This window comes from Thermobaculum sp. T2p (genome assembly GCF_059335935.1).
Window position 1 is genome coordinate 1 of record NZ_JANZYQ010000016.1, and the last position, 48,268, is coordinate 48,268.

41 protein-coding genes are annotated in these 48,268 nt (G+C 59.5%); 22 read left to right on the forward strand and 19 right to left on the reverse strand.

Annotation, left to right across the window (positions count from 1 at the left end; genetic code table 11):
• Positions 1–8: 8 nt before the first annotated feature.
• From N2245_RS08075 to N2245_RS08085, 3 genes are read right to left on the reverse strand one after another with little or no spacing between them, the layout of a single operon-like run.
• Complete coding sequence (locus tag N2245_RS08075) at positions 9–896, reverse strand: carbohydrate ABC transporter permease (RefSeq protein WP_494536225.1); 888 nt, start codon at positions 894–896, stop codon at positions 9–11.
• Positions 897–907: 11 nt separating this feature from the next.
• Complete coding sequence (locus N2245_RS08080; protein WP_494536226.1) at positions 908–1,819, reverse strand: carbohydrate ABC transporter permease; 912 nt, start codon at positions 1,817–1,819, stop codon at positions 908–910.
• A gap of 20 nt (positions 1,820–1,839) precedes the next feature.
• Positions 1,840–3,144 (reverse strand): ABC transporter substrate-binding protein, encoded by a 1,305-nt coding sequence (locus N2245_RS08085; RefSeq protein ID WP_494536227.1) that lies wholly within the window; start codon positions 3,142–3,144, stop codon positions 1,840–1,842.
• A 145-nt stretch (positions 3,145–3,289) separates the two neighbouring features.
• Here N2245_RS08085 and uvsE point away from each other — a divergent pair, with 145 nt between their 5' ends.
• Positions 3,290–4,225 (forward strand): UV DNA damage repair endonuclease UvsE, encoded by a 936-nt coding sequence (gene uvsE, locus N2245_RS08090; RefSeq protein ID WP_494536228.1) that lies wholly within the window; start codon positions 3,290–3,292, stop codon positions 4,223–4,225.
• Between the two features lie 27 nt (positions 4,226–4,252).
• On the opposite strand, the gene N2245_RS08095 is transcribed toward uvsE, so the two are convergent.
• The 5 genes from N2245_RS08095 to N2245_RS08115 all read right to left on the reverse strand — a co-directional run bounded on the left by N2245_RS08095 (position 4,253) and on the right by N2245_RS08115 (position 7,894).
• Positions 4,253–4,471 carry a hypothetical protein gene (locus N2245_RS08095; protein ID WP_494536229.1) on the reverse strand — a complete coding sequence of 73 codons (219 nt, stop codon included), beginning with the start codon at positions 4,469–4,471 and terminating at the stop codon, positions 4,253–4,255.
• Between the two features lie 107 nt (positions 4,472–4,578).
• Positions 4,579–5,535: a MerR family transcriptional regulator gene (locus N2245_RS08100; protein WP_494536230.1), complete on the reverse strand. Its 957-nt coding sequence runs from the start codon at positions 5,533–5,535 to the stop codon at positions 4,579–4,581.
• 39 nt (positions 5,536–5,574) lie between these two features.
• Positions 5,575–6,021 (reverse strand): calcium-binding protein, encoded by a 447-nt coding sequence (locus N2245_RS08105; RefSeq protein WP_494536231.1) that lies wholly within the window; start codon positions 6,019–6,021, stop codon positions 5,575–5,577.
• The gene (locus N2245_RS08110) at positions 6,006–7,484 is read right to left on the reverse strand and encodes a signal peptidase I (RefSeq protein ID WP_494536232.1); all 1,479 of its coding nucleotides are present in this window, start codon (positions 7,482–7,484) and stop codon (positions 6,006–6,008) included. Before N2245_RS08110 ends, N2245_RS08105 begins: the two co-directional genes overlap by 16 nt.
• 14 nt (positions 7,485–7,498) lie before the next feature.
• Positions 7,499–7,894, reverse strand: a complete 396-nt coding sequence (locus tag N2245_RS08115; protein ID WP_494536233.1) for a hypothetical protein — start codon at positions 7,892–7,894, stop codon at positions 7,499–7,501.
• A 238-nt stretch (positions 7,895–8,132) separates the two neighbouring features.
• Between N2245_RS08115 and N2245_RS08120 the strand changes: the two genes are divergently transcribed.
• The 5 genes from N2245_RS08120 to N2245_RS08140 all read left to right on the forward strand — a co-directional run bounded on the left by N2245_RS08120 (position 8,133) and on the right by N2245_RS08140 (position 11,927).
• On the forward strand, positions 8,133–8,423 hold the full coding sequence (locus N2245_RS08120) for a DUF3303 domain-containing protein (protein WP_494536234.1): 291 nt from the start codon (positions 8,133–8,135) through the stop codon (positions 8,421–8,423).
• 11 nt (positions 8,424–8,434) lie between these two features.
• Positions 8,435–9,217 (forward strand): hydrogen peroxide-dependent heme synthase, encoded by a 783-nt coding sequence (gene hemQ / locus N2245_RS08125; protein ID WP_494536235.1) that lies wholly within the window; start codon positions 8,435–8,437, stop codon positions 9,215–9,217.
• Positions 9,218–9,220: 3 nt separating this feature from the next.
• Positions 9,221–9,829, forward strand: coding sequence for a GNAT family N-acetyltransferase (locus N2245_RS08130; protein ID WP_494536236.1), 609 nt, complete (start codon positions 9,221–9,223; stop codon positions 9,827–9,829).
• A 16-nt stretch (positions 9,830–9,845) separates the two neighbouring features.
• Complete coding sequence (locus tag N2245_RS08135) at positions 9,846–11,669, forward strand: glycoside hydrolase family 15 protein (RefSeq protein ID WP_494536237.1); 1,824 nt, start codon at positions 9,846–9,848, stop codon at positions 11,667–11,669.
• A 69-nt stretch (positions 11,670–11,738) separates the two neighbouring features.
• The gene (locus tag N2245_RS08140) at positions 11,739–11,927 is read left to right on the forward strand and encodes a CsbD family protein (protein WP_494536238.1); all 189 of its coding nucleotides are present in this window, start codon (positions 11,739–11,741) and stop codon (positions 11,925–11,927) included.
• Between the two features lie 63 nt (positions 11,928–11,990).
• Here N2245_RS08140 and N2245_RS08145 read toward each other — a convergent pair whose 3' ends face one another.
• Genes N2245_RS08145 through N2245_RS08170 form a run of 6 tightly spaced genes read right to left on the reverse strand, consistent with a single transcriptional unit; the run spans position 11,991 to position 23,618 of the window.
• Positions 11,991–15,953, reverse strand: a complete 3,963-nt coding sequence (locus N2245_RS08145) for a hypothetical protein (RefSeq protein ID WP_494536239.1) — start codon at positions 15,951–15,953, stop codon at positions 11,991–11,993.
• A 24-nt stretch (positions 15,954–15,977) separates the two neighbouring features.
• Positions 15,978–17,390, reverse strand: coding sequence for an L-arabinose isomerase family protein (locus N2245_RS08150; RefSeq protein ID WP_494536240.1), 1,413 nt, complete (start codon positions 17,388–17,390; stop codon positions 15,978–15,980).
• 20 nt (positions 17,391–17,410) lie between these two features.
• A complete protein-coding gene (locus N2245_RS08155) occupies positions 17,411–20,275 on the reverse strand; it encodes a family 78 glycoside hydrolase catalytic domain (RefSeq protein ID WP_494536241.1) in 2,865 nt (954 codons plus the stop codon).
• 3 nt (positions 20,276–20,278) lie between these two features.
• Entirely contained in the window at positions 20,279–21,196 is a 918-nt protein-coding gene (locus N2245_RS08160; RefSeq protein WP_494536242.1) for a carbohydrate ABC transporter permease, read from the reverse strand.
• Positions 21,197–22,114: a carbohydrate ABC transporter permease gene (locus N2245_RS08165; protein WP_494536243.1), complete on the reverse strand. Its 918-nt coding sequence runs from the start codon at positions 22,112–22,114 to the stop codon at positions 21,197–21,199. It abuts the gene before it with no gap.
• A gap of 52 nt (positions 22,115–22,166) precedes the next feature.
• A complete protein-coding gene (locus N2245_RS08170) occupies positions 22,167–23,618 on the reverse strand; it encodes an ABC transporter substrate-binding protein (RefSeq protein WP_494536244.1) in 1,452 nt (483 codons plus the stop codon).
• A gap of 330 nt (positions 23,619–23,948) precedes the next feature.
• Between N2245_RS08170 and N2245_RS08175 the strand changes: the two genes are divergently transcribed.
• The 5 genes from N2245_RS08175 to N2245_RS08195 all read left to right on the forward strand — a co-directional run bounded on the left by N2245_RS08175 (position 23,949) and on the right by N2245_RS08195 (position 29,156).
• Positions 23,949–24,752 (forward strand): DeoR/GlpR family DNA-binding transcription regulator, encoded by an 804-nt coding sequence (locus N2245_RS08175; RefSeq protein ID WP_494536245.1) that lies wholly within the window; start codon positions 23,949–23,951, stop codon positions 24,750–24,752.
• A 197-nt stretch (positions 24,753–24,949) separates the two neighbouring features.
• Positions 24,950–25,999: a type 2 isopentenyl-diphosphate Delta-isomerase gene (gene fni, locus N2245_RS08180; protein WP_494536246.1), complete on the forward strand. Its 1,050-nt coding sequence runs from the start codon at positions 24,950–24,952 to the stop codon at positions 25,997–25,999.
• 11 nt (positions 26,000–26,010) lie between these two features.
• Positions 26,011–27,483 (forward strand): bifunctional phytoene desaturase/3,4-desaturase, encoded by a 1,473-nt coding sequence (gene crtID / locus N2245_RS08185; protein WP_494536247.1) that lies wholly within the window; start codon positions 26,011–26,013, stop codon positions 27,481–27,483.
• Entirely contained in the window at positions 27,473–28,312 is an 840-nt protein-coding gene (locus N2245_RS08190; RefSeq protein WP_494536248.1) for a phytoene/squalene synthase family protein, read from the forward strand. The genes crtID and N2245_RS08190 overlap by 11 nt, the downstream gene beginning before the upstream one ends.
• Entirely contained in the window at positions 28,293–29,156 is an 864-nt protein-coding gene (locus N2245_RS08195) for a prenyltransferase (protein ID WP_494536249.1), read from the forward strand. Before N2245_RS08190 ends, N2245_RS08195 begins: the two co-directional genes overlap by 20 nt.
• On the opposite strand, the gene N2245_RS08200 is transcribed toward N2245_RS08195, so the two are convergent.
• On the reverse strand, positions 29,094–30,404 hold the full coding sequence (locus N2245_RS08200; protein WP_494536250.1) for a glycosyltransferase: 1,311 nt from the start codon (positions 30,402–30,404) through the stop codon (positions 29,094–29,096). The genes N2245_RS08195 and N2245_RS08200 overlap by 63 nt on opposite strands.
• 68 nt (positions 30,405–30,472) lie before the next feature.
• Between N2245_RS08200 and pdo the strand changes: the two genes are divergently transcribed.
• Positions 30,473–31,165, forward strand: a complete 693-nt coding sequence (gene pdo / locus N2245_RS08205) for a protein disulfide oxidoreductase (RefSeq protein ID WP_494536251.1) — start codon at positions 30,473–30,475, stop codon at positions 31,163–31,165.
• Positions 31,166–31,174: 9 nt separating this feature from the next.
• On the opposite strand, the gene N2245_RS08210 is transcribed toward pdo, so the two are convergent.
• The gene (locus N2245_RS08210; protein WP_494536252.1) at positions 31,175–32,146 is read right to left on the reverse strand and encodes a sugar-binding transcriptional regulator; all 972 of its coding nucleotides are present in this window, start codon (positions 32,144–32,146) and stop codon (positions 31,175–31,177) included.
• A gap of 197 nt (positions 32,147–32,343) precedes the next feature.
• Between N2245_RS08210 and N2245_RS08215 the strand changes: the two genes are divergently transcribed.
• The 7 genes from N2245_RS08215 to N2245_RS08245 are packed head-to-tail and all read left to right on the forward strand — an operon-like array spanning position 32,344 to position 39,036.
• Complete coding sequence (locus N2245_RS08215) at positions 32,344–33,954, forward strand: extracellular solute-binding protein (RefSeq protein WP_494536253.1); 1,611 nt, start codon at positions 32,344–32,346, stop codon at positions 33,952–33,954.
• 10 nt (positions 33,955–33,964) lie between these two features.
• Positions 33,965–34,840, forward strand: a complete 876-nt coding sequence (locus N2245_RS08220; protein ID WP_494536254.1) for a carbohydrate ABC transporter permease — start codon at positions 33,965–33,967, stop codon at positions 34,838–34,840.
• A complete protein-coding gene (locus tag N2245_RS08225; RefSeq protein WP_494536255.1) occupies positions 34,837–35,697 on the forward strand; it encodes a carbohydrate ABC transporter permease in 861 nt (286 codons plus the stop codon). The genes N2245_RS08220 and N2245_RS08225 overlap by 4 nt, the downstream gene beginning before the upstream one ends.
• 4 nt (positions 35,698–35,701) lie before the next feature.
• Positions 35,702–35,920 (forward strand): DUF2160 family membrane protein, encoded by a 219-nt coding sequence (locus tag N2245_RS08230; protein ID WP_494536256.1) that lies wholly within the window; start codon positions 35,702–35,704, stop codon positions 35,918–35,920.
• On the forward strand, positions 35,917–37,029 hold the full coding sequence (locus N2245_RS08235; RefSeq protein WP_494536257.1) for an MDR/zinc-dependent alcohol dehydrogenase-like family protein: 1,113 nt from the start codon (positions 35,917–35,919) through the stop codon (positions 37,027–37,029). Before N2245_RS08230 ends, N2245_RS08235 begins: the two co-directional genes overlap by 4 nt.
• Positions 37,030–37,058: 29 nt before the next feature.
• The gene (locus N2245_RS08240) at positions 37,059–38,087 is read left to right on the forward strand and encodes an NAD(P)-dependent alcohol dehydrogenase (RefSeq protein WP_494536258.1); all 1,029 of its coding nucleotides are present in this window, start codon (positions 37,059–37,061) and stop codon (positions 38,085–38,087) included.
• Between the two features lie 4 nt (positions 38,088–38,091).
• Positions 38,092–39,036 carry a hydroxyacid dehydrogenase gene (locus tag N2245_RS08245; RefSeq protein WP_494536259.1) on the forward strand — a complete coding sequence of 315 codons (945 nt, stop codon included), beginning with the start codon at positions 38,092–38,094 and terminating at the stop codon, positions 39,034–39,036.
• A 2-nt stretch (positions 39,037–39,038) separates the two neighbouring features.
• Here the strand turns inward: N2245_RS08245 and N2245_RS08250 are convergent, their stop codons facing one another.
• Entirely contained in the window at positions 39,039–39,476 is a 438-nt protein-coding gene (locus N2245_RS08250; RefSeq protein WP_494536260.1) for a Fur family transcriptional regulator, read from the reverse strand.
• A 225-nt stretch (positions 39,477–39,701) separates the two neighbouring features.
• On the opposite strand from N2245_RS08250, the gene N2245_RS08255 reads away from it, so the two are divergent.
• Positions 39,702–40,850: a LacI family DNA-binding transcriptional regulator gene (locus tag N2245_RS08255; RefSeq protein ID WP_494536261.1), complete on the forward strand. Its 1,149-nt coding sequence runs from the start codon at positions 39,702–39,704 to the stop codon at positions 40,848–40,850.
• A gap of 518 nt (positions 40,851–41,368) precedes the next feature.
• Here the strand turns inward: N2245_RS08255 and N2245_RS08260 are convergent.
• On the reverse strand, positions 41,369–44,185 hold the full coding sequence (locus N2245_RS08260) for a M4 family metallopeptidase (protein WP_494536262.1): 2,817 nt from the start codon (positions 44,183–44,185) through the stop codon (positions 41,369–41,371).
• A 362-nt stretch (positions 44,186–44,547) separates the two neighbouring features.
• Here N2245_RS08260 and N2245_RS08265 point away from each other — a divergent pair, with 362 nt between their 5' ends.
• Positions 44,548–46,383: an ADP-ribosylglycohydrolase family protein gene (locus N2245_RS08265; RefSeq protein ID WP_494536263.1), complete on the forward strand. Its 1,836-nt coding sequence runs from the start codon at positions 44,548–44,550 to the stop codon at positions 46,381–46,383.
• A 25-nt stretch (positions 46,384–46,408) separates the two neighbouring features.
• Here N2245_RS08265 and N2245_RS08270 read toward each other — a convergent pair whose 3' ends face one another.
• Positions 46,409–47,719: a choice-of-anchor P family protein gene (locus N2245_RS08270; protein WP_494536264.1), complete on the reverse strand. Its 1,311-nt coding sequence runs from the start codon at positions 47,717–47,719 to the stop codon at positions 46,409–46,411.
• A gap of 145 nt (positions 47,720–47,864) precedes the next feature.
• On the opposite strand from N2245_RS08270, the gene N2245_RS08275 reads away from it, so the two are divergent.
• On the forward strand, positions 47,865–48,086 hold the full coding sequence (locus N2245_RS08275; RefSeq protein WP_494536265.1) for a hypothetical protein: 222 nt from the start codon (positions 47,865–47,867) through the stop codon (positions 48,084–48,086).
• Positions 48,087–48,268: the final 182 nt, after the last annotated feature.

A 48,268-nucleotide genomic window follows, 5' to 3' on the forward strand; every position in this document is an offset into this window, starting at 1 on the left:
CCCGCCTGCTAGAAGCCCTTGATAGCGCCAGCTGTAAGCCCCTCGATGAACTGTCTCTGGAAGATAAAGAACACCACGATCACGGGCAGAGATGCCAGCAGCGCGCCGGAGAGCAGGATACCGTACTGGTAGTCGTAGGGACCTACTAGTGCGGCCAAACCCAGGTTGATCACGAACATGGATGGCTTGGTGGTCACTATCAATGGCCAGAAGAAGTCGTTCCACAGTCCTGTGAATGAGAGGATAGCCAGCACCGCCAGGCCAGGCCTTACCAGCGGCAGCACCACCCGCCACCAGATGCCGAACTCGCTGGCGCCATCTATTCGGGCGGCGTCCAGGAGCTCGTCGGGCACGCCTATGGTGTACTGGCGCATGAGGAATATCCCGAACGCGCTCACCGCTCCCGGTACTATCAGGGCCTGGTAAGTGTTGAACCAGCCCAGCGCTCGGATGATCTGGAACTGCGGCACGAGCAGCACCTGGAAAGGTATCAGGAGCGTGGCCAGCATCAGCGTGAACAGTAGGTTACGGAACCGGAAGTTGTACTTGGCGAAGGCGTAGCCCGCAAGCGATGCGAGCAGCACCGAGAGGACCGTACCCACCCCTGCCACGATCGCGGTGTTGAGGTACCACCGACCGTACGGGAACTCCGAGAGGAGTCGCTGCATGTTGTCCCACACCCACACGCGTGGCCAGATCGTGAGGGGCGTGCCGAAGATCTCGTCGTTGCGCTTGAAGGCGCTGAACGCCATGTAGATGTAGGGGATGGCCGTGAGCACTACTATCATGAGCATGACGATGTTCGTGATGAGCATGCCCAGGTAGAACCTCAGCCTGTAGGCCGAGACGCCTCCCTTGACCTTTGCCCTAGTTGCGGTCGTTTCAGTAGTTGCCATCTTCTACCTCCTTAGGCCTCGGTGGAGTAGCCCCTGAACAGGTAGATGTTCAGGAGAGAGAGTATCAACAGGATGACGACCATCGAGTAGGCTATAGCGCTGGCGTAGCCCACGTTGAAGTAGACGAAGCCCTGGTTGTACAGGTACAGCGTGATCGTGAGAGAAGCGTCGGATGGACCGCCCCCCGTGAGCAGCAGCGGCTGCGCGAAAAGGTTGTACGAGCCGACTATTGCCTGTATCACCACGAAGAGCGTCACCGGTCGCAGCAGCGGCAGGGTTATCCTCCAGAATGCCTGCCACCTAGAGGCGCCGTCGGTATAGGCGGCCTCGTACAGCTCGCGGCTGATGCCCGTAAGCCCAGCGACCCAGTAGAGCATGTTGATCCCAAGGTAGGTCCAGATCGCCATGATGATGAAAGAGGGCATCACGAACTTGGGATCGGTCAGCCAGCCGTAGGGCCCCAGCCCGAACCACCTCAGCAGGGCGTTCAACAGGCCGTACTGCTGGTCGAGCACCCTGGCGAAGATGATCGCGATCACCACGGCGGAGGTGATCACCGGGAAGAACAGCATCGCCTTGTAGAAGCTCTTGAGCTGACCCGGCACCAGGCGGGAGTTCACCACCAGCGCCAGGATCAGCGCCAGCGGCGACAGGATGAAGACGCTGCCCGCCGCGAAGTAGGTGGTGTTGATCACTGCCTTGATGTACCGCTCGTCCTGGAACAGGTGGAGGTAGTTGCCCAGGCCGAAGAAGGTCTTCTTCTCGAACCCGAAGCCCTTGAAGAAGCTCAGGTACAGCGAGTACACGATGGGGTACAGTCCGAACACCAGGAACAGTATCCAGAATGGGGCTATGAACATGTAGGGCGCTATCTTCCGCTCGTTGCGCCTCCACCAGCTGGTGTGATAAGTCGTTGCCGCCATTATACCTTCACCTCCCTTGCCTAGGCAGTCTCGAACTCGATGATGTTGAGGGCTTCCCTCTGGGCGTTATCCAGTGCCTGCTTGGGGGACATACTCAGGTTCTGGAGCGCTGGAGTGATGCCCTTGCGGACGCATGCGTCAGTGGTCTCCGGCCAATAGGGGGAGTTGTACCACTTGTTGATCTCCGGGGAGACCTCCTCTATGAGCTCGCCCACCCGTTGGTTGTCGAAGAACTCTATGGGTTGGGTCAGCCTGGGGTCTTCGAAGGCTGGCCTCCAGGTGGGCCACACCTGCCGCTCCTCGAAGTCGAACATCACCGCCTCGGTCGTGGTGTGCTCCCAGATGACGAAGTCCAACGCCTCCTCGATGTAGGGTGATGTGCGCAAGACGCACACCCCGGTGCCGCCCCAAGTGGCGGTGCGGGACCCACCCTCGGTCCACCTAGGGAAGGGCTGCAGATGCCACTTGCCCTTCGTGTTGGGCAGCGACTGCTGGATGAAGCCGCTGAAGTTCCAAGAGGGCCCTAGCAGGCTGGTGATGTCGCCGTTGAAGAGCGCGGTGTTGTAGGCAGGACCCGAAGGCCTGTAGGTGGTCCAGCCGTCCTTGAGGGACTGCTGCCAAAACGAGAGCGTGTTCACCCCCTCCTTGGAGTTGAGTGTAGGTTGGCCGTCGGGGCCGAAGAACCCTCCGCCCTGCTGCAGCGTGAGCATCCACCACTGGCCCCAGCCCGTGAACTCCACATCTATGAGGTACTTGCCGGTATCGCGGTGGAACTTCTTGCCTATCTCCACGAACTCTTCCCAGGTCTCGATGGGCGTCTTGATGCCCGCCTTCTCCCAGATATCCCATCTGTAGCTCAGCAGGCAGGTGTTGAGCTCGTTGCCCAGGCCGTACACCTTGCCCTGCCAGCTCCAGGGGTCCGTGGCCGAGGGCCTGTAGAACTTGTCGAGGGCCCCCATCTCCTGGAGCTTAGGCGTCATGTCGACGAAGATCACGTCGCCCTTGATGTATCGGGAGAACTGGCTGATCTCGATATCGGCTATGTCGGGGCCACCGGAGCCCGCCTGAGAGACGATCATGATCTTGTCGTGCATCTGGTTGTAGGGCAGCACCAGGAAGTTGAGCTCGAAATCCGGCTTCTTCCTCTGCTTGTACAGCTCCCAGGCCTTGCGCTGCCAAGCTATGCGGGTCTCGCTGAACGCCCAGAAGTTCAGCGTGGGTTTGGCGCCCCTGTTGTAGGCCGGGGTGCAGCCTCCGAGGAAGGCTGCACCCGCTGCCGCGGCAGCCGTCCTCTTGAGGAACTCCCGCCTCGTCATCTGCTGCATGTTCTCCTCCTGCATTTCATATAGTTTTTAAAGACGAGGTCGTATACTAAATGTTTGCTATAGAATATATGCACTTTCGCGGTTTTTCAAGAGTCTTTTGCGGCGGTTATACTGAGATGTCGCGATCGTGCGCTGAGGAGTGGGCATGCGACTAGGCTTTGCAGTCAAGGTGCTGGGTAGGCCGGGCCTAAAGAGCGACGACTCCCGTAGGTGGATGAACTCTCCCCACCTGCGGGTGAGCCTGGGTTATCTGGACGCCATCTTCGACTACCTGCGTGAGCAGCACATATGCATGTATCGGATCTCCTCCAACATAGCCCCGTACATCACGCACCCTGACATGCCCCAGTTCCATCACCAGATTGAGGAGTGCTCCGAGGAGCTGGAGGATCTTGGTCGCAAGGCCAGAGCGCTGGGTCTCAGGCTATCCATGCACCCCTCGCAGTACATAGTGCTCAATTCCCCTCGTGATGAGGTCTACCAAGCTGCGATCAAGGATCTCGAGTACCACGCACGCTTCTTGGACGCACTCGGCCTGGGGCCTGAGGCCGTGGTGGTGATCCATGGGGGCGGTGCTTATGGGGACAAGCAAGCCGCTATGGAGCGCTTCGTGGAGCGGTATCTGGAGCTGCCCGAGCGTGTGCGCCGCAGGCTGGTGGTGGAGAACGACGAGAAGATATTCTCTGTGAGCGACGTGCTCTGGCTGCACGAGCGAACGGGCGTACCCGTGGTCTTCGACTATCTGCATCACCAGGTGCACGATCCCGATGGTTGGGATTTGCAAGCGGCTGTGTCCTCCTGCCTAAGTACCTGGCCACAAGGGGTGGTGCCCAAGGTGCACTTCAGCAGCCCGCGCACAGAGCCTAGGAGCAGGGGAAACAGGGAGACCGGTCCGCTGCCCTGGCAGCACGGCGATTGGATAGATGCTGAGGAGTTCGTGGAATTCTTGAATATTTGTAAGGGACTGCGGTTCGATGTGATGCTGGAGGCCAAGAAGAAAGATCTGGCGCTGCTGAGGCTAAGGGAGGAGCTGAGAGGCATGGGGATGGATGTCGATTGCTGTGATGCGGATCGGGGATAATGGCTCTCAGCCCCTCCCTCAGGGGAGTTAGGCGCGTTTCTGCTGCGTGCCTAGCAGCTTATGGAATATGCCGAACAATAGGAAGGTAGGTGGCCATTGGCCAACGAACACCGCCCAGTCCTTCTTACCGCTGAGCTGCAACGTGGCCGAGGCCAGGATTGAAGCCAATGCTGCCCAGTACCATACCTGTCCAGGCACCTGATCGGTTACTCTAAAGTATTGCTCTGTCACTTGAGTGTTGCTCATGATAGCTCCTCCGTTTGAGATCAAATTGCCGCGACGTTAGTCACGGCACCCCTATGTATGCAAGAGTTGTGCCAGGATGCGCAATATATGCGCAGGATTTGCACACGTTATGCACCCTTGAGCCTCTCGGAGGCGTCGGCCCTGCTGAGCTCTTCACGGATGAGGTCGGCGGCCTGTACGGCGTCCATGACTATCCTGGAGGGCTGCACCAGATCTGCCAGGGATGGGTCGGACACGAAGGCGTAGCCGCCGTAGAGGAGTCTTGGGCCGAGCAGGCGCCGGAGGTGGGTGGTCGACTCTATCAGCCTCTGGGCGATCACCGGAGACGAGGCCGACAGGCAGACGAAACGGGCGTTGACCTGCTGGATCATGTCCTCTAGATCTCCTATGGGCACGTCTGCTCCCAGATGCACCACGCGCACGCCGCGGCGCATGAGCAGCATCGCCAGCATCAAGAGGCCGATCTCGTGCTGCTCCCCGGGCGCGCAGGCGGTGATCACGGGACCCAGCGTGCCCGACAGGGCGTACATGCTGAGGAGCATCATGAGCTTCATCTGGATGAACTGGCTGCAGAAGTGCTCTACGGACACGGTGATCTGCTGATGCTCCCAGCTCTCGCCGATGCGGTACAGCACGGGCTGTAGCACCCTCACGCAGGTGGACTCCACGCCAAACATCGTGAGGGTGCTGGAGATGATGCGGTCTGCCTCCCAGGTGTCGAGGCGCACCAGGCTGTCGTAGAGGGCGTCGGCCACGTCCTGCAGCCTACCCTCCTGCTCCACCACGGGAACGTTGACGCTGGCGAGGGTGTCCTTGATGAGCTCAGCCAGGCGTGATAGGGGCACGCCGGCCTCCGACTGCTCCTTCATCCACAGGATGCAGATGATGTCTCGCTCGGAGTACAGACGTCTGCCATCGAGTGACCTGTAGGGCCTCGGCACACCATACCTCCTCTCCCATGAGCGGATGGTACCCTGTGGTACTCCGGTGCGCTCGGAGACGGTAGATATGCTGTAGAGTGGTATATCTGAGCTGGTGCGGATCTGTTGCGCAAGTGAGATCACAACGCAATCGTAGCCCCAAGGGCCTCAGCTGTCAAATGGTTAAGGTAATTTGACCTCGCAGCTGACGGTGACGTCCCCCGGGTCGAACACTCCGTAGCAGATGTCGTAGCCGGGGCCACCGTTGACGTAGTCGGCGCCGCTGCCTGCAAGTATGACGTCGTCGCCGTCGCCGGCGTTGACGTAGTCGTTGCCCGCACCAGCTAGCACGCAATCGTCGCCATCGCCGGCAAAGATGTAGTCGATCCCGCTCGAGGCCAATATCAGCGTGGAGCCGGAGCCTCCGAACCCAATGCCGTTGACTATCTGTATGCCGGTGAGGTTCTTGGAGGCGCACTGCGGGGGCTTGAGGTCGTTGGCGCCTATGGAGTAGGCGCTGGTGCCCAGGCCGCTGACTGGCACGCTGTTGCTCGTGGCCATTCCGACCATGGACAGCGCTCCTAGTAACAGGAGGATAATACCTGCCCTCGGGATCAGCTTGCCGGACATCTCTCCTCCGCGGCGTAGACGTAAGTATGCCCACCGTCATCCAGGTAGTAGTGGTGAACGCTTCCCTGTTGGAAGTGTAGCAATCTCGCTCCCTGAGTACCTGCAAGCAGGTGCTCCAAGCTCGTGAGGTCTCTCAGTATCACGGCCGTATCCGATCGCGGTGGCTCGAGCACCTCCACCATCAGGTGATTCCACCTGGAGGCGATGATCGCGGACTCTCCAAGTTGCTCTAGGCGCCGTGACCATCCCTGTAAGGCTATCAGCCCTAGGGCTGAGGCCAGCAGCAGCAAGGTGGCTGTCCACCTTGCTGCCGTTACAGGCAGCGCTAGTGGGCCGAGGTGCAACGTGTTGGAGGTGATGCCCGGGACCCGTAGCGTTGACTGCTGATTTTTCCCGGTGGCGTTGCCCTCTGTGGGTTGGACCAGCTGGAGCTGGAGGGTATCTAGTTGGAAGGCCATGCTGGGCGTAAATCGCGTGGAGAGGGTTTGCCCATCCAGGGTGCCCTTGGTAGAGATCTGCCCTATTATAGTTAGGTTGTACTGATCCCTTTGTACGCCAGTGAGGCGCTGAGCCTCGTCTATGATATCCTGCACTCGCCCCAAGTCCAGCTGGAAGCTGGTTTGGAAGCTATCTCCCATGAATGCTCTGGATGGTACCAGCTCCAAGCTCCTCTTCCAGCCGCTGGCATCGCTTATCTGGGCCAGCACTCGGTAGGTGCCCTGCACACTGTGGGGTTCTGTGGATGAGAATCGGTAGCTTAGCTGCATCTGGAGGGAGCTCACCAGCTTGCGGAACACCGCCTGGCCGGTGGTGATGACCCCGCCATCGTACACCGCTGGGTTGGCACGGGCCGTGTACTGGAAGGTCCCTGTCTGGCTATATGGCACTTCTTGCATCGCCTCCACCTGTGTGGGACGAGTGTAGGCTAGTATGCCCAGCAGCAGCGAGAGCGCAGCGGTCACAAGCAGCGCGCTCCCGAGGGCAGGGACAGCTTGGTATCTAGAGGTCGTGCCCCTGTTCCTGCTCAGGGTAGTTGGGCCTAGGATCATAGCTCCTATCGCCATCGTTAGGAGTGCGATATCAAGGGGAGAGCTCATGGTGCTCAGCAGACCTCCTATAAGGGGGATCTTCAGCCAGTAGGCGCCTAGTACCTCCTCAGCGGCCGGGCGGTAACCATCTATCCAGGAGTTGTGGTCTCCTTTGAAGATGAACCTGTCCCCCTCTGTGCCTACTATGCGATGGATGACGAGGCCGATATCGGGGTATCTGTAGGCGGCTATCTGACCAGGGGAGTAGGTAGGGGCACGGCGCACGAGCACGAGGTCACCCTTGTGCAGGGTGGGGTACATGCTGTTGCCGTTGACGATGACGTAGGAGGTCCTGCCCCCAAGCTGCGTTGGTAGCAGCCACCAAGCGAGAAACAACATGAGCAGAAGCCACCAAGGGAGCAGGACCTTCCTCAACTAGGGCCTCCGGACTACTGAGCCGCTACGACCCGCAGCTGATCCGCGGACTGCACGGTAGCCTGTGGAGAGGTGGTGTTGCAGGTGTAGGCGTAGGGCGAGTTAGTCGAGTTCGTGTTGCAGGTGTACCAGGTGTTGCCGCTGCTCACCAGCTTGATCTTCACCGTGGTGGGCTTGGGCGCGCCGGAGGCGGAGCTGAGGTTGAAAGTCACAGAGTTTATCTTGGTGGGATCGCTGTTGTCCAGCGTGTAGCTGATGTTGCTGATGGTGTAGCCGGTGATGTTGCCCGAGCCGTCGCCAGCGCCGGAGTCGGGCACGGTGTTGGCTGCCGCGAAGCCGTAAGCAGCCACGCCCAGCAGCACCAACACAAGGGACAGGAACACGAGCCGCAGGTTGAAGGTTTGTATCATGAATGCGAATCCTCCTTGTATTTTATTGCGTTAATTAACAAATCTCTCTACGTCTATGAGATTTGTCGCGACATATTATATGGTCAACGCACTCTGATTGCAATACTGCAAGACGAAATTCCCATATGTAGCTTATATTTGACATAAACACTTGGTTTGTGTGTGCCCGTGCTTTTAGCCTTTGGGCGGTGCGTCGTTTATACTGTTAGGAGAGCAAAACTTAAGAAGGAGTACGCTTATGGCTCTGTACTTTGTAGAGCACAGACACTCTCCAGATACCTGCCCCGCGAGGGACCCGCGGATGGGCGCCATGCTCCTGCAGCACCTGTCGCCTGCCAACGCCGAGCAGCACGGCGTCAAGATCCAAGGCGAGGCCGTGCTAGATGGTCAGCACACCCTAGTGATGATAGTCGAGGCTAACGATGAGTCGACCGTCAAGCAGTTCATGCAGCCCTTCGAGCAGGCGGGCAGTGTGGAAGTCAAGCCCGCTAACAGGTGTGAGACCGTGGTCGAGCGCGGCGGCTGCTAGGAGGGCACGAGGTGGCCGAAGCTACTAGGGCTAACATGGATGTGGAGATCTCTGCTGGCGTGGAGGCCCCTGAGACCGTCGAGGGTTATTGGGTCCTCCACGACTTCCGTAAGGTGGACTGGCCCCGCTGGCGGGAGTTGCCCCTGGAGACAAGAACCCAGATGTTGGAGGAGTTCTCCCACTTCCTGAGCGCTGCCTATCAACCTGAGGGCGAGCGTTCAGGCTCCACGCGTATCTACAGGGTCATCACCCAGAAGGCTGACCTAGCCATCATGCATTTCCGTCCCGACCCTGCCCAGCTGTTCGATCTGCAGGTGGAGATGGCTCGTTGCCGACTGACGGATTACCTTCTCCCCGTCTACTCCTACTTCTCGGTCATTGAGCTCAGCCTCTATAGAGGCCCTTCCTCCCGTCCCGAGGTGATGGAGAGGCGTCTATATCCAGAGGTGCCAGACAAGCGCTACATCTGCTTCTACCCTATGAACAAGCGGCGAGGTGAGCGCTACAACTGGTACGATCTACCAGCATCCGAGAGGCGCGAGATGATGAAGGGGCACGGCAGAGTAGGCCACAAGTACTCCGAGCACGTCACGCAGATCATTACCGGCTCGCAGGGGTTGGATGACTGGGAGTGGGGGGTGACGCTCTTTGCGGACCACCCCATCCACTTCAAGAAGCTGGTGTACGAGATGCGCTTTGATCCCGTCAGCTCGCGCTACGCGGAGTTCGGACCGTTCTACATAGGGATGTTGACTTCTGTAGAGGAGGTCAAAGCCCTCCTGCTTGGGGTTTAACTCATGCCAGGGTCCAGCCAACAGACGTCCCCGCTCCTGATAGATCTCCCTGAGGAGATACGCGGGGAGAAGGTACTGCTGCGTCCCTATCGTGGAGATGACGCGCCGGCGCTCTGGGAGGCGATAGAGGAGTCGCGGGAGCACCTGTCTCCCTGGCTTCCTTGGGTGATCGGTTACGACCATCCGGATAGGGCGAGGGAGTTCGTCGTTCGCGCCTACGCCAACTGGCTGCTGCGCACTGACCTTGCGGTGGGGGTCTTCGATCTCCAAACAGGCCGGTTGCTAGGAGGCGCCGGCCTGCACCGGATAGATTGGCGGGTTAGATCTTTTGAGATAGGCTATTGGCTGCGAGCGAGCGCGCAGGGCCAGGGTTACGTGACTGATGCCGTTCGTGCACTGGTACGTATGGCTTTTGAGTTGCTCGATGCCAATAGGGTGGAGATCAGGATGGACGTGAGAAACGTTCGCAGCCGACGCGTGGCGGAGCGACTGGGGTTCACGCACGAGGGCACTCTCAGGCGCAACATGTTGGATGCGGACGGTCACCTTAGGGACACCCATATCTATGCTATGGTCCGGGAGGAGTACGAGTCGCTGCCCTGGGCACGATAACTGCTGATAGTCGAGCATGGCCGATAAGCAACCCTACCCACCGATAGAGGACTACGGCGTCATAGGTGATATGCACACCGTTGCCCTCGTGAGCAGCAGAGCGTCGATCGATTGGCTGTGCTTGCCGGCGTTTGATTCACCTTCGGTTTTTGGGCGCATCCTGGACTGGCGTGCGGGCGGCTTCTGGCAGATCAGGATGCCTGGCAGGTTCCACGTCAAGAGGGGCTACCTGCAGGACACCAACGTCCTCGAGACGGTGCTCATAGGCGATGCAGGTAGGGTGCTCCTGCTGGACTTTATGGCGGTCACCCCGGATCTTCGGGGTACCGGTCATAAAGTGCTCGTGCGCTACCTAGAGTGCCTAGATGGTCGGCCTGAGGTAGAGAGCGTCGTGCAGCCCAGGCCGGGCTACGCCCTCGAGGAGCCGGAGGTGCGGATCGAGGGCCGGGGGCTCTCCTGGGGGCGATGTCGCCTAGATGGCCCCAGCGAGTGGCGAAGCGAGAAAGATGGTGGCTACAGCTGCAGGTGCTCCTTGACTCCTGGTCAGGGAGCGGCTTTCGTGCTGGCTTACGTGGACGATGGCTCTAAGCAGCTGCAGTTGCCTGAACCCAGCAAGATGCTTGAGGACACCTGCGATTACTGGCGTGGATGGGTCTCGGCTTGCACTTACGATGGGCCCTACCGCGAGCAGGTTGTGAGGAGCGCCCTGGCCCTCAAGCTGCTGATCTACGAACCCACCGGCGCCATTGTAGCTGCGCCCACCACGTCCCTGCCCGAGGAGATAGGCGGCGAGCGCAACTGGGATTATAGGTTTACCTGGATCAGAGATGCCTCTCTGACGCTCTATGCGCTGCTGATGGCCGGTTATAGGGATGAGGACGATGCGTTCTTTCGATGGCTGACCCGAACTGTCCAGGTCGAGCACGAGGGCATGAAGGTGCTTTACCCTATCACCCCACAGGGAGATACCACTGAGCGGGTGCTGGATCACTTGGAGGGTTACCGTGGTTCCAGGCCTGTGCGCGTGGGCAACGCTGCTAGGGATCAGTCGCAGCTGGATATGTACGGAGAGGTGATGGATGCCCTCTACTTCGCGGTTCATGCCGGTGGCTATGACCCTCGATCGGTGTGGGAGCATTTCCTCCCAATAGTGAGGTGGGTGTTGGAGCATTGGCGGGAGCCGGGCAACGGTATATGGGAGGTGAGGGGAGGCAAGAGGCACTTCGTGTACAGCAAGGTCATGTCCTGGGTGGCCCTGGATAGGGCCGTCAAGCTCTGTCGCGAGCTGGGGCTTGAGGGCGACGTCGAGCTCTGGGAGCGCGAGAGGGACGCCATAAGGGTTGAGGTGCTTACGAGAGGCTGGAGCGATAAGCTTGGAGCCTTCAAGCAGTCCTACGAGGATGAGCGCTTGGACGCGGCCAACCTCCTATTGCCTACGGTGGGCTTCATAGCCGGCGACGACCCGAAGATGGTCTCCACCATAGACTCTACCCTGGACCAGCTGGTGGTGGATGGCCTCTGCTACAGGTACCTCGATGCCCCTGAGGGAGTGTCGGGCAACGAGGGGGCCTTCGTGCTGTGCACCTTCTGGCTGATCAACGCTCTGGCGCTTGCGGGGCGGCACGATGAGGCCCGGGAGATGTTCGAGCGCATGCTCCACAGGGCTAGCCCCCTGGGACTGTACGCCGAGGAGATAGACCCCTCCACTGGCCATCACCTGGGCAACTATCCTCAGGCGTTCTCCCACATCGGGGTGATAGCTTCAGCGGTCACCCTAGCGCGCAGGCTGGGCTTTAGCTCTGACCGGCGCCACCATGGCTCCCGACCCAAGGCACGATAGTTGCTATATACATTCAGGCTCGCGTAAGGAGTCAAAGTAGATATACAAAATAGAGAAAGGAGATTCGGAATGGACGATCAACTCGAGGGAAAGGGCAAGGAGCTATCTGGCAAGGTCAAGGAGGCCGCTGGTGACCTCACGGACAACGAGCGCCTGCAGGCCGAGGGTGAGAAGGAGCAGGCTGAGGGTAAAGTCCAGCAGGCCATAGGTGACATCAAGGACAAGGTATCCGATTTCCTCGATCGTGACAAGAAGTAAGTTATCCTCCTGCTAGCTACTTCGCTTGCCGGGGCTCGGGATGCTCCCGAGCCCCATATGTTGTTAGCCCCGGAGTATCCTCACTGGCCCGAACAGGCCGGAGACCCGCTGCCGAGGGAACACGTAGTGCGTGGGGCTGAATTCATCGAGGTAGGGTGCCAGCGTGTTGTACACCGTGACCTCCAGGGTGTTGTCCCCCTCGACCAGCGCGTCGCTCAGGTCGAAGCGGTAGGGAGCCCACACCCTTGCTCCGAGGGTCACCCCGTTGAGCCTCACCTCTGCCGTACCCCTCACGCGACCTAGGTCAAGGATGGCTTTACCTCCCATGCGCTCGCACTTGAAGGTCTGTCGATAGGTGACTCCCCCGCTCCAGCCCACCAGGCCTTCTGACTCCCAGTCGCCCAGCCGCATCCTGCCGGGACCTTCTACGAAGGTTATGGGCCCGTCCAGGATCGCTCCGCCGTTGTAGCCCGACTCGGTGACTACCCTCAAAGCGCACCAACGGCCGATCTTATTTGCATGAGGTAGCTCCACCTCCATCAGGTGGTCTCCACCGCTCTCCCCTCTGGAGAGCGGTACCTCCTCGCCGTCCACGAATACCCTGGCCTCCCCGTGCAGGCTGAGCCGCATGCTCTTGGCGCCCGGCGGCAGCGGAAACCTCAGCCACTCCACCCTGCTCCCACTGCCTGGGAGCGCGGGGGACAGGTCCTCGACGTCGTCCCCCGGCATCCTGTTCTCTAGCCAGGAAGAGTGTTTCAGTGGGTGTGGGCGCCTCCACAGGTGTGTCCATCCTGGGTCTCCCCACTGAGCTCTCCTTAGGACTATGCTAGCAGGCAGTCCATCGCGGGTAGCAAGCCAAGAGAGGTCAGATATCACCTCTACACGTTCTCCATCTCCTTCTATAAGGCCATCCACCAACACTACGCCACGTGACCTTAGGTCTATGATCTCTATCTCCAGCTCGTTCTCCCCAGGGTGGAGGCTTGCGCTGATGTCGTAGGGCCGTATGCGCGCGCTATCGGATTCAAAGTAGGGGTCGAAGCCGCCATGTCGGCCGACCTCCCGCCCGTTGACGCGCACCTTGCAGGGGTCGATGCTGGCCACCTGCAGCACCGCACGGGTCACGTTTGCCGGTGCATGGACCTGCTTGCGAAAAACTATAACCGAATCCTTTTGTACCTCGCCTGCTAGTCGCATCCACTCGGGGCGGCGGTAGCGCTCTGGCTCCCGCACGCAGGCGAAGTGCGCGCGCAGCCTGGTGTCCTCCTCGGGCACCAGCCTGATCTCCAACAGATTATCGCCCTCTCGTAGGTGTACGGGGGTTATAGCTAAGTATCCCGGGTCCTCCAGAGGTACCTCCTCCCCGTTGATCCATACCCTCTTGGCTGCAGCTGCTCCAACGGCCAGGTACGTCTTCAGGGCCTGATCCAGGTGAAGGCTGGTGCGTAGCTGCACGCCCTCTCCGGCCTTGACGATGCCGAAATCTAGGAACTCCTCGGGTACATGCCCCTTGGGCCCTAGGGTGGGTACGTGCACTGGGTCCTTGTATATGCCCCGGGAGAGCGAGTAGGATGCTGTGCGCCATCTCCCGCTTGTCTTGGAAGTCCCAGGTTCTGGTAAAGATTCAGGCGCAGCAGGCCCGGTCCAGAGCACTCTGGGGCCAAAGCTCGCGTGCACGGTCTCCCAGCCTTCGGTCGGCAGGTCCGGAGAGTGCCAGCCCTGGGCTATCCCATCCTCCCCTGGGTGCTCCTCCCTGTGCAGCAAGGTCCAGCACTGCAGGTTAACCTCCTTTCCGGGGGGCATATCGAAATCTCCCCAGCGGTTGTCGAGCGTGGGGACTAACTCCACCTCCCATGTGTCATCCAGTACGCCGATCTCCTCCGTAGCCCCTATGGCCTGTGTGGTGGCGTCCTCCTCTCCCCATATGACGAGCATTGCAGGGCTACCACTGAATCTGAGCTTGGCCCAGCACCCGCCATCTTCGTCCTTCGTCTCTACAGCCACCTTATCTCCGGTGTAGGGATCCCAAGCTTGGGCCTTTCCCGATACACCTCTGACCCATATCTCCATCTCACGGTGGTATCTTGAGGGGTCAAAGCTGTAATCTACCTGCAGCCAGGATAGCCCCGTCTCTTCTTCCTCGCTGCGCATCTTCGTGGCCCTGGGCCATGCTGCCGGCACGTACACTACCGTGCGCCCCTCGACCCTACGCACCAGGGTGGCGACCGGGGCCTTTACCAATGGCTGAAGAGCTTGGAGGGCATCCTCCAGTTCCTGCAGGCCAGATGCGGTTTCTGTGGCTGATGCCAGCTTGCTCACGTTCTCGTTGCTATCCTCCATTCCAGCTCCCAGCTGAGGAGCTGCTCCCACTGTCATGAGCTTGCCACCTGCTTGCGCGAACTCCAGGAGAATGTTGGCTACTTGCTCCGGCAGGGATGTACAGTGGGGGAGAACGATGGTGGAGTAGGTCTCGTTACCTATCTTTAACTTGCCCTCCACGACCTCAGCCCTGGCTACTGAGTCCTCGTCCAGCACGTCGTAGTCCAGGCACAGCTTGTCGAATAGGCCAGGCTCCATCTTGTACCAGTGCTTCTTCCCCACTAGCTGGAGGTAGAGGTCGTGGGCTCGTTGCCCGTCCTCCAGGGCGTGATCCAGACATAGGTTGGCCTGTATGGTTGACGCAGGAAAAAGCAATCCCACATCGCACACGTGGTCGCCCATCGAGAGCACAGCGCACAGGCGGGCGACGGCCTGTGCGAACCCCTTGTAGTGCCTCCAGTAGGGCTGGCGCCAATCGGTGGAGGGCGGTGCCCATTCCCACCAACCACCTCGAGTGCTGTAGTAGACGGCGTGTGGATCATACAGCGTTGCACCATCTCTGATCCAGTTCAGGAGCCAGTCGAAAGTCTCCTCAAGGGTGCCTCCCCACCCAGAGCTGTGGAAGGCCTCTAGCCAGACCCTGGGATGGCCGTACAGGTGTGCCAGCGACGAGTGGATCTTGGTCTCCCCGTGGTGGTCGCTGCCTGGGGCACCGTACCACCTGTGGGTGCGTTGGTAGTCTGCGTAGAGCGCCACGGATTGCAATGGGTAACCGGCGCGCGCAGGGTGCTGCTGGTCGAAGCCGCAGATGAGCCCGCGCGACTCGTGCCACTCGAACAGGGGCTTGAAGAAGGCCTCTTCTGCCAGCTCTGCGCGCGTGAGGTGGTAGTCACGGCGCACCTTCCTTGCTTCCTCCCCGTAGTCCTCCCACAACGCGGCCAGCCTGGACACCAGGTCGTAGCCCCTGGCCTGCCTGAACAGCTGGGGGAAAATCTCGGACCAAGTGGGCATCGACGGCAGCTCGTCTTGGAAGGAGCCTACTATTACTTCCCCGAAGAATTCCCCCAGCCTTCGCTCAAACTCTCCGTGAATGGTGTCGATCAGCTTCGAACACGCTTCAGGGTTGAAATAGTCGAATCCTCTCTCCACAGAGTAAAAGAGCATTACCCTGTGGAGGGTGCCATCGGCGGACCATCTCAGTTGGTGCTGTTCTAGGGGCAGCACCACTGGCCCGCCTTTGGGACGACCAGAGTCATCTATCGGGATGGCAGCGGCCCCGATAGCTTTGCCACCTCCAGGGGCCGTAAGTTCTACATATCCGGATGTCTCCACACAAACCCGCTCCAGGGACCTGCCAGAGTAGCCAGGATCGGCCTTCACGATCTCCCCCTGGATGTTGGCTCCTGAGAAGCCGAGTTGGTCATAGAACCAGAGGTAGATGCCCAGCTCTTTAGCATCCGTACATACCTGGTGAAATATCTCCCACCAAGCGTCCGAGAAGAACGGTGGATCGTCGGCGTCCGAACCGTACATGGGGCTGGTGGGCGCCAGGTTGAGCACCACCAAGTTGTGCACGCCGCCCTCGGCGAACTTCTCGAGCTGCCAGCGTAGCCTATCTCGTGCCAGCTTCTCGCCGCTCCACCACCAAATTGGTACTGGTGAGAAGGCTCTGGGCGGCTGGTCAAACCTCTCTCTTAGCAAGGACATTCACTCCTCCTCCATAATATAGATCTAGCCTATAGAGACGAACTCCAGGTCCAGCAATCGGCCTACCTTGCGCAGCGTGTTGAGTACGTGTCCCACGCCGAGAGCGCAATGATGGGTAGGTCCTTGTTCGCACCAAGCGTTCATGAACTTGGCCGGCGGCAGACCGAATCGCAGACGGCTGTTGGTGTTACCTATCTTGAGTATCGGTCCAGGTAGGGACTCTCCCTCCGCGGCTAACAGCTTCAACCGCCCGTGTCGGGTTTGCGTGACGCCGAATATGGTGATTGGCCCCGTGCGCACATTGAACTCCACGGACACACCGAAGCCTGCTTTCCCATGGTAGAGAGGTAGCTCCCGTAGGATGGGTTTGCGGTCGCTGATGGAGATGTGCCCTGGGCCATCGTGCCCCATGAGGATGAACCCTTCCCGAAAGTCCATGGCGTAGAACTCCGTATAGGAGCCGCCGGCACCGAGGGTGTCCATCACCTTCATCGCCACGGCGTTCTTGAGGTCCCCCTCTCCGGATGCTGGCACACCGTTGGCCGTGAGGATGGAGTTGCCCAGGATCATGCCCGCGCCGATCCTTTCGTAAAGATCCCCCCTCGTGCCTCTGTAGTAGTAGGCCAGGGCATCCAGGTCGAAGTCCTCCACAAGCTTCTCCAGCCCCACCGCCACTTTAGCGGCCCATTCCAGGTTCTCGCTCGTGACGCTCCTGTCGAGTTCAAAGATCTCGCGCGCCTCCTCTATCTTGCGTCGGACCTCCTCAGGCGTGGCGTCCAACACTCGATCCTTGAGGTCGTCCATCTCGAGCACCTCAACATGCGCTCCCAGCTGGGCGTGGATCATCGTGAAGTCGGAGTACATGTCCAGCATGCCGGGGTAGGTGTGCCCCAGGAATCCGAAGCGCGCCCCTCTGAGGTTGGCCACGGCCATGGCCGCCTCGCACCACTCCTGAATCTCTCTCCAGGCCTCCTCGTCATCGAAGAGCATGCCGGAAACCACGTTGAAGTCTATCCCGGAGCGTTCGAAAGCGCATGAGATCTCGGGCACGCAGCAGGCAGAGCAGTTGGCTAGCCACTCACCTGTGTCGGTGTGCTCGTAGTCCAGTGCAGCCGTCGGCTGCAGGTTGAGCACCACCACCGGCACGCGCCTCTCCTGCACGATCGGCAGCACTTGTGAGCTAGTGGCATAAGTGGCGGTGTAGCAGATCAGCAGGTCGACCATCTCCCGGGAGAAGAGCCTACCAGCCTCGTAAGCTGCTGGGGCCGTGTCCACCAGCCCTGCCGACACGACCTCCGCCCACTTAGAGATCTCCGACTCTACGTGCTGCTGATAGCCCTCCAGCCTCTCACGGAGTCCGGGGAACTGGGGCCAATAGGCCGCAAGCCCCACCCCGAACACTCCGACCTTCGCCCTCCTTGGTTCGCGTCTTTCCATATATATCCTCCTTGTGTCTGCTACTGAGTTGTTTGTCTCACCCTCTCATCAAGCTCGAGCTCGTATTCCTCTGGAGGCACGACCTCCAGCTCCACCTCCTGAGGCCTCTCCACGCGGAGCAGCAGCTTCTGCCCCTCCCTTCTCCAGGAGACGTCCACTCTATCTCCTCGAGGCAGTGGGACGCTACCACGGGCCCAAGCTAGGTCGCACGGCTGCGGGGCCACGATCACCCTGTGCCACCCTGGCCCTCCGGGTCTAACCCCCAGCACGTACGCTCCCAGGAAGTAGCCCGGGGCCGCCGACCACGCATGGCAGTGGCTGCGAGTGTACCTCGCTCCGAGGGCCCCGGGGAAGGTCTCCCAGCACGTGGTCGCCCCGTGCTCCAGCATGAGGCCGTACTTCTGCCTGATGTCCTCGAGCATCTGTGCGTACATCCCTTGACGCACCATGGCCTCGTAGAGGAAGAAGGACATGAACGGGCTGCCTATCTGCACCCATCCGGCTGGAGGGGATGCGATGTGGCTCCGAACGACTTCCGCCCTGTCCCCCTCGGCGACGCCGGTCAGCAGAGCTACCACCTGCGTCTGCATGCTGATCACCGATGACCTAGTGCCATCGGCGTGGATGCTGTCGATGTAGGCCTTGTGTTCATCCGACCAGAGATGGGTGTTGATCGCTGCTGCTAGCTCCCGGGCTCTCTCAGCGTACCTCCCTGCCGTTTCGTCTCCAGCGCTCTGCCCCAGCTCGTCGGCATCCTTGAGGGCGCGCACGAAGAAACAGTTCTGATGGGTGACCACACCGCTGTTGGGCTGGTCTATGGGCGCCCAGTCCAGCAGGTTCCAAGCCGATATCTCAAGCAGCCCGTCATCGTTGATGTGCTGCAGGTAGTGGTCCAGGGTGTATTGGATATCTGGCCAGATATCTTGAACGAAAGCTAGGTCGCCCGTCCTCTCGTAGTACTCCCTGCAGGCCATCACCCACAGGAAAGTCCAGTTAGGTATGACGCTCACCCAGCCGCTGGGCACCTGGTCCATGTAGAGCGGTGTGTAGCGCCTCGAGCCGGGCACTAGTCGAAGGCACCTCCTCACCAGCTCCTCGGCACCGAAGAGGTAGTAGGCTGTGAGCGCCTCGTTGCGGCTGTCGCCTACCCAGAAAGTCTGCTCGTAGGCCGGGCAGTCCACGAACGTGTCCTCCATGCACAGCTTGGTCGTGAGCCTGCTGATCTCCCAGATGTCGTTCAGCAGCGGATCCGAGCACCGGAAGGTGCCTACCTGGGAGACCGGATAGGTACTCTGCACCACACCCACGCCGTGCACGCGTAGGGGAGCCCTAGCCTCCCTTACGGTCAGCATCAGGTAGCGGAGGCCGCGTCTCTGGGGTGAGACGTAGTGCTGTCTGCCCTCCCTGCAAGTGTAGCGCAAGGTGTTGTCCAGCCCTACTGTGTCCTGCCGGTAGTCGTCCTCCATGAACTCGAAGCCGTAAAGGTCGATCAAGGTACCCTCCGAAGCCTCCACGTCCAGGAACAGGTAGCCTGATACCTCTTGATCGAAGTCGAGCACTAGCTCGGTATCTCCCGCCCGCAGGATGGGTACCAAGCCCGGGTCATTGCTAGGGAACACCATGGCCTCCAGCTCCTTCCCAGTGGTGAGCTCCGTCCTTTGCCTTGGCCAGGTGCACAGCGTGAAAACGTCTACCGGACTGACCAGCTCTGGCGGCACGGAACGCAGAAGGTGCGACCAAGCGCGCAGGTCTGCCACCGAAGCGCAGCTGCTTATCCGTTGGACGGCGGTCTCGTCGTACTCTAGGGGCTGGCTGAAGTCGAAGTTGCGCACCACCCGTGAGGCCAGCGGCCCGATCGCGACGAACGCCGACTCCCCTCCCATAGGGGACACAAGCTCCAGCCCCAGATCGGAGTCCAGCGCCAGCCGCAGGGGATCGGCGTGGTCGCTGCCGCAGACGTACACTAGCAGGAGGTTGTCTCCCGCCGAGAGCTCCACTTCGAGCTCTCGGCCCGTGGGGGTGCTCCCCATCAGCTCCGCTCCGTACACCTGCCCGTTGATGCTTGCAGCTATCCCATCGCCTACCCATGGCTTGGAGAGCAGGAGCCTGGCGGTGCCCTCGCTATCAGCCCTCAGGATCGTGGCCAGGAAGCCTGCGTACTGCACCTGCTCGGCGTGGTCGGCGCTATCGGGCATCATGACGGCGCGCATGTCCACTGCCACGGCTATCTTCGGCGGGACTGTTGAGTGCAAGGAAACGATCCTCGTGGGATGAAGCACCTCCTCCGTCAGGAACGGGATATCCCTGGGCACGAGCTGCTCCCAGGGGGGAGTGCCCACGGGGCCTACGATCATGGCATCTTCCCAGCCGGAGTCGTCGTACGTGGGATCCATCCACTTGTCGGGCCAGGTACGAGCGTCGAGCTGCTCGACGAATCCCTGTTGCGGGGATATGCGCGTGGTGCGTCGGCTGTACCCTAGGTGCCTGTGCACCTTCCAAGACCCGTCCGTCCCAATGGTTGTGCGATCATCGCCGCTAGAGAGCTCGAGCTGCGCTAGCAGCCCCCCTCTACCTCGGACGTACGAGAAGGTCGAGACGCCGAAGTGCGTCACCAGTACCGCCAGGCAGTTGCGGCCGGGGTGTAGCAGGTGGCGTAGGTCGTAGGTGTCGTAGGACTGCTCGAAAGGCCAGGACCTGACCGGGCCCCGACCAACTAGTTGGCCGTTGACGTACAGGACGTACCTGGAGTCGGCAGTTATGGAGAGCTTGGCCTCCTCAAGCGGTGAGGCACTTCGGTCGAGCTCGAAGCCCTTGCGAAAGCACACCCAGTCATTGCGAGGGCTGGGCTCACCCTCGAGCCATATCCAGCTAGCTTGCCACTGCATACCCTACCCCTTGATGCCCGTAAGCGTGATGCCCTGAATGAACGTCTTCTGGGTGAAGAAGAACAGGATCACCACCGGCAAGAGCATGACCGTGCTGGCCGCCATCAGAGCGCCGAAATTTGTTGTGTACTGACCCTGGAAGAACGACAGCCCTAGAGATACAGTGTACTTGTTGGGGTCGTTCAGGTAGATCAATGGCCCTAGGAAATCGCCCCAAGCTCCCAGGAACTGGAAGAGGGCCACGGTGGCCAGGGCGGGCACCGACAGCGGCAGGATGATGCGCGCAAATATCAAGAGCTCGTTGGCACCATCCACCCTGGCCGCCTCAGATAGCTCCCTGGGTATCGTCATGAAGAACTGTCTGAGCAGGAAGATATAGAACGGGCTCCCGAAGAACGCGGGCACGATCAGCGGGAGGAAAGTGTTGGTCCATCCCATGCTCCTGAACAGGGTGAAGAGCGGGATCATGGTCACGTAGAAGGGGATCATAGTCGTCGCCAGGATGATGATCAGCAGAGGCGTGCGCAAAGGCCAGTCTATCCGGGCAAGACCATAGGCTACCATGGCGCTGGACAGGACCACCCCAACGACTGAGAAGCCACAGATGATCAGGGTGTTCACGATGTACCTGGCGAACGGCACGACCCTGAGCCCGTACAGATAGTGCTCTAGGGTGATCGGGTCGGGTATCCAGACCGGAGGGAAGGCGTTAAGCTGCTGGTTGGTCTTGAAGGACCCTGTGACCATCCAGAAGAACGGGATGGAGAACACCACGCTCAAAAATATGAGCATGATATGGGCAATCAGGCTCTGCAGGATGCTTCTGGTGCTACGCCTCCTCTGCCTTGTGATAGCTGGTATCCTGGTAGCACCGACCTCTTGCATGTAGGTTTGTTCGCTGCTCGTACTAGGTAGGGTCATCTAAGCACCTCCGTAGTATATACGCCTGGAGAGGGTCCGGAACGTCAACAACGTGACTATGAGTATGATCACGAACAGTATCCAGGCCATGGCGCTGGCGTAGCCCATCTTGAAGTAGCGAAAGGCGTTCTGGTACAGATAGAGGGCGGCTATCAATGTGGACCTCGCTGGACCGCCGTTACCGCCAGTCAGCACATAGGCCGGGGTGAAGTACTGGAAGCCGGCTATCAACCCCGTGACCAGTGCGTAGAAGAGATGAGGGCTGAGGAACGGCAACGTGACGTTCCAGAAGCTGGCCCACCAACCTGCACCGTCTACCTTGGCAGCGTCGTAGATCTCCTGGGGCACGTCCTGGAGTCCTGCCAGTAGGATGATCATCAGGTTGCCGGCGCCCCACACGCTCATGATGATCAGCGCTGGCTTGGCCCATGTGGGGCTAGCAAGCCAGCCAGGGCCGTTTATGCCAAATATGCGCAGGACGTTGTTCAGGATGCCGTACTGTGGGTTAAAGACATATGCCCAGACCACCGCCGAGGCCACCGCTGGCACGATGCTGGGCAAGTAGAAGAGCGTACGGTAGATGGCCATCCCCCTGACCTTCATGTTCAACAGGAGCGCCAGGATCAGCGCTGTGATGATGCCCAGAGGGATGGAACCCACGAGTATGTAAACCGTGTTGTACAGGGAAACCCACCAGTTGTCATCGGACATCAGATCTCTATAGTTCTGCAGTCCTATCCACTTGGCACCTCCGAACAGGGAGTAGGAGGTGAAGCTATAGTAAAAGGATGCCAACAGCGGGTAAGCTGTGAACCAGAGCAGGCCGATGATGGCTGGCGAGGTGAAGAACAATCCCCAGAGGAAGTCCCTGCGAGCCCTAGCATTCGCCCTTCTGCCTCTCATGGATATAGCGGCCATATCTTACTCCTTCCTGTAGACCTGGGGAGGGGATAACCCCTCCCCAGGTTGATTACGCGTTCTGCTTCATGAAGCGCTGCATCTCTTTCATGGTGTTTTCCTTAGCGGTGCGCATCGCGGCCAGAGGCGTCTTCTTGCCGTTGATCGCCTCTCCCACCTGCTCGCCTATCTGCCCAAAGTAGTAGGCTCCCACAGGTATGGCGGGGCGAGAGTGCTTGGCGGATATCAGCACGTTGTAGTAGGGCCCCATGATCGGGTCGTTCTTGATCTCCTCGAGCACGGGAGCCTTCTTCCAGGCGGGCGGGAATCCCACTGTCTCCCATTGGGCCTTGGTGCCCTCTGGCGTCGCGGATACCCACTTGATGAACTCCCAGGCAGCATCGGGGTTCTTGGCACCCTTGGGTATAAAGAGACCCCAGCCACCGAACCATGCCCCAGCGCCCGGCTGCTTGGCGCCCGGACCTTCGTAGGGCAACAAGCTATGGCCGATCTTCATGTCGGGTTTGGCGTTCCTGATGTCTCGGTAGTTCGGGACCACCAGCGGATACATGCCTATATTGCCCGACCCGAAGGGATGCAGCTGCAGGTTGGGGGGCGTCACAGACAGCTTGTCCGGGCCACCCACCGACTTGGCGTACTTCACCATCCATTCCAAGGCCTTGACGACGTAGTCGTTGTCTGGGGTAACCTCCTGCTTGTCGGGGTCCCAGAACTCGCCGCCGAAGGACCATCCCCAGGTGAACAGGGAGTTCTCCGGACCGTAGATATCCCAAGGGATCATGCCTATCCTAGTGACCTTGCCGTTCTGGATCTTGTTGATCTTCTTGGAGTACTCGTCCACAGCATCTATCGTCTCGGGGGGCTTATCGGGATCGAGCCCCACCTCCTCGAACAGGTTCTGGTTCCAGAAGAACGGGAAGTTGGGATCGGCATCCCACTGCACCTGGTAGAACTTCCCTTCCCACTGCATGTCGTTCCAGGCAGGTGGGAACCAGTCGTCCTCGGTCCATCCTTCCTGCTTGACGTACTCGGTGAGGTCCGTCATCACGCCCAGCAGAGCCCACTGGGGTGTGCTGAATGGGGTCAGATGAGCTAGGTCTGGTGCCGCACCGCCCGCGATCGACGTCAGCAGTTTGGGGTTATCCTGGTGCCCCGGTGAGTAGGTGATCTTGATGCCCACGTCGGATTGTACCTGCTCGTAGCGCTCAGCCAGCTTGATCCATCCTTGGTGCTCGTTGCCGGCGAACACGCTATACAGCTCGAGCACGATCTTGCGTCCCTTAGGGGCCTCGCGTACTGCCGGGGTGGCGTTTGCGGCCGGGGGCGGAGCTTGGCTTGCCGCCGGGGTAGTTGCTGGCGTCTTGTTTGCGGAGCCTGGAGAACCAGTGGTAACGCCACAAGCTGCGAGGGTGGCCCCGGCTGCGCCCAAGGCTATCGCTTTCAGGGCCTGCCTTCTAGATAGTTTCTTCCTGCCGTATGGATACCTGTCTGGGTATCTGGACATAGTTTCCCTCCACATAGTGTGATACTTCCTGACTTCTAAGTAGAGCCAAAACCGTTTTATGCCACGCGATCACCTCCCCAAGATACGACTTCGCATCTATGCCCTAGGAATGCTCTACGGTAGGATTATGTCTGCGGACTTTCGTTGAGTGCATATCTTCGAGTGCATATCTTCAATCTCCTCCTGCGCCGTGCTACCATAGGGCTATAGAGAGCTATATAGCTCTCAGCTTTTGTGCGTTATAATACAGGTGTTGTTTGATACTGTCAATATCTAACATGTAAATGCACAGAATTTAACGAGCTAAATTTTCGTTAGGGACGGTGAGGCGTGGCTACGAACGGTAAATCTGGCGAGAGAAGTCTGATGCCCGAGGAGAGGCGTAGACTGATACTGGAGAGGCTTAGGAAGGAAGGCGGAGTCAGCGTCTCGGCTCTGGAGCAGGAGCTGGGCGTGTCCTCAATGACCATCAGGCGTGACCTGGAGATGCTCGAGCAGCAGGGCAAGGCCAGGCGAACCCACGGGGGGGCCATCCTGCCTGAGCTTGCTGGTCACGAGGACTCCTTCCAACAGAGGGTGGAGACCAACGTCGAGCATAAGAAGCGCCTAGGGGAGGCCGCCGCGGCCAAGGTCTCCGCTGGGGAGAGCGTCTTCCTGGATGCCTCTAGTACCTCCTATTATGCCGCACGTAGCATCCTAGACTCCGGCAAGAAGGTGACCGTGATCACCAGCTTGGTGCCCATCATGGACCTGCTCTCCTCCCACCCCCTATCCGGAGTGGATCTCATCGGGCTGGGAGGCAGCCTGCGCAAGCTCACTAGGTCCTTTGTCGGGCCTCAGACCACGCGCGCTATCAGCGCCTACTTCACGGACAAGGTGTTCCTCAGCGTGCGAGGGGTCACCCAGGACGGACACCTGACGGACCCCGACCCGCTGGAGGCGGAGGTCAAGCGTGCGATGATCGCCCACGCCAGAGAATCCATCCTACTCGTTGACGGCTCAAAGTTTGGCACGCAGGCACTCTGCGTGGTGGCCCATGTCTCCGATCTATCTCTGGTCATCACCACCAGCGATGCTCCAGAAGAAGCGATCAGGAGCATAACACAGATGGGAGTGCCGGTAGAGATCGTATGATCCCCGGATTCTTGTCTGGCCCCTAATGATGCTCCCTTATAGCTGCTCTGGAATAGGCTTTTTGTCTGCCCATATCTCTTGTGCATCTCATGCTCGTTGTCTATGCATCAGTTTGGCATCCAGCCCGCAAGCGGTTATACTAAGCTAAGTAATTCGATAATCGAGTGAACACGATAGATCAAAGCTGGAGGCGGTAGGTGTCAGACGACGGCAGCACGGCTGCGCGCAAGGACAGACAACTGCAAGCCGTGCTCGACTCAGCGGGAGACGATGGGAGGCTGGAGGGGGGCTTTGACGCCCTGAGGCTGCCCCACAGGGCCCTCCCCGAGATCTCCCTCGACGAGGTCTCATCCCATACGGCGTTCTTGGGCAGGGAGCTGGGGGCGCCCTTGCTCATCTCCTGCACTACTGGAGGCACCCCTAGGACGTATGAGATCATAGCCCGCCTGGCGAGGGCCGCGCAGGTGAAGCGGCTGGCCTTTGGTCTGGGCTCCCAGCGGGTCATGCTGGAGTCTCCTGAGGCGATACGCTTCTTCCAGGTCAGGCCACTGGCGCCGGATGTACCGATCCTCTCCAATCTGGGTGCCGTGCAGCTGAACTACGGCGTGACCGTGGACGATTGCCGCAGGTTGGTTGAGCTCTCGGAGTCCGATGCGCTCGTGCTGCACCTCAATCCTCTGCAGGAGGCTCTGCAGGAGGGAGGCAACACGAACTTCTCAGGCTTGCTGAGCAAGATAGAGGCGTTGTGCAAGCAGCTGCCGGTGCCGGTTATAGCCAAGGAGATAGGCTATGGCATATCCGGCGAGGTGGCGAGGCAGCTGGTAGATGCCGGCGTGTGGGGCATAGACGTGGCGGGTGCAGGAGGCACCTCATGGAGTCAGATAGAGGCTAAGCTGGCGTCCTCCCCGCGAGGGCGGATGGTGGGCCGCGCCTTCGCCACCTGGGGGATACCCACGTCGCAGGCCTTGGTCAGCGTCAGGCGGGCGCTGCCGCAGATCCCGCTGATAGCCAGCGGCGGCTTGAGAGATGGGGTGGATGTGGCCAAGGCGATCGCCTTGGGCGCCGATATGGCCGGCATCGCGGGCCCGCTGGTCAAGGCAGCTGCTGTCTCGGAGGAGGTGCTGATGGAGTACGTTGATGTCCTCGTTGAGCAGCTGCGTGTGGCTATGTTCTGTACCGGCGCCGCCGACGTGTCCTCCCTGCGTCAGGTCGAGGTGATCTGGGAGGGACGGACGAGTACCTACTGAGGAGGTGCGACTTGACGGCTAGAGTGGTGGTCATAGGAGGCGGGATCGGGGGACTAGGTACGGCCTGCCTGCTGGGGAGGAGCGGCTACAAGGTGACGCTCCTGGAGAAGAACGAGCAGGTTGGCGGACGCGCCAACCTGCTGGAGGATCGTGGCTTTCGCTGGGACATGGGCCCCTCCTGGTACCTTATGCCCGAGGTGTTTGAGTCCTTCTTCGACCTCCTGGGGGAGAAGGTCAGCGATCACCTGCGGCTGCGCAGGCTATCCCCCAGCTACAGGATATTCTTTGAGGACGGCGATGTGGTGGACATGACCGGTGATCTCGAGGTGGATGTGGAGACCTTCGAGCGCTACGAGCCCGGGGCAGGTGCCAGGCTGAGGGAGTACCTCAAGCTCAGCGAGTACCAGTACCAAGTGGCCATGAGCCAGTTCGTACCACGCAACTATGACTCGATCTTCGAGTTCCTCAACCCGTTACTGCTCCTCAAGGGCTCGAAGCTGCATGTCTTCGAGAAGATGGAGGACTACGTCTCCCGATACTTCAGCCACCCCAAGCTGAGGAAGATCATCCAGTACACGCTGGTCTTCCTGGGTAGCTCACCATACACCACGCCGGCGCTCTATAACATCATGAGTCACGTGGACTTTAACCTCGGAGTGTGGTACCCGGAGGGCGGCATCTACGAGATCGTGCGAGTGCTCGAGCGCCTGGCTAGAGATGCGGGAGTCGAGATCATCACAGGCTGTCCGGTAGAGGCCATAGATGTGGAGAGCGGCAAGGTGAGCGGCGTGTCGACTTCCAGGGGGTTCTACCATGCCGACGTGGTGGTCTCCAACGCCGACGTCTACCATACCGAGACCCACTTGCTGCCTCCCAGGTATAGGAGCTACAGCGAGCGGTACTGGAGGCGGCGCACGCTTGCGCCCTCGGCCTTCATCATCTACCTCGGCGTGAGGGGAGAGTTGCCCCAGCTACTGCACCACAACCTATACTTCTGCGATGACTGGCGTACGAACTTTGCTCAAATATTCGACCGACCAGAATACCCATGCAACCCATCGGTGTACGTGTGCTGCCCCAGCAGGACGGACCCAACGGTGGCGCCGGCAGGTTACGAGAACCTGTTCGTGCTCGTGCCCATCGCTCCCGGGTTGCCGGACAACGATGAGATCAGACGGAGCTATTCAGCACGCGTGCTCGACCTGCTCTCAGAGAAGCTCGATATCCCGGACCTGCAGGAGCGGGTGGTGGTGCAGCACATCTTCTCCCGCAGGGACTTCGAGGAGCGCTACAACAGCTACCGAGGGTCCGCGTTAGGGCTAGCGCACACCTTATCACAGTCGGCGGTGTTCCGCCCGAGCAACAGGAGCCGGAAGGTAAGAGGGCTCTTCTACGTGGGAGCCAACACCAACCCTGGAATAGGGATGCCTATGTGCCTGATATCAGCGCAGCTTGCTTGGAGGCGTGTGGTGTATGGTAAGTGACCTGGAGATCTGCCGTCGGATATTTCGCAAGTACTCTTGGACCTACTACTACTCTACCCAGATGCTCCCCCCAGATGTGCGCAAGCGTGTGTGGGTACTCTATGCTTTCTTCAGGCTCGCCGACGAGTATGTGGACAACCCCGTGCTGGATCCGGCCGAGCGGCTGCGCGCCTTCAGGGACGACGTGGATCATGCCTGGAGCCAGGGCGCCTCACGTGAGCCTGTCCTCCGATGCTTCGTGCAGGTGGCGCGAAGGTACGGTATTGAGCGCCCTTGGGTAGAGTCCTTCCTAGATTCCATGGAGATGGACCTCACCATCTCCTACTATCCATGCTACTCGGACCTCGAGCGCTACGTCTACGGGTCCGCCGAGGTAGTGGGTTTGATGATGGCCAGGGTGATGCGTGCCCCGGACGCCGGGCTGGATCACGCGCGCCTGCTGGGGCACGCCATGCAGATCACGAACTTCTTGCGAGACGTGGCCGAGGATCACGCACGCGGCAGGATATACATCCCTTTGGAGGACTTGCACAGGTTCGGGATAGACCCTAGTAGCTGGGGACCGGGTATACCGGAGGGGCGTTTTCGGGCCCTAATGGCCTACCAGATAAGGCGGAACATGCAACAGTACAGAGAGGCTCACCAAGGGTTGCGCTACGTGCCCCCCGCCTGCAGGTTCGGCGTGGCCTTGGCGTCGTGCAGCTATCAGAGCGTGCTGTACCGCATCTCCAGGGATCCCGTCAGCGTGTGGCACAACAGGGTCAAGAACGCTCGTGGGGACTACCCACCCGTGCTGTGGAGGGCTGCCTATGCCTCTTTCCTGGCGTGATCTGCGCTGGCTGCTGAAGGTCTCGCGCCCCAAGTTCTGGCTGTACCTGCTGGGCACCTACGCGCTGGGCTGCATCCTTGGGGCGGATAGCCTCCCTGCGCTCGTGAGCTGGCGGACGCTGTGGTTCTTTGTCTGGTTCACGTTGCCAGCTAACCTGCTGCTGTACGGCGTCAACGATCTCTCGGACTACGATACCGATGTGCACAACCCCAAGAAGGGCGATTGGGAAGCGCTCGTGCGGCCAGAGATGCGCCCCAGGCTGCTTGTGGCGGTGTTGATAGCTGTTGCGCTCGCTATTCCCCCGCTGTTGGGCGCTAGCCCTTTGAGCTGGTTGGCCTGGCTGCTGTTCATACTGCTCTCGGTGGCCTACAGCGTGCCACCGCTGAGGCTGAAGTCCAGGCCCGTGATAGATTCGCTGAGCAACGTGCTGTACGTCACGCCTATGTTCTTGGGGTGGTCGCTCTACTCGAGCTTTCCACCCTCCTGGTACCTGGCACTGGCCGGTATGTGCTGGTGTGCCGCTATGCACGCCTATTCTGCTATCCCAGACATAGTGCCAGATACCCGCGCCGGCGTGAGGACCGTGGCCACGCTGCTGGGAGAGTTGGGCACGCTCCGATATTGCCTGGTGATGTATCTTTTGGCGGCCATCCTCGTATTGCCTAGAGACCTGTTCTCCGGCGTCATCCTGATGGTTTATCCAGGCATCATGCTCGCCCAGATGCGCCTTGCCCCCCATGCCGTGGCGCGTTGGTATCCCTATTTCCCGTTGATCAATGGGCTAGCTGGCATGGCCATCACTATCCGCTTCCTGCTGCCCTTGTCGATCCATTCCCCGGTGTGAGCCTAGAAAGGACTCCAGCAGGTCAGCGGTGGTGGACGTGCCTACTTCCGACCTGGCCCTCTCGGCGAGCTCTCTGGCCGCCTCGGAGGCCGGCCCTTCCAGGACCTCTCGCAGCGCTCGGAGGAGCGCCGTGCTGGAGTAGGCCCGCAGCAGGAGGACCTCGGCGATGCCCGCCTCCTGGGCGCGAGCGGCGTTGAAGAAGTGGTCCGCGCCCCATGGGAGGATAAGCTGGGGAATGCCCGCGAGCATCGCCTCCTGCACGGTGCCCACGCCCCCGTGGTGGATCACCGCCGCGCAGCGGGGCAGGACCTCGTGGAACGGCACAAAGGGTACCGCCATGGACCTCTTGCCCACATGTCCCTCTCGCGGTCCCACCAGGAGCGCCCTGGCACCTAGAGTCTCCACCGCTCCCAGACAGACGCTATAGAGCCGGTGGGAGTGTTCGTCCTCCCCGTGCGCCATCGAGCCCGCGGTCACCAGCACCAGGCTACCTTGGCCCTCCAGGAACCGCTTGAGCTCAGGGCTCGGATGCCACGCTCTGTACCCCCTGTAGGGGCAGTAGCCGGTCTGGTGCACCTGAGGAGGCCATCTTGACGACACGGGAGTAAAGCTGGGCAGGGCGGTAAGGATTGATAGGTACGGGGAGAGGTTGCCAGTGAGCATCCAGTCCGATCTGGTAGGCAGTCCCAGAGCTCCCCTATGCTCGTTGACCAGTGGGTCCACGTACCGGCGCATCCACCATTGACCCACAGCCCAACCCGCACGACTCAGAGCTTGTCGCAGAAGAGGGGGGCACGCAGTAGGTAAGGGGTAGGGAGATAGCTCCGATGGTAGGATGGCTGGGGCTATGAACACGGTGGCCCAAGGTATCCGAACCATCTCCGCGGCCGAGGCTGCCGCCAGTTGGGTGGCCGAGGACACCAGCAGATCGTACTCCAGACAGAGGCGGGCCAGGCTCCTGGCTCGCTCGGCAAGCCAAGGAGACTCGGCAGCCACCACGCTCCGAGTGCTTGCGAAGGGCGCGGCCCTGCCGAAGGGGAAGGTGATGCCCCTAAGGGCCGACCCCTCCGCAGCTGGATCGCCAGGTAGCGTGTGGACGAGGAAGCCTTCCTCCTCACCCCTGCCGGCAAGGGACGGTGGCAGGGCTAGGGCTACCCGGTGTCCCCTACGGGCGAGCTCCTTGCCCACGGCCAGCTGCTGGCTCAGATCGCCAAAGGACCCGGAGGTGGTGATCAGTACCTTGGCCAAGCGCGTGCTCCTCTCAGTGTGTCGGTCATTATAATAGTAGCTGATGGTATCAGTTGTGGAGGTGAATCATGGTCAGCAGCGTTGTGCGTGACAAGATGAAGCAGATCCTAGAGGATAGGCTGGCGGATGATGTCAATCTCGTGCTCTTCTCCCAGAAGGAGCTACCTATATATGTACCCGGCAGGGAGTGCCCGCAATGTCCCGTTGCTAGGAAAGTCCTCGAAGAGCTAGTGAGTATATCCCCCAAGCTGCAGCTCGAGTTCCACGACATCTACTCCGAGGGTGACCTGGCGCGCGAGCGAGGGGTGGAGCGCATTCCCACGATAGAGATAGAGGGCAGGAATAGGGGCAGGATGAGGTTCCTTGGAGCCCCCACGGGTCATGAGCTGTCCGCCCTGTTGGACGCGATCTCGGATGCCTCAACAGGATCCACCAGCCTGGGGAATGATACTAAGCAATGGCTGCAGGAACTGGGCTCATCGCTGCACATCCGGGTGTTCAGCACCCCGACATGCCCGTACTGCCCTCAGATGGCGCGCTTGGCCTGGCAGCTTGCTGTCGAGAGTCCTCAGGTGACCGCCGAGGTGGTGGATGCCACGGCTTTCCCGGACCTAGCCCAGCGCTACATGGTGTACGGTGTGCCCAAGACAATCGTCAACGACCGGCTCAGCCTCGAGGGTGCCGTGGCGGAGGCTGATCTGGTTGCGCAGCTGCGCACCCTGCTCGTGCCCCCATCGGAGGATCGCAGGGGAACGGAGTGATACCTCTCATCAGTCTTTGTGGGCTAACATCGCCAGGGCTGCGTCCTCGTCCGTCACGAGGATGTTGATCAGTCCCGCCCTCGCGGCCCCGATGTTGGCCAGCGCCTTGTGCTCTCCCCAACTCACCCCCACTTTGTTGGGCACGGCCCTTAGGACGTCGCTCGATACGGCTAATATCCTGTCGTGAATCTCCAGCGGGGCTATCGAGCCGTCGAGCATGAAGAATGTGCCGCAGATGTCGCCCACCGCTCCCTGCCCGGCTATGTACTCCAGATCGGCATCGTTGAGGTACCCTGCCCTGTAGAGCCCCGACCTCTGGCTCACCAAGCCGACGGAGACGAGGGTGATGTCTGACCGCCGGGCGACCTCGAGCGTCCGCCGGATGTGCTGGTCGCGCAGCAGTCCCTGCCTGACCGAGCTGTCCGTGACTATCATCGGTGCGTGCAAGTAGTACACGGTGGCCCCCAGCATGTTACCCAGCTGTGAGGCTATCTGAGCTCCATCTATGTCTGGAGTCACACCTCCTATGCTGCCCATAAGCTGAGCCACCTTGACATCCTTCTTTGGCGTCAGGTACCCGCTGCTCACCGTCTCATAGACGGCGCTGCCCCAGCCCAGGCCTATGGTGCTGCCCTGCCGGATGATCTTCTGGAGGTACCTGGCTGCCAGGGCTCCCACCTTCTTGCCCGTGTCTAGACCAAACATGCTATTGGTCTGGCGAGCTAGCACCACGCAGTCCTTGAGGTTGAACCTTGCCTTCAGCTCGCCCTCCAGGCGGCTATCTCTTTGCAGGGGATGGTTGATGCGCACCTCTACCAAGCCAGACTCCCTGGCGCTCTTCAGCATCCTGGACACGTGGGATCTAGACAGACCAACACGGCGTGCTATCTCATCCTGAGTCAGCCCGTCCATGTAGTAGAGCTGGGCGATCTCAGCCAGCATCAAGGTGTTTTCCAGAGACTCCCTCGTTCTAGGCGACATCCAACCTCCACCCTTATGGGAAAATTATAGATATAGCTGAGCAAGTGTGCAATAAAACACCCCTTAACAACCTATGAAAAGTATCTTAAATGCACATTTGTGCATATTTAGCAACAATGTGCCCAGAAGATATTGAACTTGGCAGGGAGAGGTGATATCTTAATCGGCACCAGTTCAGGTGCAAGGAGGTTTCGGCAATGAACTCGAGTCCAGGTAAACTCAAATCCTATCTGTTACCGGTGCTCATCCTCGCGCTGCTACTGGGTGCGTGTGGAGGGCAAGCGGGACAGACCCCGACAGTTGGGCAGACTACGTCTCCGTCCCCATCACCATCGGTTGCTAGTCCGTCTCCTTCGGCCGCACCTTCGGCATCACCCAGTGCATCTCCTACCCCTGCGCAGGCTGGGCAGTCTCCACAGCCCACGCAGGGAGCAGCGAGCGATCAGTGGTGGCGATCCGCCGCTGAGAAGGCAGCGTGTGTGGGGCAGACCATCAGGGGAGTCACCGAGAGCACTCCGCCCTCCAAGTATGCCGCCGATGTGTTGGCCAAGCAGTTCGAGCAGGCTACTGGCATCAAAGTCGAGCTGGAGACCACCTCTTGGGACCAGATGTACGACAAGGCCATCAAGGACATGGAGGCCAAGACGGGCATCTACGACTTCGTCTACACGGAGCAGGATATAGTCTACGGCTACATGGCCCGCAACTTCTTGGTCGATCTCACCAAGATGATGGAGGAGAACCCCGACCTGAAGGCTCCTACCTTCGATCTGAACAAGTTCACCTCGTTCATCAACTACTTCAAGGACCCCAAGACCGGGCATCTGTATGGTGTGCCGATGGAGTCGTTCATCAAGACCTATGTCTATAGGAAGGACCTCTTTGAGGACCCAGAGATAAGGGCTGCCTTCAAGAAGCAGTACGGGCACGACCTAGCCCCTGCCAAGAACTTCGAAGAATACAGGCAGATCGCGGAGTTCTTCACCAAATGGGGTAAGGACCACAACATGCAGCTGTGGGGCACCACGGTGCAGGCGGCCTCCGGACATCCAGCCTCCTTCTACGAGCTAGTGGAGACGATATTCCCTAGCTGGGGCATATACAACTGGGGTATCAACACCAAGACCTACAAGGCCACGGTAGAGCACGGTGGCCAAATGAACAGCGCCAAGGCCAAGCAAGCCCTCAAGTTCTGGCTTGACATGCTCAAGTATGCTCCGCCTGAGTCGACCAACAGCACTTGGGACGAGGTGGCGGCCACGTTCGCCGCTGGTAGGGCCGCTCAGGGCTGGATCTACGGTGAGAACGTAGCTTGGATCGCCACCGATCCATCTAGGTCCAAGGTGGTGGGCAAGGTGGGTGTGGCCCTCCCACCAACAGCTCCTGGAGTGATGCAGGATGCCAAGTCCGGCAAGGGCTACATAGGCTACTACGACGGTGGGGCCTTCGCCATACCCTACTCTTCCAAGAAGCAGAAGTGCGCGCTGCTGTGGCTGGAGTACATAGGTCAGCCATCGGTGCAGCCCGAGTGGGCAGCCAAGACGGCCCGCATCACCCTCACCGAGACCTTTGACGATCCGCTGGTCAAAGAAGTTGACCAAAAGACTGGTGGCTACTTCACCCTGATGCGCAAGTACGGTGACCTGTTCGCTGGTGCTCCTCCGTTCCCATTCCATGCGCAGGTCAGGGAGGTTGTGGCTCCGTTCATCTACAAGGCTATATCTGGACAGATGAGTCCTGATCAAGCCCTGGACGAGGCCGCCAAGGCCGCGGAGGAAGAGATGCAGAGACTAGGCTACGGGAAGTAGGTGGTGGTGTATGTGGTCTGCAAGAACTGGGTGGGCGCTACTGGCGCCCACCCTCATAGTACTAGCTGTGACGGGGCTGGCGCCCTTCTTCTATGTGCTGTACGTGAGCTTCTTCAACTGGAACGTGTTCTCCGCCCAGGCAGGGCTGTCCTTCGCGGGGCTGGAGAACTACCGCAGGTTGGTGTTCGACCAGGCTTTTCTTAGCTCGCTCTGGATCACCATCAAGTTCACCTTCTGGGCGGTGCTCAGCGAGATGGTGCTGGGCTTCCTGCTGGCGCAGCTCCTCACCAGGGAGTTCCCCGGCAAGGCCTTCTTCAGGACCATCCACGCGTTGCCGCTCATGGTCGCACCGATCGCTGTGGGTGCTACCTGGCGGCTGATGATGATTCCAGGGTTCGGTCCTGTGCCCTACTACCTGCAGCAGTGGTTCCACATCGACTACAACATAGGGCGCTACAGCGGGCAAGCCTTCTGGACCACGGTGCTCATGGACGTGTGGCACTGGACTCCCCTGGTTACCCTTACGCTCCTTGCGGGACTGATCTCCCTTCCCAGGGAACCCTTTGAGAGCGCCCAGGTGGATGGTGCCAACGCTTTCCAGATCTTCCGCTACCTCACGCTGCCTATGATCAGGCCCGTGATGCTTACTACTCTGTTCATACGCATCATGGACGCCCTGCGCATCGTGGATGAGGTGTGGATGCTAACTGGTGGTGGGCCGGGGGCCGCCACCAGGTACACCGGCATCCACCTGTGGCGCGAGGTCTTCCCCAAGACCGACTACGGGTATGGTTCGGCTATGAGCATGCTGCTGCTGTACTTCACGATCGTGCTTAGCTGGCTGCTGTTTGTAGCCATCACGAGCAGAGGGAGTAGGGTAACATGAGCAAAGAGAGAGCTGTGGCTGGCAAGCTAAGGGGCAACATACTAACGTATCTGGTGTGGATAGTAGCCACATTGATCACGCTCCTGCCTATATACTGGATGTTTCTGGTGTCCATCCGCAGCAGGGTGCAGCTGTTTGGTACCCCTTCGCTGATGATTCATGGCGTGTACACCGAGAACTACACCAGCTTCTTCGGCGACGCTACCTTCCGAAGGTACCTACTCAACTCCATCATAGTCTCCTCCTGTAATGCGATCCTAGTGGCCGTGCTGGCTGTGATGGCCACCTATGCCCTATCGCGCTGGAGGCTCAAGGGCGAGCAGAACATCTTCTTCTGGACTATCACCAACAGGATGGCTCCCCCGGCGGCATTCCTGCTGCCGCTATTCCTGCTGTTCACTCGTATATTCAAGTTCGGTGGCTGGGACCTGTTCGATACGCGCCTGGGGCTCATCCTCTTCTACACGGTGTTCAACCTGCCCTTCGCCATATGGCTGCTCAAGGGCATTATAGATGGCATTCCGGTGGAGCTGGACGAGGCCGCCATGGCCGATGGCGCTGATGTGAAGACCGTCCTCCTGAGGATCATCGTGCCGCTGGCGGCTCCGGGGATAGCCATCAGCGCCATATTCAGCTGGGTCTTCTCATGGAACGAGTACCTGCTGGCGGCCACTCTCACCAGCGTCAACGCCCGCACCATCACCACCGGCCTGGCGGAGTTCGTGACGGTTACCGGCACCAACTGGGGTGAGATGGCTGCAGTGTCGATGGTCGCCCTGTTGCCCGCGCTGATCTTCCTGGCGCTCGTGCAGCGCTACATAGTGATGGGACTTACTTTCGGTGCTGTGAAGGAGTAGGGTCATGGCAAGTGCAAAAGGCTTCGTGCCACCAGAGGAACATGAGGGTAGAAAAGGTTTCCTGCCTATAGAGACTAACCTCTTTGATAGATGCTTCATCAGCATCGTGCTGCTCGTGGCCGTTCACCTTTTTTGGATGAGGTTCGTGGAGTCTTTGCTTCCGATATGGATAGCCACGGTCCTTTCGGTCATAATAGGAGCCATAATCATCGCGAGAGGATGATCACAGGAGGTGATGCCGTGGCTTCAGAATTACCTAAGACTATGCAGGCCGTAGTGTGTTATGGTCCAGAGGACTACAGGGTGGAGGAGCGCCCCGTGCCGATCCCGGGACCTGGCGAGGTGCTCGTTCGTGTGCCTGCCGTGGGCATATGCGCAAGCGATCTCAAATGCTACACGGGTGCACCCATGTTCTGGGGGGATGAGCACAGGGCCGGTTACTGCCAACCACCGGTGATCCCAGGACATGAGTTTGTGGGCTACGTGGTTGCGCTGGGTGAGGGGGCAGGTGAGAAGTACGGCCTGCAGGTAGGGGATCTGGCGGTCTCCGAGCAGATAGTGCCTTGCTGGCAGTGCAGGTTCTGCAAGCGTGGCCAGTACTGGATGTGTCAGCAGCACGATGTCTATGGCTTCAGGCAACGCACCTTCGGTGCCATGGCTGAGTACATGCTGTGGCCAGCCGATGCTATCAACTATAAGGTGCCATCCGATATCCCCCCTCACCACGCGGCCTTCATAGAGCCGCTGGCCTGCGCCATCCACGCCGTCGACAGAGGGGAGATCAAGTTCGAGGACGTGGTGGTGATCGCTGGCGCCGGGCCCTTGGGCCTGGGCATGGTCGCCGCGGCGCGGATGAGGAACCCTCGCCTGCTGGTCGTAGTGGATCTCGTGGACCACCGCCTGGAGGTGGCCCGTAAATGCGGGGCGGACCTTACCCTCAACCCCTCCAGGGTGGACGTAGTGGAGGAGGTGCTAGGGCTCACTGAGGGTTACGGTTGCGATGTGTACATAGAGGCTACCGGCCATCCTGCGGCCGTAGAGCAGGGTCTGCGGATGATCCGCAAGCTTGGTACTTTCGTCGAGTTCAGCGTGATGCGAGAGCCCGTGACCGTGGACTGGACGATCATAGGCGATACCAAAGAGCTCAATATACACGGGGCTCACCTTGGCCCGTACTGCTACCCCATCGCGATCGACATGATCCGCAAGGGCAAGTTGCCCATGGACGATATAGTGACTCATCGCCTGCCGCTGGCGGACTTTCATAAGGGGATCGAGATCATGCAGGCGCGCACGCCGTCTATTAAGGTTGTACTAGAACCCGGCAGTTAGGTCTACAAGCTAGAAAGGAGAGCAAGGTTATGCAGAACAAAGCAGCTGTGCTGTACGCCCCCCATAACGTGCGCCTGGAGGAGCGTCCAGTGCCGGTACCGGGCCCCAGAGAGGTGCTGGTGGAGGTCAGGTCTGTTGGCGTATGTGGCTCCGACGTGCACTACTACGAGCACGGTAGGATAGGTAGCTTCGTGGTAGAAGCTCCACTGATCCTCGGCCACGAGTCTATGGGTGTGGTGGTTGGCCTAGGCAGCGAGGTCACGAAGCACCAGGTGGGTGAGAGGGTGGCGCTGGAGCCGGGTGTGCCCTGCGGGACCTGCCGGGAGTGCCGTGCCGGCAGGTACAACCTGTGCCCGTACGTCAAGTTCTTCGCTACGCCCCCGGTCGATGGCGCCTTCGCGCGCTATGTCACGATCCACGAGGACTTCGCCTATCCTCTGCCCGATGAGATCTCCGACGATGCGGGCGCTCTAGTAGAACCCGTGTCCGTTGGATTATGGGCTTGCCGCAAAGCTCGCCTGCGTGGCGGGGACCATGTGCTCATCACTGGCGCGGGCCCTATAGGACTGCTCGCTATGCTGTCGGCGTACGCGCTGGGCGCAGCCAAAGTGACCGTCACCGACGTGGTAGATGAACGCTTGGAATTCGCCCGCAAGTTGGGTGCCAGTCAGACGATCAACGTTCGTAGCAATCCTCTGTCGGAGGCTGGGGTGGAGGCCGATGTGCTGATAGAGTGCTCCGGTAGTCCCACGGCGGTCAAGGATGGTATCAGTAGCCTGAGACCAGCGGGCACTGCTGTGCTGGTGGGTATGGGGCCTGGCGAGACGGTCGAGATACCTGTAGCCTACCTGCAGCAGCACGAGATCTGGCTCACCGGTACCTTTAGGTACGCCAACACCTACCCCGATGCGATCGAGCTGATAAGGACAGGCAAGATTCGTCCTGAGCAGATAGTCACCGGTCACTTCTCGCTGGCGGAGACGGAAGCCGCCCTGCAGGTGACCAGGCGCGACCCTTCGCAGGTCAAGGTCATGGTGCTGCCCCACGAGGAGGGTTAGCCCTATGCCTAAACCTAGAGTGCTGGTGCTGGAACCTATACACGAGAGCGGCATGAGTAAGCTGCGGGCCCATGCCGATGTGGTGATGGCGGAGTCTCTCGATGAGGATAGCTTGCGCCGGCAGATAGCTGATGTGCAGGGGGTGGTAGTGCGTGCTGGTGGCAAGCTCACGCGCAGCGTGCTCGAGGCTGCTGATGGCCTTAGGGTGATAGGTCGCCATGGCGTAGGCCTGGACAATATCGACCTGGAGGCTGCCAAGGAGCTAGGAATAGCTGTCGTGTACACGCCAGAAGCCAACGCCGAATCTGTGGCGGAGCATGCTGTCGGGATGATGCTCGCTCTAGCCAAGCGCCTGCATGAGGGCCACGAGGCCCTGAGGGCGGGCGATTGGGGCGCTCGCTATCGACTGACGGGCAGGGAGCTGCTCGGCAAGATCCTGGGCGTGGTGGGCATGGGCAGGATAGGTCGCCGCGTAGCCGAGATCTGCTCCTTGGCCTTCTCTATGGAGGTGATGTTCTACGACGTCGTGGAGCCCCAGCTGCCACCTGGCCTGCGAGCGATCAGGGTGGATCTCGAGGAGCTGCTATCTAGGGCCGACTTCGTCAGCTTCCACGTGCCTTTGCTCCCGTCCACGTACCACATGCTCGGGGAGAGGGAGCTGAGGCTCATGCCTAAGACCTCGTGCCTGGTGAACACCTCCAGGGGTGGGGTGGTAGATCAGGACGCTCTGGTAAAGGCGTTGCGAGAGGGCTGGATCGCTGGTGCGGCGCTGGATGTGTTTGAGCCCGAGCCTCTGCCAGCGGATAGCCCTCTACTGGAGCTGCCCAACGTGCTGATTACCCCTCACATGGCATCCCATACAGAGGAGTCGCTGCAGAGGATGAGCGAGGTCGTGGATGATGTACTCGCTGTGTTGGAGGGTAGGCAGCCACGGTTCAGGGCGGTGTAGAACTACCGACAGCGCTCGCAGTGGCCGTAGATCGCGTAGTGCACCATCAGGGCGTCGAAGTTGTAGCGCTCCATGATCTGGCGGTGCACCTCATCGAACGTGTCCTGAGGTATCTCCCACATCTCGCCGCACCCCAAGCATATCAGGTGATGGTGGTCGGCGCGGTCTATGGGATGGTAGCTCCACGTGCCCTTGCCGAGATCCGTCTGGGTGATGAGCCCGGCGTCCCGCAGCAGCTCGAGGGTCCTGTAGACCGTGGAGAAGCTGATGTGAGGGTACATCTGCTTGACCCGCTCGTAGAGCTCCTCGGCTGTGACGTGGTCATCGGTGGATAATAGGTACTCCAGGATCATGATGCGCTGCGGAGTTATCCTGCAGCCCTGCCGCTTGAGCACCTCCACGGCGCTCTCCATAGTCATCTTGGGAGCTTGGTTGGTCATGCATCACCTCCCTCTGGTCATACTGCATATTTTCCTTATTGCACTTTACTGCAAATACATATATTTTTCAAGGGGTGCTTGGGCCTAATAATGAGAAGAGTATAATCAGGCTCCGATCTTTGCTATATATGCACACATGTGCGTTGCTCCAAGTTCTCAGGTATCGAGATCGAACGCGGATTATGATATATTTGATGTGTTGACAAATCAACCGAGGTGAGCCCGATGAGCCTGGAAGACAGACCGCTACCGGAGTACTACAAGATCAAGATGGCGCTGCTCAACGAGATACGGCAGGGCAGGTTCGTGCCTGGCCAGTCGTTCATCACCGAGAAGGAGGTGTGCAGGCGCTTCGGTGTCAGCCGCATCACCGCCGCCCGTGCCCTCAACGACCTAGTGCGCGAGGGCGTGCTGACCCGCAGGCGCGGGCTGGGGACGTTCGTTACGGGCACGATGGAGTCGCCGCCACAAGGGCACAGGGAGGGCAGGCTGATAGCCTGCATATTCGAGGTGCTGCATGGGCACCACGTCATCGAGATCCTCCGGGGCATAGAGGAGGTCTGTAGAGCGGAGGGCTTCCACACTCTCCTATTCGACTCCATGCTCTCGGCGCAGGCGGAGGTGCAGAACCTCAGACGTGCCAGGCAGGCGGGAGCTGCGGGCGTGGTCCTGTATCCGGTTGATGGATCCCCCAACGCCGTACATATAGAGGCACTGCTGCAGGAGGGTATGCCCGTGGTAATGGTCGACCGCTACTACCCGAACGTGCCGACCGACAGAGTCCTGCCTGACAGCTGGTCGGCGGGGTATCTGCTGACCAAGGAGCTCATCGGGCGCGGGCACAAGCACATCGCCACAGTGTGGGGCGAGACCTCGTGCACGAGTGTGCAGGAGAACCTTGCGGGGCACCTGCAGGCGCTGCGGGAGCACGGGCTCGAGGTCGTGCCCGATCTGACCGCGTTGCGTCCTTACGACTCGCTGCCCGAGGATGGTAGACTGGCGATCCTGCGTGGTTGGATGTCTGCCCCCTACAGGCCCACGGCGATCCTGGCGGCCAACAGCCACGTGCTGACGGTGGTCGCCAAGGACCTCGGTCGCATAGGGGTGGAGGCGAATCGGATCGCCCTTGCATCCGCCGCAGATGACAACCCGGAGGCTCTCTACACCTTGGGAGCAATGACGGCCGTGCTGCCCTCCAGACACATGGGCGTGGAGGCCGCTCGCCTGCTCATGGAGCGGATAAAGGCTGGTGGAGAAAGGCCCTACAGGCATGTGGTGCTACCGGTCACGGTCGTGCCCCACATCTCCACCGACCAGATCCAGGACCTGGTGGGCAACAACCAGCAGGTCGTTAGGTCCCAGTCGTCCAGCTAGGGGGCTAAACCCATCTATTCGGGCGCTCATGGCAGCTTTTGTCCTTGGGACGGAACAACAAAGTGTTGGTCGTCCTCCGTACGGCTGTTGACTTGTTCCCTATTTGTAGATGATCTTGGGCTTGTCCACAGCGTAGAGCTCGTACATGTAGGTGCTTGAACAGTCTGGTCGCGATAGCTCCTCGCTGCACCCATTCCAGATCTAAGAGCATTTCTTGCTGCGTCTTGGCCTATCCTTGGAAGATGCAAGACCTGGCTAGATCCCGCTGTTGTTCGTCGGGGCCAGCTGGATTACCCCCTATTGTAGCCACCAGCCCACGCCCCTGCGGGATTGAGGGAACAAAGCTTCTTCCTAGAGGCTGCCCGGGAGGTGGGCGGTGGGCTGACACCCTACCTCTAAGGCTAATTTTGAGGTCTATAGGCCTACCATGATCATCTTCCCTGTACGTTGTCTTGGTGTAAGGGCATATGGGTGTGGGCCCTGGGGACTTCAGGTGCATCCTGAAGTCCCCAGATGGATCAGCGCAGGATCACGAAAGCGTCGACATCCACTCGGGGCCTGCCGGAGGTGCCCAACACCTTTATAGCAATGGTATGGCTGCCGGAGCTGCTCCAGGCCTTGGAGAACACAACCTTTCTGGGCAAGTTGGTAGAGGCATAGAGGTCGACAGTGGCCACTTTGCTGCCATCCATCCAGACCTCAGCCTTGCCTTGTTTGGGACCCTTGGGAGCTATCCAGGCCACCTGCCTGCCTTGGAAGGCGAGGGAGGCCTTGGCACCGTACTTGGAGTGGTACTTAGTGTAGCCTCCGTAGGCGCTGGATATAGCCACTCTTTGCCATCCTGAGGAGTAGGAGATGGCTTTGGAGTTCTCCTGGATAGCCGAGATAGTGGTTGAGGTGTAGGAGGATGTGGAGGAGTTGCCCGCGTTGTCGGTAGCCTGTACCCTAAATCTGTAGGAGCCCGGCGCCAAGGTCTTCGTGATACTGGTAGCCCTACCATTGTAGATGGTGCTCCAGCTAGACCATGCGCCGTTGTTATAGGTCGACATCTGCACCAGGTAGCCCCTGATGCCGCTAGAGTCGCTGGCGGACCAGGATATCTGGAGGGGTATGGTGGTGTAGCCTAGAGTCACCCCGCTCTGGATGGACGCTTTGGGGGCAGACACGCTCGGAGGTGTGGTATCTGGAGTAATGCATCGATATATACGTATGTCGTCTATGAACCAGCCCCTATCTCCAGAACCATAATCATCCATGCCGATCCTGAACCTGAACCTTACGTTTTTCCCTGATAGACTCGAAAGGTCCAGTCTAGAAGAGATATAGCCATGGCTGAGACCCGTAAAAGCGAACCTTGCGCCCAGTGGGTTACCGTAGCTAGCGCCGTACACGAGCGATGCATTGTAACCGTTGTCCACCTGTAGATCGAGGGTGTCCTTCCAGGTTGTACCTCTATCGGTGCTGTATTCCAATACTCCACCATCATAGCGACGATCGAGCTCATAGGAGTGCTTGAAGTGCATGTACGCGTTTGGCGGCAGAGTCACGTCACGAGTCATCTCTATAGAGGCATCCTCTGGGTTATAAGGTTCTTCTCCCCAGATGCTGATTCTGCCGCTCGTTGCGTAGCTGAAGTCCCAGTTATAGGGGTTGTTATTTTGAGGGTAATACCAAGTTGAAGTGCCTACTCTGGTAGTTATAGTCCAGTTACCGCTGTTAGGGTTCTCTAAGTTGTCGTAGAAGATATCCTGCGGTATTTTCCCAGCAGGACATAGCGGGGCCTCTGGCGCGGAAGCGTTCGCGTCTATAGGCTGGAGGTTCATCTCCGTGGCGTCCACGGCCTTCTTGACTTCTCCGCAGTCCGCTGCGGTGATACCGTGAGTGCCGACGAGGTTGAGGCACGCTTGTTGAAGCCCAACGTACAAGTCCGCGTAGTCGCTGCCTGAGACCAGGAAGTTGGTCTCCACCTCGTAGTAGATGGCGGCTACCTTATCTATGCCCAGCCCGCGTATGGTCTTGCCGTTGAAAGTGCCTCCGTCGGTCATCAGATAAGCGGCCTTGTTGTTCACCCCGCTGTTGTAGTGCACACCACCGTTGTCGCCTGAACCCGAGTAGTAGTAAGGACTGCGCATCCTGTCGGGATCACCTTCCTGTGTTGGGTCCTTCATGTTCCTGACAGCCCCAATTGGCAGATCTTCACCCAATAACCAGCGCGTGGCCTTTGTGTCCGTCCCAGCGTTGTTCGTGAGGTCGTACAGCTCCCCAAACACGTCCGAGAGCGACTCGTTGATTGCCCCTGACTGGTAGTAGTAGTACAGCCCAGATGTGAACTGGGTGAGACCATGCGTGAGCTCGTGTCCCACTACGTCGTCCGCCGAGGCGTACCCGTCGCCGTATACCATCTGTTTATACGTGGGGCTCCAGAAGGCGTTTCCATATGGGCAATTGTACGAATCAGGGCAATAGCGGACTGTGGATACTAACTTGAGGCCCATACCGTCCAAGCTATCCCGCCCGAACCTGTCGTGGTAGAAATCGTATACTCCTCCGGAGTAATCATAGGCGTGGTTCACTTCCTCTACGGAATAGGGCGGGTCTCCCTCTCGCCTTACTGGGTTATAGCAGAGTTGCCCCAAGCTAGGGTCGTTGTTGTTATCACAAACCTCTCTTTGCTTGGCATCCTGTACTTGGTTGAAGTGCAGCAGTACTTTGCCGGTGTGAGCGTCCACCGCCACGAACTCCTGGATGCTGCCCATATCGCCCCCGATCACGTCCAGGCGCCATACCAGCGAGGTTATGGGCAGGGATGGAGCGCCCAGCAGCCTGGGGTCATATATCCATAGTCGGGGACTAGTGGCTCGAAGCTGATCGATCGGTACCCTGTACTGCTCGGCCACTAGCTGTAGGGCTTCTCGCCGGGCAGCATCAGCTGATATCGATGGGGTAAGATCTAGGGTCCAAATGGGTAACAGCTCGCCGTTGGCAGAGATCACGTTGTTCTCTCCATCCAGCTGCACGTACATCTCGCCAGCTATGACGGGTATACCATTGTATACCTGCTGGAAGCGCACGCTTTTCCGGCCACGATCCAGGTGGTTGACACGTTTGACTGCTAGTTCCCGTGCCTGGTCCCTTACTCCAAAGAGTGTGCCATAGTTCGTCAGGAACTCTCTGGCCGCCTCCTCCGGACTCTGTTGCTTGTCTTGAGTCAAGTAGATGGGTGCCTGCAGCGTACCTCCCAGATAGCTTATCTTGTTCGTCGCGCGGTTGTACTCGAATTTGGGGTCGTTCAAGGAATTGAGCAACGCCTGATCTGATTGCCCTTCGTTGCTCAACCCTTTAGCATCTCCTTGGGCAATAACTTGCCTAGGGCCGGTATTGGAGAAGCTAGATAGCAGCAATAGCACACATATTAACAAAGAACGTAGAAACTTTTGCATAAGCTCAAGCTCCTATGTTGCGAAGTTTATGGATGCTATTCAGCTTGTATGTCAAGGAACTTAGGTAATCTTATAAGTTTCGTGACTGATCTTCACATAGCCTACTCCTCCGGGCGTAATATGTAGTCCTGTGATCTAACAGGTTACTACTATTGTTAGGTGTGGTTGTTAGTAGATTGTTAGATGACCTGCAGGCAAAGGCCGGATCGTTCTATACTGACGGTATATACCGATGCTGGCAACACCAGGAGGCGATCATGGATCATCTAGAGGTAGGCGGGGAGGAGTTCAGGGATAAGGTGTACGGATGTTGGCTGGGGAAGAACGCTGGGGGGACGCTTGGGGCGCCTTTGGAGCGTGCCTGGGGGCAGAGGGAGCCATTTGACGTGTGGTGGTATCCCGAGCTGCGGGAGGGCGGCATCCCCAACGACGACCTAGAGATGCAGCTGGTGTGGCTGAAGGCGCTGGAGGAGTTGGGGCCGGGGCTGCGGGCTGTGGACCTGGTGGGCTACTGGCTGGACCACATAGGCTATAACTTCGATGAGTACGGCCTTGCTAAGACGAACATGCGGCTGGGATTGTGGCCGCCGGTGTGTGGGGCCTTCAACAATTGGTTTGTGGACTGCATGGGCAGCCCCATCCGCTCTGAGATCTGGGCGTGCGTGGCCCCCGGGATGCCCCGGGTGGCAGCGCGCTATGCCTACGAAGACGCGATCTGCGATCACGCCGGTGGGGAGGGTGTGTGGGGGGAGATGTTCCACGCAGCTTTGGAGGCTGCAGCGTTTGTGCTTTCCGATAGAGAGGGGTTGTTGGAGGTGGGCTTGTCGTACGTGCCTTCCTGGAGCAAGGTGAGGGTGGCGATCGAGACGGTGCTGGAGGCGCACGAGCGGGGGCTGGGATGGCTGGAGGCCAGGGAGGAGCTGCTGCGAGTGGTGGGGCATCCAGTGGCACAGTACGCCCCGATCAACCTGGGGTTTGAGGTGATAGGTTGGCTGTGGGGGGAAGACTTTGGGGATGCGCTGTGCAAGGCCGTCAACTGTGGGTACGACACAGACTGCACCGGAGCTACACTGGGAGCCTTATTGGGGATAATAGCTGGTCGTAAGGGCCTGCCAGCCAGATGGGTAGATCCCTTGGGGGAGGAGATAGCGACCAACGAGTCTTGGGGAGGCCTCAGGCACGTATCGGAGGGGGATAACCATGTGCCGCGCACGCTTGGGGAGCTGACGGAGAGGGTGGTGAGGGCAGCACACAGGGTGCTGGCCTGGCACGGGATGCCGGATGGCAAGGTAAGGATGCCCGAGGATCGCCAGGAGCTGATGGCCGATGAGGGCATCAGGGAGCTGTGGGAGAGGGATCCAATGAGCTACGAGGTGAGGGGCACGAGCCTGCACTACAGGGTGAGTTATCCAGAGGGTCCGGCCTACGTAGGAGGTGGTAAGCGGCTCATGGTGGAGCTCAGCAATCCCCACCCCGAGGTGCTGGAGGTGGGGTGCGAGTTGGTGCTGGGTGGCAGGAGCTACGGCAGGAGGGAGCTGCAGGTGGAGGGTCAAGGCAGCGCCAGCTTGGAGTGGGAGGTAAGCCCCTTGGATTGGGAGGGCAACCGCCTGCTGGGGTACCTGGCGTGCGAGCCGGTGGGCAGGCCAGCTGATCTCGGCGTGCCCGTGGTGTTGGTGAGGGGGCGTAGGTGGGAGTGGGCGTTGGCCTTGGATGGGGGAGATCTTGGGTGGCAGGAATGTTGGGCGGAGGGCAATAGGTTGCCGCTGGAGGTGCTGCCCGTGGGCTGGCGTGAGGTCTACCTGAGGGGGAGGCTGAGGGCGGCAAGGGACCTGAGGGTGAGGCTTGGGGTGCCCGCAAGCTGCCCCGTGAGGGCGTGGTTGGATGGGGTGCTGGTGGTGGATGTGAGAGATGAGGGCCCTGTCAGGCCCAACTACTCCGGCTACGGTGGGTACTACGTGGACCTGGATCTGAGCGAGGGCGAGCATTTGCTCATGGTGGAGCTTAGGAGGGGTCAGCTGGAGCCCGAGGCCCACGTGGTGTTAGCCTCTTCCGACAGGCTGCATGCGGGGATAACCGACGTGGTGTGGGTGTAGGGGGAGCCCCTACACCCAGGTAAGCTTAGTCCACAAACGGTTTTATCGACGAGTTGGCGTGTCCCACTATTATCTCGGTGCCCACCGGTATGTTGAGCACATTGCGGGTGGTGATGTACACGTGGATCATATTGACGCTGACTGATGCGCCACTCGAGGTCACGCTGCTGGTTTGCTCGTTCAGCACTACTCGCCCGAAGCCGATCAGTGGCACCTCCGTGTTGGGAGGGATGTTTAGCGGTAGGCCAACTACTCCTAGGATGCGCAGGTTAGCGAACTGGCTGCCATCTGTGGATGTGTTGCCACCACTACTGCCCCAGGAAGACGAGGCCACCGCTTTGAGTCCATCGACCCTTATCACACCTCCCAGCAGGTTGATATTGGCCACTTCGCTGGTGGTCGTGACGCTGGTGGAGTTCGTGCTCGTGGCGATCTCGGCGGTGTTGGTGCCGACGCCGGTGCTCAGGATCCCGCCGGCGATGCTTGCGCCTGCAGTGGTGTTAGTGTATGCTTTGTTGGCGGCGCTCAGGCATCCAAGGGAAACGAGTGCAACCTTCCCAAGCCTTCCCGTCGTGCTGCCTGCCGCCGCCTTTCCGAGCGCTGTGTATGCTTGCCCTCCTGCTATCGCTTTAGGCTCCCTGCGGGTATATCCGCTCTTAGCATAGCCGACCACGATCTCCGCGCCCACCGGCAGGCCGAGGCTGTTGGTTGTATCGATGTAGATATGGATCATTGCGATGCTCACAGTCGAGTAGCTGCGGTCGTTACCTTCGCGCTTCACCTCCTGGAGCACCAGGTAGCCCAGCCCGGGCAGATCGATCCGAGTGTTGGCGCGCACCGAGAGGATACTTCTGCCGTTGACCTTTAGGTTGACGAAGCGTGACGCTCCCCAGAAGCTCTGCACCTTGGTGGTGTCCGCCCTGGTGGTGGCGACGGCTTTGATAGCGTCCGCAGTGATCAGGCCGTTCAGCAGGTTAAGCCCTGTGATCTCCGCGACGTTGCTTACGTACGCCGATGTGGGCTTCTTGTACGCCTGCACTGATGCCTTGGCAGCTCCCAGGTTCAGGATGTTGCCCGCGTGCACGCTTGCCAGAGAGTTAGTAATCACCTTCCCTCGCGTGCCGTTGCAAGGGCACGGCGTATAGACGGTCTTGCCCAGCTGGGAGTTGATCTCCAGCAGGTTCGCGGACACCTGTGAGCTGTAAGCGCTGCCCATGAAGGAGCCCCGCAGGTTGTCCGCGGCCGATGCCTCCGGTGGCACCAACAGCGTGGCCATCAGCAACACCAGCAAAGTCACCAGACTCCAAAGCCTCACTCGATTAGATCTCGTACCCATCTTGATCTCCTTTTTTACTTGCAAACAGATTTTGGTAATAAATTTGTACACCTACCAAGATATAAATTCAAGTTAATTCAATTTTTGAACTTAAATATTTGCACTAAGTTAAATATAGGCCGTGTCTTGACTTCCGGTTGTGAGTATGGTACATTTCGTACCAACAAACGTGGTAAGGGAAGAGATGGCTTCCGATACGAGCGAGAGCTTATCAAGGCAAATAAACCCTTCTAAGGCAGTAGCCAGCCTGCGCTCGTCCTCTTTTGATTACCTCCACCGATTTGCCAGCCTGTCGGGCTATTACTTTGCCTACTACTTTTACTTTTTTGGTTACTACGCCTTGCCCGGGAGGTCGGCCGGTGGTTAGTACGTAGCAACAAGCACGAAGTAGCTAGCACAGAGAGGGGACCTTCCGGGAGAACAGGAAGGTCCCCTCTCTGTTTGTATGTGGAGGAACCAGCCATCGATTCCCGTCACACAACTAAAACAACTTGAGAGGGAGGATCGATATGTTAGTGGTGATCAAATCTGGAGCTAGTGAGGAGGATA

What these genes read in the sequence shown, in the direction of transcription:
- uvsE (WP_494536228.1), top strand. Translation starts at nt 3,290, where the DNA reads ATGCGACTAGGCTTTGCAGTCAAGGTGCTGGGTAGGCCGGGCCTAAAG.
- N2245_RS08195 (WP_494536249.1), top strand. Translation starts at nt 28,293, where the DNA reads ATGCCTCTTTCCTGGCGTGATCTGCGCTGGCTGCTGAAGGTCTCGCGC.
- N2245_RS08275 (WP_494536265.1), top strand. Translation starts at nt 47,865, where the DNA reads ATGGTACATTTCGTACCAACAAACGTGGTAAGGGAAGAGATGGCTTCC.
- N2245_RS08165 (WP_494536243.1), bottom strand. Translation starts at nt 22,114, where the DNA reads ATGGCCGCTATATCCATGAGAGGCAGAAGGGCGAATGCTAGGGCTCGC.
- N2245_RS08265 (WP_494536263.1), top strand. Translation starts at nt 44,548, where the DNA reads ATGGATCATCTAGAGGTAGGCGGGGAGGAGTTCAGGGATAAGGTGTAC.
- N2245_RS08075 (WP_494536225.1), bottom strand. Translation starts at nt 896, where the DNA reads ATGGCAACTACTGAAACGACCGCAACTAGGGCAAAGGTCAAGGGAGGC.
- N2245_RS08115 (WP_494536233.1), bottom strand. Translation starts at nt 7,894, where the DNA reads ATGATACAAACCTTCAACCTGCGGCTCGTGTTCCTGTCCCTTGTGTTG.
- N2245_RS08230 (WP_494536256.1), top strand. Translation starts at nt 35,702, where the DNA reads ATGGCAAGTGCAAAAGGCTTCGTGCCACCAGAGGAACATGAGGGTAGA.
- N2245_RS08150 (WP_494536240.1), bottom strand. Translation starts at nt 17,390, where the DNA reads ATGGAAAGACGCGAACCAAGGAGGGCGAAGGTCGGAGTGTTCGGGGTG.
- N2245_RS08270 (WP_494536264.1), bottom strand. Translation starts at nt 47,719, where the DNA reads ATGGGTACGAGATCTAATCGAGTGAGGCTTTGGAGTCTGGTGACTTTG.
- N2245_RS08120 (WP_494536234.1), top strand. Translation starts at nt 8,133, where the DNA reads ATGGCTCTGTACTTTGTAGAGCACAGACACTCTCCAGATACCTGCCCC.
- N2245_RS08145 (WP_494536239.1), bottom strand. Translation starts at nt 15,953, where the DNA reads ATGTCCTTGCTAAGAGAGAGGTTTGACCAGCCGCCCAGAGCCTTCTCA.
- N2245_RS08190 (WP_494536248.1), top strand. Translation starts at nt 27,473, where the DNA reads ATGGTAAGTGACCTGGAGATCTGCCGTCGGATATTTCGCAAGTACTCT.
- N2245_RS08215 (WP_494536253.1), top strand. Translation starts at nt 32,344, where the DNA reads ATGAACTCGAGTCCAGGTAAACTCAAATCCTATCTGTTACCGGTGCTC.
- N2245_RS08220 (WP_494536254.1), top strand. Translation starts at nt 33,965, where the DNA reads ATGTGGTCTGCAAGAACTGGGTGGGCGCTACTGGCGCCCACCCTCATA.
- N2245_RS08095 (WP_494536229.1), bottom strand. Translation starts at nt 4,471, where the DNA reads ATGAGCAACACTCAAGTGACAGAGCAATACTTTAGAGTAACCGATCAG.
- N2245_RS08085 (WP_494536227.1), bottom strand. Translation starts at nt 3,144, where the DNA reads ATGCAGCAGATGACGAGGCGGGAGTTCCTCAAGAGGACGGCTGCCGCG.
- N2245_RS08255 (WP_494536261.1), top strand. Translation starts at nt 39,702, where the DNA reads ATGAGCCTGGAAGACAGACCGCTACCGGAGTACTACAAGATCAAGATG.
- N2245_RS08105 (WP_494536231.1), bottom strand. Translation starts at nt 6,021, where the DNA reads ATGTCCGGCAAGCTGATCCCGAGGGCAGGTATTATCCTCCTGTTACTA.
- N2245_RS08210 (WP_494536252.1), bottom strand. Translation starts at nt 32,146, where the DNA reads ATGTCGCCTAGAACGAGGGAGTCTCTGGAAAACACCTTGATGCTGGCT.
- N2245_RS08135 (WP_494536237.1), top strand. Translation starts at nt 9,846, where the DNA reads ATGGCCGATAAGCAACCCTACCCACCGATAGAGGACTACGGCGTCATA.
- N2245_RS08235 (WP_494536257.1), top strand. Translation starts at nt 35,917, where the DNA reads ATGATCACAGGAGGTGATGCCGTGGCTTCAGAATTACCTAAGACTATG.
- N2245_RS08240 (WP_494536258.1), top strand. Translation starts at nt 37,059, where the DNA reads ATGCAGAACAAAGCAGCTGTGCTGTACGCCCCCCATAACGTGCGCCTG.
- N2245_RS08225 (WP_494536255.1), top strand. Translation starts at nt 34,837, where the DNA reads ATGAGCAAAGAGAGAGCTGTGGCTGGCAAGCTAAGGGGCAACATACTA.
- N2245_RS08130 (WP_494536236.1), top strand. Translation starts at nt 9,221, where the DNA reads ATGCCAGGGTCCAGCCAACAGACGTCCCCGCTCCTGATAGATCTCCCT.
- N2245_RS08170 (WP_494536244.1), bottom strand. Translation starts at nt 23,618, where the DNA reads ATGTCCAGATACCCAGACAGGTATCCATACGGCAGGAAGAAACTATCT.
- N2245_RS08250 (WP_494536260.1), bottom strand. Translation starts at nt 39,476, where the DNA reads ATGACCAACCAAGCTCCCAAGATGACTATGGAGAGCGCCGTGGAGGTG.
- N2245_RS08245 (WP_494536259.1), top strand. Translation starts at nt 38,092, where the DNA reads ATGCCTAAACCTAGAGTGCTGGTGCTGGAACCTATACACGAGAGCGGC.
- pdo (WP_494536251.1), top strand. Translation starts at nt 30,473, where the DNA reads ATGGTCAGCAGCGTTGTGCGTGACAAGATGAAGCAGATCCTAGAGGAT.
- N2245_RS08155 (WP_494536241.1), bottom strand. Translation starts at nt 20,275, where the DNA reads ATGCAGTGGCAAGCTAGCTGGATATGGCTCGAGGGTGAGCCCAGCCCT.
- N2245_RS08080 (WP_494536226.1), bottom strand. Translation starts at nt 1,819, where the DNA reads ATGGCGGCAACGACTTATCACACCAGCTGGTGGAGGCGCAACGAGCGG.
- N2245_RS08140 (WP_494536238.1), top strand. Translation starts at nt 11,739, where the DNA reads ATGGACGATCAACTCGAGGGAAAGGGCAAGGAGCTATCTGGCAAGGTC.
- N2245_RS08160 (WP_494536242.1), bottom strand. Translation starts at nt 21,196, where the DNA reads ATGACCCTACCTAGTACGAGCAGCGAACAAACCTACATGCAAGAGGTC.